The organism is Cupriavidus oxalaticus, assembly GCF_016894385.1.
GTDB lineage: Bacteria > Pseudomonadota > Gammaproteobacteria > Burkholderiales > Burkholderiaceae > Cupriavidus > Cupriavidus oxalaticus.
On the sequence record NZ_CP069812.1, the window covers coordinates 3,502,513 to 3,557,717 of the forward strand.

At 66.7% G+C, this 55,205-nt stretch carries 56 protein-coding genes (2 of these 56 only partly in view); 7 read left to right on the plus strand and 49 right to left on the minus strand.

The window, feature by feature from the left end:
• The 25 genes from tatB to JTE92_RS28670 all read right to left on the minus strand — a co-directional run.
• Positions 1 to 113: the start of a Sec-independent protein translocase protein TatB gene (gene tatB / locus JTE92_RS28550; RefSeq protein WP_063241222.1), read on the minus strand. The gene continues 397 nt to the left of window position 1, outside the view; the window shows 113 of its 510 coding nt (coding positions 1-113); the start codon lies at positions 111 to 113; its stop codon lies beyond the left edge, outside the window.
• 84 nt (positions 114 to 197) lie between these two features.
• Positions 198 to 437 carry a Sec-independent protein translocase subunit TatA gene (tatA, locus tag JTE92_RS28555; protein WP_063241223.1) on the minus strand — a complete coding sequence of 80 codons (240 nt, stop codon included), beginning with the start codon at positions 435 to 437 and terminating at the stop codon, positions 198 to 200.
• Between the two features lie 147 nt (positions 438 to 584).
• Positions 585 to 941 carry a histidine triad nucleotide-binding protein gene (locus tag JTE92_RS28560; RefSeq protein ID WP_063241224.1) on the minus strand — a complete coding sequence of 119 codons (357 nt, stop codon included), beginning with the start codon at positions 939 to 941 and terminating at the stop codon, positions 585 to 587.
• Positions 942 to 995: 54 nt separating this feature from the next.
• Positions 996 to 1,385, minus strand: coding sequence for a DUF4870 family protein (locus tag JTE92_RS28565; RefSeq protein WP_063241225.1), 390 nt, complete (start codon positions 1,383 to 1,385; stop codon positions 996 to 998).
• A 73-nt stretch (positions 1,386 to 1,458) separates the two neighbouring features.
• The gene (locus JTE92_RS28570; protein WP_063241226.1) at positions 1,459 to 1,836 is read right to left on the minus strand and encodes a phosphoribosyl-ATP diphosphatase; all 378 of its coding nucleotides are present in this window, start codon (positions 1,834 to 1,836) and stop codon (positions 1,459 to 1,461) included.
• On the minus strand, positions 1,833 to 2,237 hold the full coding sequence (hisI, locus tag JTE92_RS28575) for a phosphoribosyl-AMP cyclohydrolase (protein ID WP_063241227.1): 405 nt from the start codon (positions 2,235 to 2,237) through the stop codon (positions 1,833 to 1,835). The genes JTE92_RS28570 and hisI overlap by 4 nt, the downstream gene beginning before the upstream one ends.
• A gap of 2 nt (positions 2,238 to 2,239) precedes the next feature.
• Positions 2,240 to 3,010 (minus strand): imidazole glycerol phosphate synthase subunit HisF, encoded by a 771-nt coding sequence (hisF, locus tag JTE92_RS28580; protein ID WP_063241228.1) that lies wholly within the window; start codon positions 3,008 to 3,010, stop codon positions 2,240 to 2,242.
• A 92-nt stretch (positions 3,011 to 3,102) separates the two neighbouring features.
• Positions 3,103 to 3,849 carry a 1-(5-phosphoribosyl)-5-[(5-phosphoribosylamino)methylideneamino]imidazole-4-carboxamide isomerase gene (gene hisA / locus JTE92_RS28585; RefSeq protein ID WP_029047635.1) on the minus strand — a complete coding sequence of 249 codons (747 nt, stop codon included), beginning with the start codon at positions 3,847 to 3,849 and terminating at the stop codon, positions 3,103 to 3,105.
• A gap of 188 nt (positions 3,850 to 4,037) precedes the next feature.
• Positions 4,038 to 4,691 (minus strand): imidazole glycerol phosphate synthase subunit HisH, encoded by a 654-nt coding sequence (gene hisH / locus JTE92_RS28590; RefSeq protein ID WP_063241229.1) that lies wholly within the window; start codon positions 4,689 to 4,691, stop codon positions 4,038 to 4,040.
• On the minus strand, positions 4,688 to 5,311 hold the full coding sequence (locus JTE92_RS28595) for a YchE family NAAT transporter (protein ID WP_063241230.1): 624 nt from the start codon (positions 5,309 to 5,311) through the stop codon (positions 4,688 to 4,690). The genes hisH and JTE92_RS28595 overlap by 4 nt, the downstream gene beginning before the upstream one ends.
• 92 nt (positions 5,312 to 5,403) lie before the next feature.
• Positions 5,404 to 5,991, minus strand: a complete 588-nt coding sequence (gene hisB, locus JTE92_RS28600; RefSeq protein ID WP_063241231.1) for an imidazoleglycerol-phosphate dehydratase HisB — start codon at positions 5,989 to 5,991, stop codon at positions 5,404 to 5,406.
• Positions 5,992 to 5,995: 4 nt separating this feature from the next.
• On the minus strand, positions 5,996 to 7,096 hold the full coding sequence (gene hisC, locus JTE92_RS28605) for a histidinol-phosphate transaminase (protein WP_063241232.1): 1,101 nt from the start codon (positions 7,094 to 7,096) through the stop codon (positions 5,996 to 5,998).
• 35 nt (positions 7,097 to 7,131) lie between these two features.
• On the minus strand, positions 7,132 to 8,475 hold the full coding sequence (hisD, locus tag JTE92_RS28610) for a histidinol dehydrogenase (protein ID WP_063241233.1): 1,344 nt from the start codon (positions 8,473 to 8,475) through the stop codon (positions 7,132 to 7,134).
• A 51-nt stretch (positions 8,476 to 8,526) separates the two neighbouring features.
• Positions 8,527 to 9,201, minus strand: coding sequence for an ATP phosphoribosyltransferase (hisG, locus tag JTE92_RS28615; protein WP_063241234.1), 675 nt, complete (start codon positions 9,199 to 9,201; stop codon positions 8,527 to 8,529).
• Positions 9,202 to 9,220: 19 nt separating this feature from the next.
• On the minus strand, positions 9,221 to 10,471 hold the full coding sequence (murA, locus tag JTE92_RS28620) for a UDP-N-acetylglucosamine 1-carboxyvinyltransferase (RefSeq protein ID WP_063241283.1): 1,251 nt from the start codon (positions 10,469 to 10,471) through the stop codon (positions 9,221 to 9,223).
• 82 nt (positions 10,472 to 10,553) lie between these two features.
• Complete coding sequence (locus JTE92_RS28625; RefSeq protein ID WP_063241235.1) at positions 10,554 to 10,802, minus strand: BolA family protein; 249 nt, start codon at positions 10,800 to 10,802, stop codon at positions 10,554 to 10,556.
• 63 nt (positions 10,803 to 10,865) lie between these two features.
• Positions 10,866 to 11,687, minus strand: a complete 822-nt coding sequence (locus JTE92_RS28630; RefSeq protein WP_063241236.1) for an ABC transporter permease — start codon at positions 11,685 to 11,687, stop codon at positions 10,866 to 10,868.
• Positions 11,684 to 12,634, minus strand: coding sequence for an ABC transporter ATP-binding protein (locus JTE92_RS28635; RefSeq protein WP_063241237.1), 951 nt, complete (start codon positions 12,632 to 12,634; stop codon positions 11,684 to 11,686). The genes JTE92_RS28630 and JTE92_RS28635 overlap by 4 nt, the downstream gene beginning before the upstream one ends.
• Positions 12,635 to 12,892: 258 nt before the next feature.
• Positions 12,893 to 13,210, minus strand: a complete 318-nt coding sequence (locus JTE92_RS28640; RefSeq protein ID WP_063241238.1) for an STAS domain-containing protein — start codon at positions 13,208 to 13,210, stop codon at positions 12,893 to 12,895.
• Between the two features lie 153 nt (positions 13,211 to 13,363).
• Positions 13,364 to 13,993 carry an MlaC/ttg2D family ABC transporter substrate-binding protein gene (locus JTE92_RS28645; RefSeq protein ID WP_063241239.1) on the minus strand — a complete coding sequence of 210 codons (630 nt, stop codon included), beginning with the start codon at positions 13,991 to 13,993 and terminating at the stop codon, positions 13,364 to 13,366.
• A gap of 224 nt (positions 13,994 to 14,217) precedes the next feature.
• A complete protein-coding gene (locus tag JTE92_RS28650) occupies positions 14,218 to 15,243 on the minus strand; it encodes an MlaA family lipoprotein (protein ID WP_063241240.1) in 1,026 nt (341 codons plus the stop codon).
• Positions 15,240 to 15,758 carry an outer membrane lipid asymmetry maintenance protein MlaD gene (mlaD, locus tag JTE92_RS28655; RefSeq protein WP_063241241.1) on the minus strand — a complete coding sequence of 173 codons (519 nt, stop codon included), beginning with the start codon at positions 15,756 to 15,758 and terminating at the stop codon, positions 15,240 to 15,242. Before mlaD ends, JTE92_RS28650 begins: the two co-directional genes overlap by 4 nt.
• A 74-nt stretch (positions 15,759 to 15,832) precedes the next feature.
• Complete coding sequence (gene mlaE, locus JTE92_RS28660; protein WP_063241242.1) at positions 15,833 to 16,612, minus strand: lipid asymmetry maintenance ABC transporter permease subunit MlaE; 780 nt, start codon at positions 16,610 to 16,612, stop codon at positions 15,833 to 15,835.
• Complete coding sequence (locus tag JTE92_RS28665; protein ID WP_063241243.1) at positions 16,609 to 17,427, minus strand: ABC transporter ATP-binding protein; 819 nt, start codon at positions 17,425 to 17,427, stop codon at positions 16,609 to 16,611. Before JTE92_RS28665 ends, mlaE begins: the two co-directional genes overlap by 4 nt.
• A gap of 158 nt (positions 17,428 to 17,585) precedes the next feature.
• Positions 17,586 to 18,674, minus strand: coding sequence for a Bug family tripartite tricarboxylate transporter substrate binding protein (locus tag JTE92_RS28670; protein ID WP_063241244.1), 1,089 nt, complete (start codon positions 18,672 to 18,674; stop codon positions 17,586 to 17,588).
• 239 nt (positions 18,675 to 18,913) lie between these two features.
• On the opposite strand from JTE92_RS28670, the gene JTE92_RS28675 reads away from it, so the two are divergent.
• Positions 18,914 to 19,459 (plus strand): GNAT family N-acetyltransferase, encoded by a 546-nt coding sequence (locus tag JTE92_RS28675; RefSeq protein ID WP_063241245.1) that lies wholly within the window; start codon positions 18,914 to 18,916, stop codon positions 19,457 to 19,459.
• Between the two features lie 88 nt (positions 19,460 to 19,547).
• Here JTE92_RS28675 and JTE92_RS28680 read toward each other — a convergent pair whose 3' ends face one another.
• The 11 genes from JTE92_RS28680 to pilM all read right to left on the minus strand — a co-directional run bounded on the left by JTE92_RS28680 (position 19,548) and on the right by pilM (position 35,331).
• Complete coding sequence (locus JTE92_RS28680) at positions 19,548 to 21,011, minus strand: glutamate synthase subunit beta (RefSeq protein WP_063241246.1); 1,464 nt, start codon at positions 21,009 to 21,011, stop codon at positions 19,548 to 19,550.
• A 115-nt stretch (positions 21,012 to 21,126) separates the two neighbouring features.
• Positions 21,127 to 25,932 (minus strand): glutamate synthase-related protein, encoded by a 4,806-nt coding sequence (locus JTE92_RS28685; RefSeq protein WP_371136916.1) that lies wholly within the window; start codon positions 25,930 to 25,932, stop codon positions 21,127 to 21,129.
• 285 nt (positions 25,933 to 26,217) lie between these two features.
• Positions 26,218 to 26,943: a transposase gene (locus JTE92_RS28690; protein WP_063241248.1), complete on the minus strand. Its 726-nt coding sequence runs from the start codon at positions 26,941 to 26,943 to the stop codon at positions 26,218 to 26,220.
• 84 nt (positions 26,944 to 27,027) lie between these two features.
• The gene (locus tag JTE92_RS28695) at positions 27,028 to 28,164 is read right to left on the minus strand and encodes a deoxyguanosinetriphosphate triphosphohydrolase (RefSeq protein ID WP_063241249.1); all 1,137 of its coding nucleotides are present in this window, start codon (positions 28,162 to 28,164) and stop codon (positions 27,028 to 27,030) included.
• Between the two features lie 57 nt (positions 28,165 to 28,221).
• Complete coding sequence (gene aroB, locus JTE92_RS28700; protein ID WP_063241250.1) at positions 28,222 to 29,328, minus strand: 3-dehydroquinate synthase; 1,107 nt, start codon at positions 29,326 to 29,328, stop codon at positions 28,222 to 28,224.
• Positions 29,325 to 29,858, minus strand: coding sequence for a shikimate kinase (locus tag JTE92_RS28705; RefSeq protein ID WP_063241251.1), 534 nt, complete (start codon positions 29,856 to 29,858; stop codon positions 29,325 to 29,327). The genes aroB and JTE92_RS28705 overlap by 4 nt, the downstream gene beginning before the upstream one ends.
• A 352-nt stretch (positions 29,859 to 30,210) precedes the next feature.
• Positions 30,211 to 32,337: a type IV pilus secretin PilQ gene (locus tag JTE92_RS28710; protein WP_063241252.1), complete on the minus strand. Its 2,127-nt coding sequence runs from the start codon at positions 32,335 to 32,337 to the stop codon at positions 30,211 to 30,213.
• Complete coding sequence (locus tag JTE92_RS28715; protein WP_063241253.1) at positions 32,334 to 32,819, minus strand: pilus assembly protein PilP; 486 nt, start codon at positions 32,817 to 32,819, stop codon at positions 32,334 to 32,336. Before JTE92_RS28715 ends, JTE92_RS28710 begins: the two co-directional genes overlap by 4 nt.
• Positions 32,820 to 32,899: 80 nt before the next feature.
• Entirely contained in the window at positions 32,900 to 33,571 is a 672-nt protein-coding gene (locus JTE92_RS28720; protein WP_029047611.1) for a type IV pilus inner membrane component PilO, read from the minus strand.
• A 2-nt stretch (positions 33,572 to 33,573) separates the two neighbouring features.
• Positions 33,574 to 34,242, minus strand: coding sequence for a PilN domain-containing protein (locus JTE92_RS28725; RefSeq protein WP_063241254.1), 669 nt, complete (start codon positions 34,240 to 34,242; stop codon positions 33,574 to 33,576).
• Between the two features lie 18 nt (positions 34,243 to 34,260).
• Positions 34,261 to 35,331, minus strand: coding sequence for a type IV pilus assembly protein PilM (gene pilM / locus JTE92_RS28730; protein ID WP_174544885.1), 1,071 nt, complete (start codon positions 35,329 to 35,331; stop codon positions 34,261 to 34,263).
• A gap of 379 nt (positions 35,332 to 35,710) precedes the next feature.
• Here pilM and JTE92_RS28735 point away from each other — a divergent pair, with 379 nt between their 5' ends.
• Complete coding sequence (locus tag JTE92_RS28735) at positions 35,711 to 38,092, plus strand: penicillin-binding protein 1A (protein ID WP_063241256.1); 2,382 nt, start codon at positions 35,711 to 35,713, stop codon at positions 38,090 to 38,092.
• Positions 38,093 to 38,250: 158 nt separating this feature from the next.
• Here the strand turns inward: JTE92_RS28735 and cyaY are convergent, their stop codons facing one another.
• The gene (gene cyaY, locus JTE92_RS28740; RefSeq protein WP_063241257.1) at positions 38,251 to 38,586 is read right to left on the minus strand and encodes an iron donor protein CyaY; all 336 of its coding nucleotides are present in this window, start codon (positions 38,584 to 38,586) and stop codon (positions 38,251 to 38,253) included.
• Between the two features lie 201 nt (positions 38,587 to 38,787).
• Between cyaY and lptM the strand changes: the two genes are divergently transcribed.
• Positions 38,788 to 39,027 (plus strand): LPS translocon maturation chaperone LptM, encoded by a 240-nt coding sequence (gene lptM, locus JTE92_RS28745; protein ID WP_084254775.1) that lies wholly within the window; start codon positions 38,788 to 38,790, stop codon positions 39,025 to 39,027.
• A gap of 2 nt (positions 39,028 to 39,029) precedes the next feature.
• Entirely contained in the window at positions 39,030 to 40,289 is a 1,260-nt protein-coding gene (lysA, locus tag JTE92_RS28750; protein WP_063241258.1) for a diaminopimelate decarboxylase, read from the plus strand.
• A gap of 48 nt (positions 40,290 to 40,337) precedes the next feature.
• Here lysA and msrQ read toward each other — a convergent pair whose 3' ends face one another.
• The 8 genes from msrQ to JTE92_RS28790 form a co-directional block, all read right to left on the minus strand.
• A complete protein-coding gene (gene msrQ, locus JTE92_RS28755; RefSeq protein WP_116386871.1) occupies positions 40,338 to 41,033 on the minus strand; it encodes a protein-methionine-sulfoxide reductase heme-binding subunit MsrQ in 696 nt (231 codons plus the stop codon).
• A gap of 14 nt (positions 41,034 to 41,047) precedes the next feature.
• Positions 41,048 to 42,043 (minus strand): protein-methionine-sulfoxide reductase catalytic subunit MsrP, encoded by a 996-nt coding sequence (gene msrP, locus JTE92_RS28760; protein WP_063241259.1) that lies wholly within the window; start codon positions 42,041 to 42,043, stop codon positions 41,048 to 41,050.
• Between the two features lie 109 nt (positions 42,044 to 42,152).
• Entirely contained in the window at positions 42,153 to 43,001 is an 849-nt protein-coding gene (locus tag JTE92_RS28765; RefSeq protein ID WP_063241260.1) for an anti-sigma factor family protein, read from the minus strand.
• Positions 42,998 to 43,537, minus strand: a complete 540-nt coding sequence (locus tag JTE92_RS28770; RefSeq protein WP_063241261.1) for an RNA polymerase sigma factor — start codon at positions 43,535 to 43,537, stop codon at positions 42,998 to 43,000. Before JTE92_RS28770 ends, JTE92_RS28765 begins: the two co-directional genes overlap by 4 nt.
• A gap of 38 nt (positions 43,538 to 43,575) precedes the next feature.
• Complete coding sequence (locus JTE92_RS28775; protein WP_063241285.1) at positions 43,576 to 44,013, minus strand: COG4315 family predicted lipoprotein; 438 nt, start codon at positions 44,011 to 44,013, stop codon at positions 43,576 to 43,578.
• A gap of 160 nt (positions 44,014 to 44,173) precedes the next feature.
• A complete protein-coding gene (ccsB, locus tag JTE92_RS28780; protein WP_063241262.1) occupies positions 44,174 to 45,367 on the minus strand; it encodes a c-type cytochrome biogenesis protein CcsB in 1,194 nt (397 codons plus the stop codon).
• A 15-nt stretch (positions 45,368 to 45,382) separates the two neighbouring features.
• Positions 45,383 to 47,572, minus strand: a complete 2,190-nt coding sequence (locus tag JTE92_RS28785; RefSeq protein ID WP_063241263.1) for a cytochrome c biogenesis protein ResB — start codon at positions 47,570 to 47,572, stop codon at positions 45,383 to 45,385.
• 170 nt (positions 47,573 to 47,742) lie between these two features.
• Complete coding sequence (locus JTE92_RS28790) at positions 47,743 to 48,402, minus strand: c-type cytochrome (RefSeq protein WP_063241264.1); 660 nt, start codon at positions 48,400 to 48,402, stop codon at positions 47,743 to 47,745.
• Between the two features lie 506 nt (positions 48,403 to 48,908).
• On the opposite strand from JTE92_RS28790, the gene yihA reads away from it, so the two are divergent.
• The 3 genes from yihA to JTE92_RS28805 all read left to right on the plus strand — a co-directional run bounded on the left by yihA (position 48,909) and on the right by JTE92_RS28805 (position 52,129).
• Positions 48,909 to 49,619: a ribosome biogenesis GTP-binding protein YihA/YsxC gene (gene yihA, locus JTE92_RS28795; RefSeq protein ID WP_063241265.1), complete on the plus strand. Its 711-nt coding sequence runs from the start codon at positions 48,909 to 48,911 to the stop codon at positions 49,617 to 49,619.
• A 268-nt stretch (positions 49,620 to 49,887) separates the two neighbouring features.
• Complete coding sequence (hemB, locus tag JTE92_RS28800; protein WP_063241266.1) at positions 49,888 to 50,880, plus strand: porphobilinogen synthase; 993 nt, start codon at positions 49,888 to 49,890, stop codon at positions 50,878 to 50,880.
• Positions 50,881 to 50,911: 31 nt separating this feature from the next.
• Positions 50,912 to 52,129, plus strand: coding sequence for a magnesium transporter CorA family protein (locus JTE92_RS28805; RefSeq protein WP_063241267.1), 1,218 nt, complete (start codon positions 50,912 to 50,914; stop codon positions 52,127 to 52,129).
• 18 nt (positions 52,130 to 52,147) lie between these two features.
• On the opposite strand, the gene dsbD is transcribed toward JTE92_RS28805, so the two are convergent.
• From dsbD to JTE92_RS28825, 4 genes are all read right to left on the minus strand, one after another.
• A complete protein-coding gene (gene dsbD / locus JTE92_RS28810) occupies positions 52,148 to 54,058 on the minus strand; it encodes a protein-disulfide reductase DsbD (protein WP_063241268.1) in 1,911 nt (636 codons plus the stop codon).
• Positions 54,059 to 54,132: 74 nt separating this feature from the next.
• Positions 54,133 to 54,498, minus strand: a complete 366-nt coding sequence (gene cutA, locus JTE92_RS28815; RefSeq protein ID WP_063241269.1) for a divalent-cation tolerance protein CutA — start codon at positions 54,496 to 54,498, stop codon at positions 54,133 to 54,135.
• 163 nt (positions 54,499 to 54,661) lie between these two features.
• Positions 54,662 to 55,057: a 50S ribosomal protein L17 gene (gene rplQ / locus JTE92_RS28820; protein WP_010812373.1), complete on the minus strand. Its 396-nt coding sequence runs from the start codon at positions 55,055 to 55,057 to the stop codon at positions 54,662 to 54,664.
• Positions 55,058 to 55,195: 138 nt separating this feature from the next.
• On the minus strand, positions 55,196 to 55,205 hold the end of the coding sequence (locus tag JTE92_RS28825; RefSeq protein WP_010812374.1) for a DNA-directed RNA polymerase subunit alpha. It continues 971 nt past the right edge of the window; the window shows 10 of its 981 coding nt (coding positions 972-981); its start codon lies off the right edge, out of view; its stop codon occupies positions 55,196 to 55,198.

A 55,205-nucleotide genomic window follows, 5' to 3' on the forward strand; every position in this document is an offset into this window, starting at 1 on the left:
CGACCGACCAGGGCGCCAACGGTGCGGGCGACCTTGGGCAGCCGCTCGGGACCGATCACGATCAGTGCCACGGCACCGATCAGCGCCAGCTTGGAAATGCCGAGATCAATCATGCGGACATCATGCGGAAGACAGCGGAGACGCGGGGCTGCGCGCAGGCAGCCACAATCACGGGAAGGGAATGGCGCACCGCCGGCTTACTGCTGCTGGCGCGACTTTTCCTTGGCGTCGACGTCGATGGTGGTGGAGTCGCGCAGTTCCTTGGCCTGGGCGGCCTGGGCCGACTTGTCCTTGTCTTCGCCGTCCTTCATGCCATCCTTGAAACCCTTGACCGCGCCGCCCAGGTCCTGGCCGATATTGCGCAGTTTCTTGGTGCCGAACACAAGCATGACGATCACCAGCACGATCAGCCAGTGCCAAATGCTAAACGAACCCATCTCTTGCTCCTGATGAAGCCTCGGGCGTATTCATAGTCGCCCGGACCCGTTGTTCCGTCCCGTTATGGCCGCGCCGGGCGACGGTTGCCGGCGCAGCATCTGCCCCGGCGTTGCCGCCGGGGGCGCTCCCATGCCAAGGCTGCCCGGTCAGGGCAGCGGTCCCTTCCACGCGTGGCGCGGCCCACCGAGCACATGCAGGTGCAGGTGGTAGATTTCCTGGCCGCCGTCCGGCCCGGTATTGATCACTGTCCGGAAACCGTTGGCACAGCCTGCCGCGCGCGCCAGTTCAGGCACCTTCAGCATCATTCTAGCAAGCACCTCCCCTTCGCCGGCGCCGCAATCGGCCAGCGAGTCGACATGCGCCTTGGGAATGACCAGCAAGTGTACCGGGGCCTTGGGATGGATATCGTGGAAGGCCACCATGTCGTCGTCTTCGTACACCTTGCGCGACGGTATCTGGCCGGCCACGATCTTGCAGAAGATGCAATTATCCTGAACGTTCATGAAAATTTCATTGCGGCGAACCCTGCACCCCGAGGGTATCGGGTCCGCCCGGCATCAGAACTGCTGATCCGGGTACATCGGCTTGCTGTCGTTGAGGTACAGCCAGCCCTTGACGATACGATACAGCATCCACAGCGACAGCACGGCCCAGACCGCAAACGCCAGCGGCATCAGCACCACGGTGGCGAACAGCACGCCGCCCAGCACCGCCCACACCACCGACCACCAGAACGAGCGGATCTGCCACGCGAAGTGCGAGGCATACAGCGAACCGCGCGCGTCGTCGCGCTTGACGTAGTCGATGACGATGGCGATCAGCGCGGTGATACCGCCGGTCAGCCAGAAGATCGCGTACAGCGCGTACAGGATATGCAGCAACTTGCGCAGGCTGCTCTGCTGTTCGCCGCTGGGACCCGTAACCTGCGCGGTGTAGTCGTTGGCCATGTTTGCCCTTGTTCTGCGATGGCCTGCCTCGCGGCAGGCGGGAGACTGGCCAGCACAGCGACTGGTCAGCCGGTCAGCCCTCTTCCTTGCGCCGGGCCTTTTCTTCGAGGCCGGAGAGGCCTTCGCGTCTTGCCAGTTCGTTGACCACGTCGTCCGGCCCCAGCCCGAAGTTTGCCAGCAACACCAGGGTGTGGAACCACAGGTCCGCCACTTCATAGACCAGCTTGCCGGCCTCGCTGCCGCTGTGGCCGGCGGCGCGCGCGTCCTTGGCCGCCATCACGGTCTCGGTGGCTTCCTCGCCGATCTTCTTCAGGATGGCGTCATCGCCCTTGCTATAGAGCTTGGCGACATAGGACTTGGCGGGGTCGCCGCCATTGGCGGGCTTGCGCGATTCGAGCACTTCGGCCACGCGTGCCAGCACATCGCTGCTGCTCGGTTGGGAGTCGCTCATGGCTTGGTATAGATCTGTGCAGGGTCCTTCAACACGGGCTCGACGGTCTGCCAGTCGCCCGCTTCCGCATCGCCCTCGAATTTCTGGAAGAAGCAGGAATGGCGCCCGGTATGGCAGGCGATGCTGTCGACCTGCGTCACCTTGAGCAGCACCACGTCCTCGTCGCAGTCGAGGCGGATCTCATGCACCTTCTGCACGTGGCCGGACTCTTCGCCCTTGTGCCACAGGCGCTTGCGCGAGCGCGACCAGAACACGGCCTCGCCCAGTTCCACCGTACGCTGCAGCGCGTCGCGGTTCATGAACGCGAACATCAGCACGTCGTTCGAACCCACTTCCTGCACGATCACCGGCACCAGGCCGTTATCGTCCCACTTGACCTTGTTGAGCCACTTCTTTGCCATGATCAGATCCGCACGGGAATGCCCTCGCGGGCCATGAATGCCTTGGCTTCGCCCACGGTATGCTGCCCGTAGTGGAAGATGCTGGCGGCCAGCACCGCATCGGCGCGGCCCTTGGTGATGCCGTCGGCGAGGTCCTGCAGCCCGCCGACGCCGCCCGAGGCGATCACCGGCACCGGCACCGCGTCGCTGACGGCGCGGGTCAGTTCCAGGTCGAAGCCGCTCTTGGTGCCGTCGCGGTCCATGCTGGTCAGCAGGATCTCGCCGGCGCCGCGCGCGGCCATTTCACGCGCCCATTCGACCGCGTCCAGGCCGGTCGCCTTGCGCCCGCCATGGGTGAAGACTTCCCAGCGCGACGGCTCGCCCGGGGCGGAGCTGCGCTTGGCGTCGATCGCCACCACGATGCACTGGGAACCATATTTGGCCGTGGCATCGGACACCAGCTGCGGATTGGCGATGGCCGACGAGTTGACGCTGATCTTGTCCGCGCCGGCATTGAGCAGGCGCCGCACGTCTTCGACCGTGCGCACGCCGCCGCCGACCGTCAGCGGAATGAAAACCTGCGAGGCGACGTCCTCAATGATGTGCAGCATCAGGTCGCGCCCGTCGCTGGTGGCGGTGATGTCGAGGAATGTGATTTCATCGGCGCCCTGCTCGTCATAGCGGCGTGCGATTTCCACGGGATCGCCCGCATCGCGCAGCTCGACGAAATTGACGCCCTTGACCACCCGCCCGTTGGTCACGTCCAGGCAGGGGATGATACGTTTGGCTAGCATGAGTGTCCTTGTCCGCCGCCGCGCCGGCAAGGCACCGGAGCGACAGCGGCTGCGCACGCGGCGCGTTGGCTTGCGTTGGGCTCGCGTTGGCCTTATTGGCCGTCGCGCAGCTTGTCGGCACGGGCCTGCGCATCGGCAAAATTGAGATCACCGGAGTAGATCGCACGGCCGCAGATGACGCCTTCCACGCCCTCGCCCTCGACCGCGCAAAGGTTATCGATATCCGCCAGGTTGGACAGGCCGCCACTGGCGATCACCGGGATCGACATCGATTGCGCCAGCTTGACGGTGGCGTCGATATTGATCCCCTGCAGCATGCCGTCGCGGCCGATGTCGGTGTAGATGATGGCTTCGACACCGTAGTCTTCGTACTTGCGCGCCAGGTCCGCCACCTCATGGCCGGTCAGCTTGCTCCAGCCGTCGGTGGCGACCTTGCCGTCCTTGGCATCGAGGCCGACGATGATGTGGCCGCCGAAGGCCGAGCAGGCGTCCTTCAGGAAGCCGGGGTTCTTCACCGCCGCGGTGCCGATGATGACGTATGACAAACCGTCGTCCAGCCAGCGTTCGATGGTGTTGAGGTCGCGGATGCCGCCCCCCAGCTGCACCGGGATCTCATCGCCGACCTCGGCGATGATGGCCTTGATGGCCGCCTCGTTGCGGGGCTTGCCCACGAACGCGCCGTTCAGGTCCACCAGGTGCAGGCGCCGCGCGCCCTGCTCCACCCAGTGGCGTGCCATGGCGGCGGGATCTTCGGAAAAGACGGTGGCCTGGTCCATGTCGCCTTGTTTGAGGCGTACACACTGACCGTCCTTCAGGTCGATGGCCGGAATGAGCAACATATGCGTGACGAGCGTGGTTGAGTAAGTGAGATTGAGCGAGACCGGCGGGGCCGGTCAGGTCGGGGTCGATGTTCGATCGGGAACTGGTCGCTTGACGGGTTGCGTGAAGGGTCAGGGTCCGGTGACGGGTCTGTCTGGTTCTCGGTCGAACAATCGTCAAACAAGCGATTCGGGGTGTCCGGTGCGCCTTATGGATTCCAGCGGACGAAGTTCCGGTACAGCTGCAGCCCCAGGGCCGCGCTCTTCTCGGGGTGGAACTGCGTCGCGAAAATATTATCGCGGGCTACCGCGCTGGTAAACACGACTCCATACTCCGTTTCGCCGGCGATATGGGCCGGATCCTGCGCCTGCACATAGTAGCTGTGGACGAAATAGAACCAGCTGTCGTCCGGAATCCCGGCCCACAGCGGGTGCGGCTTCGCCTGGCGCACCCGGTTCCAACCCATCTGCGGCACCTTGAAACGCGAGCCGTCGGGCTGCGTCATGCCGTCCAGCGCAAAGCGCACCACCTGCCCGGGCATCAGGCCCAGCGCAGGCGTGCGGTCCGCGCCAGCACGACTTTCGGTGCTGAACTCGAACAGCATCTGTTCGCCGACGCACACACCCAGCATCGGCTTGCTGCCGGCGGCCTCGACCACCGCTTCCTGCAGGCCCGAGGCGCCCAGCGCCGACATGCAGTCGGGCATCGCGCCCTGGCCGGGCAGCACCACGCGATCCGCGCTGCGGATGCCTTCGGGGGCATCCACCACCCGCACGTCCGCCTCTGGTGCCGCGGCACGCAGCGCCTGCGCCACCGAGCGCAGGTTGCCCATGCCGTAATCCACAATTGCTATGGTAGTCATGATTTCAAAACAGGCAACAATGTCTTCAGCCCGTCCACAATGAATTCAACGGCCAGCGCCGACAGGATCAGCCCCATCAGGCGCGTGCCGATATTGATGCCGGTGCGGCCGATGACCCGCGCGATCGGGTCGGCCGCGCGGAACACCATGTACACCACCGACCCCAGCAGCGCGCCGATGCCCACCAGGATCAGCAGCTGGTACCAGTGCTGGGTCTTGCCGGCATAGACGATCACCGTGCTGATCGAGCCCGGCCCGGTCAGCAGCGGCAGCGCCAGCGGCACCACCGCGATGCTGGACTTTACCTCGGCCTCATCCTCTTCTTCCGGCGTGGCCTTGGTGCGGCCGGTCTGCGCGTTCAGCATGTTCATGGCCATCATGATCATGATGAGACCGCCGCCCACCTGCAGCGAGGCCACCGAGATATTGAAGAACTCGATGATCCGCTGCCCCAGCAACGCCGACACCGCCACCACGATCGCCACCGAGATCGACGCGATCTTGATGGTATGCCGCTTTTCCGCTTCGGTCTGCTGGCTGGTCAGGCTGATGAAGAACGGGATCGCCCCGATCGGGTTGATCAGCGCCAGCAGCGAGATAAACGACTTGAGCGTATCCATCGGTTGCGGGTTGCCAGCATCGCTGGCCGTATTCGGGCTAGAGAGGTGGGCGGGGGCCGCAACCAGCCGGCACGCCTACGGGTTCAGGAAGCTCAGAGCGTACCCTTGGTCGACGGGATCGTGTTGGCCGCGCGCGGATCCAGCTCGACCGCCATGCGCAGTGCCCGGCCGAAGGCCTTGAACACGGTTTCGCACTGATGGTGGGCATTGATGCCACGCAGGTTGTCGATATGCAGGGTCACGCCGGCATGGTTGACGAAACCGCGGAAGAACTCGATGGTCAGGTCGACGTCGAAGCTGCCCACGCGCGCACGCGTGAACGGCACGTGGAATTCCAGGCCGGGGCGGCCGGAGAAATCGATCACCACGCGCGACAGGCATTCATCCAGCGGTACGTAGCTGTGACCGTAGCGGGTGATGCCCTTCTTGTCGCCGACGGCCCTGGCGACGGCCTGGCCGAGCGTGATGCCGACATCTTCCACCGTATGGTGGTCGTCGATATGCGTGTCGCCGGTGGCTTCGACCTCCAGGTCGAACATGCCATGCCGGGCGATCTGGTCGAGCATGTGGTCGAGGAACGGCACGCCCGACGCCAGCTTCTGGCGGCCGGTGCCGTCGAGATTCAGGGAAACGCGGATTTGCGTTTCCGAAGTATTGCGGGTGACCTCTGCAACACGCATGGTGTTAATCCTGCAGCGACGCTGCGAATGCCTCAAGGAACTGCGCGTTTTCTTCGGGCGTGCTGACCGTGACGCGCAGACAATTGGCCAGCAACGGGTGCATTTTACTCACGTTCTTGATCAATACCTTCCGCGCCAGCAGGCGATCGAAGGTCTGTGCCGCATCCGGCACGCGCGCCAGCAGGAAGTTGGCGGCGCTTGGGAACACCGTGACGCCTGCATGCGCGGCCATGCCGTCGGCCACGCGGGTGCGCTCGGCACGCAGCTGCGCGGCCTGTTCGTCCAGCACCGACACATGCTCGAGCGCGAACAGCGCGGCGGCTTCGGTCAGGACGTTGACGTTGTACGGCGGACGCACCTTGTCGATCTGCGCCAGCCACTCCGGCGCGCCGGCCAGGTAGCCCAGGCGGATGCCGGCCAGGCCGAGCTTGGACACGGTGCGCATCACCAGCAGGTTGCCGAAGTCCGTCAGGCGCGGCATCCAGCTGTGCTGCGCGAACGGCTGGTAGGCCTCGTCGACCACCACCAGGCTGTTGCAGACATCGCCTTGCGCGGCGCGGAGAATGGCCTCCATGTCGGCCGCGTCGAACAGGTTGCCGGTGGGGTTGTTCGGATAGGCCAGGTAGATGATGGCGGGCTGGTGCTCGGCCATCGCCGCCAGCATGGCATCGCGGTCGAGCGTGAAATCCGCGCGCAACGGCACGCCGACGAACTCGAGGCCGGCAAACTGCGCCGACATCGCGTACATGACAAAGCCCGGCACCGGCGCCATCACCTTGGCGCCCGGCCTGGCGGCGGCCAGCGCCAGCATGCTGATGATCTCGTCGGAGCCGTTGCCCAGCAGCACGTCCATGCCGGCGGGCACCTGCATCACGTCCTTCAGCCTGGCGCGCAGCGCTTCGCTGCTGGGCACCGGGTAGCGGTTCAGCGCCACCTCGCCCAGCCGCGCGGCCAGTTGCTGGCGCAGCTCGGGCGGCAGGCGGTAGGGGTTCTCCATGGCATCGAGCTTGACCAGACCGTGCGAATCCGGCACGTGGTAGGCGCCCATGGCGCGCACGTCGTCACGGATGATGCGTTCGATCAGGGAGGGCTCTACGGCTGACATGGAAACTCCAGGTTTGACTGCGTTGGTTCAGTAAATCAACTGCGCTTGAAACGGTATTCCGCGCTGCGCGCGTGGGCCTGCAGGCCTTCGCCATAGGCCAGCTCGGCGGCGATCTGGCCGAGCATCTGCGCCCCGCCCTCGCTCACCTCGATCACGCTCGAGCGCTTCAGGAAGTCATAGACGCCCAGCGGCGAGGAGAAGCGCGCCGTGCGCGAGGTCGGCAGCACGTGGTTGGGGCCGGCGCAGTAGTCGCCCAGCGACTCGCTGGTATAGCGGCCGAGGAAGATGGCTCCGGCGTGGCGGATCTTTTCGCTCCACTGGCGCGGGTTTTCGGCAGAGATCTCCAGGTGCTCCGGCGCGATCGCATTGGCAATCTCGCAGGCTTCTTCCATGTCGCGCACCTTGACCAGCGCGCCACGGCCGGCAATCGACGCGGCGATCACGTCGCGGCGCGGCATGGTCGGCAGCTGGCGCTGGATGCTGGCCTCGACGCGGGCAATGTACTCGGCGTCGGGGCACAGCAGGATCGATTGCGCCAGTTCGTCGTGCTCGGCCTGCGAAAACAGGTCCATCGCCACCCAGTCGGGGTCGGTGGTGCCGTCGCAGATCACCAGGATCTCGGACGGCCCGGCGATCATGTCGATGCCGACGGTGCCGAACACGCGGCGCTTGGCGGCGGCCACGTAGGCATTGCCCGGGCCGACGATCTTGTCGACCTGCGGCAGCGTCGCGGTGCCGTAGGCCAGCGCGCCCACGGCCTGCGCACCGCCGATGGTGAAGACGCGGTCCACGCCGGCGATCTGCGCGGCGGCCAGCACCAGTTCGTTGCGCACGCCGCCGGGCGTGGGCACGACCATGATGATTTCCTTCACGCCGGCCACGCGCGCCGGGATCGCGTTCATCAGCACCGACGACGGATAGGCAGCCTTGCCGCCCGGCACGTAGATGCCGACGCGGTCCAGCGGCGTCACCTTCTGGCCCAGCATGGTGCCGTCGGCCTCGGTGTACTCCCAGCTGTGGCTGCCGCACTCGATCTTCTGCTTCTCGTGATAGGCGCGCACGCGCGCGGCGGCGGCTTCCAGCGCGGCGCGGCGCTTGGGCTCGAGGTCTTCGAGCGCGGCCTCGAGCTCGGCCTGCGACAGTTCCAGCGCCGCGATCGACGGCGCTTCCATGCGGTCGAAGCGTTTCGTGCATTCCAGCACCGCGGCGTCGCCGCGCGCCTTCACGTCGGCCAGGATCTGCGCCGCGGCGCGGTCGATGGCCTCGTCCTCGCCGGCCTCGAAGGCCAGCACCTGGCGCAGCGCCTCGGCAAAGCCCGGCTCGCTGGAATCAAGCCGGCGGATCGGCAGGTTTTCCATTTCGGATGCGGTTGCGTTCATGACTTCTTTTCCTTCTCAGTCGGCACCGGCCTGGTGTGGCCCGATGTGGCCTTACACCAGCGCCGCCGAAGCCCGTTCGAAAGCGTCGAGGATCGGCGCCAGCCGCTCGCGCTTGAGTTTGAGCGCGGCCTGGTTCACCACCAGCCGCGACGAAATTTGCACGATCTCTTCCACTTCTACAAGGTTGTTGGCGCGCAGCGTGCTGCCGGTGCTGACCAGGTCGACGATGGCATCGGACAGGCCCACCAGCGGGCCCAGCTCCATCGAACCGTACAGCTTGATCAGGTCGACGTGAACGCCCTTTTTCGCAAAATGCTCGCGCGCGGTCTGCACGTACTTGGTGGCCACCGCCAGGCGCGCGCCCTGGCGCACCGCGCTGGCGTAGTCAAACCCGGCCGGCACCGCCACCGACATGCGGCAGCGGGCGATGTTGAGGTCGATCGGCGCGTACAGGCCGGCCATGCCGTGCTCCATCAGCACATCCTTGCCGGCCACGCCGAAATCGGCGGCGCCGTACTGCACGTAGGTCGGCACGTCCGAGGCGCGCACGATCACCACGCGCACGGCGGGGTCCGAGGTCGGCAGGATCAGCTTGCGCGAGGTCTCGGGATCCTCGGTCACCCGGATGCCGGCGGCTTCGAGCAGCGGCAGCGTTTCGGTAAAGATGCGGCCCTTGGACAGCGCCAGCGTCAGCTGGTTGGGCGAAGCGTTGAAAGTGGGGCTCATCGTGCGTCAGTCCTCGTGCTCAGGCAATGCGGCGGATCTTGGCGCCCACTGCAGACAGCTTGTCTTCCATGCGGTCGTAGCCGCGGTCCAGGTGATAGATACGGTCGATCACGGTGTCGCCCTCGGCGACCAGGCCGGCGATGACCAGGCTGGCGGAGGCGCGCAGGTCGGTCGCCATCACGCTGGCGCCGGACAGGCGCGGCACGCCGTTGACCACCGCGGTGTTGCCTTCGACGACGATGTCGGCCCCGAGGCGGTTCAGTTCCTGCACGTGCATGAACCGGTTCTCGAAAATGGTCTCGGTCACGCGCGCAGTGCCTTCCGCCACGGCATTCAGCGCCATGAACTGGGCCTGCATGTCGGTCGGGAAGGCGGGGTATTCCGAGGTGCGGAAGCTCACCGCCCTGGCGCGGCGCGGCATCGCCAGGCGGATCCAGTCGGCGCCGGTCTCGATGCGGGCGCCGGCTTCGCGCAGCTTGTCGAGCACGGTGTCGAGCAGGTCCGGGCGCACCTCGCGCAGCACCAGTTCGCCCAGCGTCGCGGCCGCGGCGCACAGGAAGGTGCCGGCCTCGATGCGGTCGGCGATCACGCTGTGGCGGGCGCCGTGCAGCTTGTCGACGCCCTGCACCACCAGCCGGTCGGTGCCGATGCCGTCGATCTTCGCGCCCATCTTGACCAGCAGGTGGGCCAGGTCGCTGACTTCGGGCTCGCGCGCGGCGTTTTCCAGCACGGTCTCGCCCTCGGCCAGCGTGGCGGCCATCAGCAGGTTCTCGGTGCCGGTCACGGTGATCATGTCGGTGACCACGCGCGCGCCCTTCAGGCGCCGGGCGCGGGCATGGATAAAGCCGTGCTCGATGCTGATCTCGGCGCCCATCGCCTGCAGGCCCTTGATGTGCTGGTCGACCGGCCGCGCGCCGATGCCGCAGCCACCGGGCAGCGAAACCCTGGCCTCGCCGAAGCGCGCCACCAGCGGCCCCAGCACCAGGATCGACGCGCGCATGGTCTTGACCAGCTCGTACGGCGCCTCGAGCGAGTTGACGTCGGCGCCGTGGAGCGCGACCGTGGCGCCATCCTGCTCGGCGCGCATGCCCATCAGGCGCAGCAGCTTGAGCGTGGTGCGCACGTCCTGCAGGTTGGGCACGTTATCCAGCGAGACGGTATCGGCCGTGAGCAAGCCCGCGCACAGGATCGGCAGCGCGGCATTCTTGGCGCCCGAAACGCGGACTTCGCCCCGTAGCGGACCGTTGCCCTGGATCTGGAATTTGTCCATGTTGTGTCGGTTCTGGCCGGGCCTGCGCCCGGCGTCATTGTCCTCGGACCGCGCCTGCGGGGCGCGGTGCGGCACGGCCGGCTTACTTGCCCTCGCCTGCCTGCCACTCGGCGGGCGTCAGCGTCTTCATCGACAGCGCGTGGATCTCGGCGCGCATGCGGTCGCCCAGCGCGGCATAGACACGCTGGTGGCGCTGGATCAGCCGCTTGCCTTCGAACTCGGTGCTGACGATGGTGGCAAAGAAGTGCTGGCCGTCGCCCTCGACTTGCAGATGTTCGCAGGGCAATCCTTGGGCAATGTATTCCCTGACTTGTTCCGGTGTAGGCAGCATGGCGTTCTCTTCAGCGTATTCAGTAATTGTGCGGTGTCGGTGCGGCCGCGCTCAGTGGCGCACTCAGTGGCGCAGCTTGTAGCCGGACTTCAGCAGCCGCAGCGCCAGCGCCGCCAGCACCACGAAGGCCGATCCCACCACCGCCAGGCTGAACAGCGGCGACACGTCCGAGACGCCGAAGAAGCCATAGCGGAAGCCGTCGATCATGTAGAAGAACGGATTGGCATGGGACACCGCCTGCCAGAAGGCCGGCAGCGAATGGATCGAATAGAACACGCCGGACAGGAAGGTGGCCGGCATGATCAGGAAGTTCTGGAACGCGGCGAGCTGGTCGAACTTCTCGGCCCAGATGCCGGCAATGAGGCCGAGCGTGCCGAGAATGCCCGCGCCCAGCAGCGCGAACACCACGATCCAGCCGATGTTGGCGAAATGCAGGTTGGCAAACCACGCCGTCACCAGCAGCACGCCCAGGCCCACGCTCAGCCCCCGGATCACCGAGGCCAGCACATAGGCGCCGAACATCTCCCAGTGCGACAGCGGCGGCAGCAGCACAAACACCAGGTTGCCGGTAATCTTGGACTGGATCAGCGACGACGAGCTGTTGGCGAAGGCGTTCTGCAGCACGCTCATCATCACCAGGCCGGGCACCAGGAAGGCGGTATAGCTGATCTGGTCGTAGACCTTGACGCGGTCTTCCAGCACGTGGCCGAAGATCAGCAGGTACAGCACCGCGGTCAGCACCGGTGCGGCCACGGTCTGGAAGCTGACCTTCCAGAAGCGCAGCACTTCCTTGTACAGCAGGGTCCGGAAGCCGACCAGGCCGCCAACCGCCATCGGGCCCAGGCGGGCGTCTTCCACCAGTTCGATTTCGCCAGGCTGCTTCATGCCGCGGCCTCCATGGCGGGGTCGGGCAGCGCGCCCGGCATGTGGCCCTCGCGGCGCATGATCTGGACAAACACGTCTTCGAGGTCGGCCTTGTTGATTTCCATGTCTTCGATGTCACAGCCCGCTTCGCGGCAGGCGGCCAGGATCGGCTCCACCGCCTGATAGCCCGACAGCCGCAGCCGCACCGCGCGCTCGCCCGGGTTGGCCGGCATGCGCAACGGCTCCAGCGCCGGCGGCAGGGTGCCCTGCGCGAAAGTCAGCACAAGCTGCAGCCCGGCGAACTGCGTCAGCAGGTTGCTGGTGCGGTCCAGCGCCACCACTTCGCCGAACTTGAGCATGGCGATGCGGTCGCACAGCGCCTCGGCCTCTTCCAGGTAGTGCGTGGTCAGGATGATGGTGTGGCCTTCCCGGTTCAGGCGCGAGATGAACTTCCACAGCGTCTGGCGCAGCTCGACGTCGACGCCGGCGGTGGGCTCGTCCAGCACGATCACCGGCGGGCGGTGCACCAGCGCCTGCGCCACCAGCACGCGGCGCTTCATCCCGCCGGACAACTGGCGCATGTTGGAATCGGCCTTGCTGGTCAGGTCCAGGTTGGCCATGATCTCGTCGATCCAGTCGTCGTTGCGGGTCAGGCCGAAATAGCCGGACTGCAGCCGCAGCGTCTCGCGCACCGTGAAGAACGGGTCGAACACCAGCTCCTGCGGCACCACGCCAAGCATACGCCGCGCCATCCGGTAGTCGGAGACGACATCGTGGCCCAGCACACGGACGCGGCCGGAGTCGGCGCGGTTCAGGCCGGCGAGGATCGAGATCAGCGTGGTCTTGCCGGCGCCGTTCGGCCCGAGCAGGCCGAAGAATTCGCCGCGTTCAACGGTGAAGCTGACGCCCTTGAGCGCCTGCAGGTTGCGGTAGCGCTTGCGAACGTCGTGGATTTCAATGGCTTTCATGGCCGATTGTTTGTGGCGTGTCCGGCTTTTTTGGGCCGGCCGCCTGAAAAGGGGAACAACTGCGTGCCCGGATATCCTGGGCCGGCCTGGCATGCACCGGAATCAGGCGGGGGAAGGGCGAACAACCCGGAATTATAGGGGATGCGGGGTGGGTCCCGCTTGACCCCCGCCGGATCCACCCGCAGGGCGCGGCGACCGCACCAGGCTGTCGCCGGGGCATCGCGTTCGGACGCATTCGCTGCGCCCGGCGATGCCGGATCAATGTCGGTGGTGGTGGCCCGGGCGGGAAAGCGGCTCGGCGCCGTCAGCCAGGCCCAGCAGGCCGTCGACGCCGTACAGGTTGGCCAGTTGCGACAGTTGCGCCGGCACCCCGCGCAGCGACAGCACCAGGTTGCGCGCGGCTGCGGCACGATGCCACGCCAGCAGCACGGCAACCGCGGAGGAATCCACCTGAGCCAGGCCGGTGCAGTCGACCTGCACCTTCCCCTGCACCCCGCCCTGCGCCACGCGCGCCAGCCCGTCGCGCAGCACGGCGGTGGCGTTCTGGTTGGTCAGCGAGGTGCCCAGCGAAAGCATGGTGGCGTCAGGAGGCGTAATCGGTATGGATGGATGGCAGTGCGGCGCAAACAAAAGCTCCCGCGCTGAGGCGGGAGCCAGTGCCGCGAACGGCCATTGTAGTGCAAGATCGGCGCGCCGTGCTGCATTGCAGCGGCGCGCGCTCGCCGCGGCTTAGCTCTTGGCGTTGGCCAGCTGGCGGTTGCGGTCTTGCAGCGTCTTGATCACGCCCTCGACGCCCTGCTGGCCGACGATGGTGTTGAAGCTGCCCTTGTAGGCCTCGGTCAGCCACGCGCCCAGCACGTTGATGTCGTAGACCTTCCAGCCATTCGCGGTCTTCTCCAGGCGGTAGTCCATCTGGATCGGCTCGCCCTTGTTGATGACCTGGGTGCGGATGGTCGCATCGGTGTCCTCAGGCGTGCCGCGGTACGGGCGGTACTGCACGGCCTGGTCGCGGATCTGGGCGATGGCGCCGGCGTAGGTGCGGATCAGCAGGGTCTTGAACTCCTCGGTGATCTGCTGCTGCTGCTCGGGCGTCGCCTTGGACCAGTTGCGGCCCATCGCGATCTGCGTGGTCTTCTGGAAGTTGGCGTTGGGGATGATCTTCTGTTCGACCAGCGCGGTGATCTTGGCGATATTGCCAGCCTGCATGTCCTTGTCGGCCTTGACGGTCGTCATCACGTCGCTGACCACGGCCTTGACCAGGCCGTCCGGCGTCGCAGCGTCCTGGGCCGGCGCCTGTGCGTGGGCAGCGCCAGCGAAGGCAACTACCGTAAGGAAGGGGACCAACAGTCGCTTAATCATGGGATTTTTCCTTCTTTCTCAAATACGTTTGCCGGCGGGGGCCACCGGCCGGATACCGCCTGCCGGCAGCGGCCTTGCGGTGATTGGAACATAAGCACGGCCCGCGGGTTGCACGGACCAGCGTCTTTCCCGCCACTTCCAAACAAATTGTTTCAGCCCTGACAGGGCATTCACAGCCTGAGGGCAGCCCGTCGGGACGGGCGCCACAAAGACCAGGAAGGCGGTCAGCGAATCCGGATCACACCCGGGACGATACGCTGCATCGGCTCCACCGGCGGCACCGGCAGGGTCTGGCTTTCCGGCTGGATGTCACCCTTGGGCGGCGTGGCGGCAGGCGCGGAGGCATCGGCCGGCGGCGTGGCCGCGGGTGCGGAGGCATCCGCCGGTTGTGTGCCGGGCGCCGGCGCCGCAGGCGTGGCGGTGGTGGCGCCGGCAGGCTTCTCGCCCTCGGCGTCCGCCGGGGCAGCCGGTACTGCGGGTACTGCGGGTACGGCGCCATCGCTGTCCGCATCGCCGTCGGCTTCCGGCGGATTACCGTCGTAAACCAGGTACTGGCGCCGCTGCAGATAGGAGTCGCGCAGGAACGAGTACTTGTCCAGCGCCGCCTGCTCCAGCAGGTTGCTCGCGCCCAGCAGCTGCGCACGGCCCGCGACGATGCGTACGCCGACAAGCGAATTGCGCAGCGATACCGGGTAGAGGTAGGCCGACGGGTCGAACTGGCGGTCCACCAGCATGCCGCCGGTGTCGCGCACCGAGCTCGGCCCGAACAGCGGCAGCACCAGGTACGGGCCCGGCGGCACGCCCCACACACCCAGCGTCTGGCCGAAGTCTTCCTTGTACTTGGGCAGGCCGGCCGGCGTGGCGATGTCGATCAGGCCGCCGAGGCCCAGCACCGAGTTCATCGCGACCCGCATCGAATCCTCGGCGGCGCGCGTGGGCTTGCCCTGCAGCAGGTTGTTCACCGCCGAATAGACATCGCTGACATTGGAGAAGAAGTTCTCCACCGCGCGCTGCACCGGCGTCGGCATGTAGTCTGCATAGAGTTCTGCCACCGGGCGCAGGATGCCCTTGTCGAAGTCTTCGTTGATCTTCGAGACTTCGCGGTTAAAGGGCTCCAGCGGATCCTTCGGGTTGGCCGTGGGGCCGGTGGCACAGCCGGCGAGCAGCACCGCGGCGGCGGCCGCGGCCATCAGGCCAGCCACCGGGCGGCGCACGGCGCGGCCCGGCTTGAGGGGGGGAACAACGCTCATTTGGCATCCCCACCCAGCGCCGGCGCGCTGGCGCCGGCCGCGGGCGAGCCGCTGGCACCGGCATCCGCCGCCTTGTTGTACAGGAACTGGCCGATCAGGTTTTCCAGCACCACGGCGGACTGCGTCATGGTGATACGGGCGCCATCGGCCAGCATGGCGGTGTCGCCGCCGGCTTCCAGGCCGATGTACTGCTCGCCCAGCAGGCCCGAGGTCAGGATCTTGGCCGAGGTGTCCTTGGGAAACTGGTAGCGCGTCTCCAGGCTCATTTCGACAGTGGCCTGGTAGGTCTTGTCGTCGAAGCGGATCGCGGCAACGCGGCCGACCACCACGCCGGCGCTCTTGACCGGCGCGCGCGGCTTGAGCCCGCCGATATTGTCGAAGCGGGCCTGCACGCTGTAGGTGTCCTGGAAGGTGAAGGCGCTCATGTTGCCCGCCTTGAGGGCCAGGAACAGCAGGGCCACAAACCCCGCCGCAACAAACAGCCCCACCCAGAAATCGAGTGTGATCTTTTTCATCGGATTCTCTTCTTCAACCCCGTAGTGTCTTGTCGCTGTCTTTTTTCAATATCGCCCGCGCCCTTGGGCCAGCCTCAGTTGCTGAACATCAGCGCGGTCAGCAGGAAATCCAGCCCCAGCACCGCCAGCGACGCGATCACCACGGTGCGGGTGGTCGCACGCGAGACGCCCTCGGGCGTCGGCTTGGCCTCGAAGCCCTGGTACAGGGCAATGAACGTCACGGCAATGCCAAAAATGAAGCTCTTGATCACGCCATTGAGCACGTCGGCGCGCACGTCGACGCCGCCCTGCATCTGCGACCAGAAAGCGCCGGCGTCGACGCCGATCAGCTGCACGCCGACCACGTAGCCGCCCAGGATGCCCACCGCGCTGAAGATCGCCGCCAGCACTGGCATGGCAATCACGCCCGCCCAGAAACGCGGCGCGACCACGCGCTGCAGCGGATTCACCGCCATCATTTCCATCGCGGTCAGTTGCTCGCCCGCCTTCATCAGGCCGATCTCGGCAGTCAGCGAGGTGCCGGCGCGCCCCGCAAACAGCAGCGCGGTCACCACCGGTCCCAGTTCACGCACCAGCGACAGGGCCACCAGCAGGCCCAGCGCCTGCTCGGAGCCGTAGCGGTTCAGCGTGTAGTAGCCCTGCAGGCCGAGTACAAAGCCGACGAACAGGCCCGACACGGCGATGATCACCAGCGACAGGTTGCCGACAAAGAAAACCTGGTCGGTCACCAGCCGGAAGCGGCGCAGCAACGCCGGCGACAGGCCCAGCACGGTCAGGAACATGCGGGTGGCATGGCCCAGGCCCGTCACGTTGCGGCGTACGACCGCGCCGATGGTGGTAAAGAAACCGATCATCGCGCACCTCCGGCAAAGTCCTCGGCCAGCGACGGTCCCGGGTAGTGGAACGGCACCGGTCCGTCGGCCTCGGCGTGGACGAACTGATGCACGAACGGGTCGGTGGAGGCGCGCAATGCCGCGGGCTCGCCCTGCGCGGCGATGCGCCCGTCGGCAATGAAATACACGTAGTCGGCGATCTGGAAGGTCTCGTGCACGTCATGCGAGACGATGATCGTGGTCGCGCCGAGCGCGTCGTTCAGGCTGCGGATCAGGCGGGCGGTCAGGCCGAGCGAGATCGGGTCGAGGCCGGCGAAGGGCTCGTCATACATCAGCAGCGCGGGATCGAGCGAGATCGCGCGCGCCAGCGCCACGCGCCGCGCCATGCCGCCCGAGATCTGCGACGGCATCAGGTCGCGCGCACCGCGCAGGCCGACCGCGTTCAGCTTCATCAGCACTAGGTCGCGGATCATCGAATCCGGCAGGTCGGTATGCTCGCACAGCGGGAAGGCCACATTGTCGAAGACCGACAAATCGGTAAACAGCGCGCCGAACTGGAACAGCATGCCCATCTGGCGCCGCACCGCATACAGGCCGCGGGTATCGAGCTGGTGGATATCGGTGCCATCGAAGCGCACCGTGCCCGCCTGGGGGCGCACCTGGCCCCCGATCAGCCGCAGCACCGTGGTCTTGCCGCACCCCGAACCGCCCATGACCGCGATCACCTTGCCACGCGGGAATTGCATGGTGAGGCCGGACAGGATGGGCTTGCCGTGGGCCGCATAAGCGAAATCCACCGCATTCAGTTCGACGAGGTTTTGAGCAGGGTCGGTCACGTTGGCACCGGTCGGGACAGGGGCGCATTATAAGGTGTACTACCTAGCCCTGCTGGCACCCGTGTTTCGCGCGCCACATCGCTGCCCGACTGATGCAATAGGAAAACGTCCGAGCCTGTTTCCGTCCGAGCCTGTTTCCGTGAGCGAAAATTTTCGCTTCAGGGTTCCTGCACGTGGCTGACGTCCCGCAGGATCACCTGCCATTGGAACGATTCCGAGCGGATGGCCGTGGCGAAGGCCTCCGGCGAATCGCGCAGCGTCGTCAATCCGGCCGCCTGCAGCCGGGAGCGCACCTCGCGCTCGGCCATCACCGTATCGAGTTCGACTGCCAACCGCGAAACGATCGCCCGCGGCGTCTTGGCGGGTGCCATCACGCCAAACCAGGCCGACGCCGCGTATCCCTCCAGCCCCGACTCCTGCAGCGTCGGCACCAGCGGCGCCAGCGGCGAGCGGGCCATGCCGGTCACGCCGATCAGCCGCAGCCCGCCGCTGCGGACCTGGCTCTGCACCGCGGCAAACGAACAGAAGCAGGCACTGATGCGGCCGGCGAGCATCTCCTGGACCACCGCGGCCTCGCCCTTGGCGGTGACCAGCGGCACGCCGTTGCGGATGCCACGCACGGCGTACTCGGCGTACAGGTGGGACGGGCTGCCCGGCTGGCCGTAGCCGTAGCTGTAGGAGCCCGGGTTGGATTTCACCGCGGTCATCCATTGCTCCGGCGTACGCATCGGCAGCCGGGCGTCGATCACCAGGAACAGCGGCGTGGTGGCGACCCGCGCCACCGGCGTGAAATCGCGCACGACGTCGTATGGCACCGGCTCCAGCCCAGGCTGGATCAGCATATTGGCCTGGTGGAACAGCAGCGTATGGCCGTCCGAGCTGGCCTTGGCGACGACATCGCCGGCAGTGGTGCCGGCTGCGCCGGGGCGGTTGTCGACCTCCATCTGCACGCCCAGCCGCGCCGACAGGCGCTCGGCCAGCAGGCGGGCGACCGCGTCGGCCACGCCGCCGGCCGGGAACGGCACGATCAGGCGCATCGGCCGGTTCGGGAACGACATGCTGCGTACCAGCTGTGGCCCGGTTACAGCGGGCGTCGCGGGCACGGCGAGGGCGGCCGTGGCACAGCCCAGGGCATACAGGCACACGAGAGGCGGGAGCCAGCGTCCGAGCACCGTCCATGCAGACGGCCACGACGCAAACTTCACTTTACCTCGCCAAAGGTGCGGCATATTGCGCACTTCGGTCATCAATTTCCTCCCACCCATCCCCTGAGGGGACGGCGAGCTGGTTCTGGGGAAAAAGGATTCGCGAGGCGGTTTCCGTTAGTTGTTTTTTAAAAATTGTAAGTACATTGCCGCGACGGCCACAGGCACGTAAACCATAGCCGGGAGAACCCTGAAGGCCTTGTCCAGCCTTGCCGAACGCGCCATGTCCGCAGTGCCTGCCGCACCGCGGCCCGGCATGCGCCGCCGGCTATAATCGCGCGATGACGAGGTTTCCCCTACGGCCCATGGCGGCCGCCGACCTGCCTGCCGTGCTGGCCGTGCAGGCCGCCTGCTATGCCGAAGTGCTGCTGGAAAGCCGCGACGCGCTGGCCAGCCGGCTGGCGCTCTCCCCCACCACCTGCTGGGTCGCCGACGATCCGCACCGGCCCGGCACCCTGGCCGCCTACCTGTTCACCCATGCCTGGCCGGAGACCAGCCTGCCGCCGCTCGATGGCGTGCTCGATGGCGTGCTCGACGACGGCTGGCAGCAGGCGCCGGCGCCCCTGACCTGGTTTGTCCACGACATGGCCGTGGCGCCGGCCGGGCGCGGCGGCGGGCTGGCGGCACGCCTGTACGCGGCAGCGCAGGCGGCCGCGGTGGCGGCCGGACTGAAGCATTCGCGGCTGATTGCCGTACAGTCGGCGGCGCCCTGGTGGCGCAGGCTCGGGTACGCACCGGTGGCGGCGGAGACCGCGTCGCAACACGCCGACAAGCTGGCGGACTATGGTGCCGCCGCGGTCCTGATGGAAAGGTCGCTGACCAGTTGAGGCCCGTCCGCGGCGCAGCGTGTGCGCAACGAAAAAAGCCCGCCGGCTTGCGCCAGGCGGGCTTTTTGCTGCGGCAGTGACCTGCGGTTCAGCGCGGCAGGTCGGTATGCCCCATCAGGAACGCATCGACCGAACGCGCGGCCTGCCGGCCTTCGCGGATGGCCCACACCACCAGCGACTGGCCACGGCGCACGTCGCCGGCGGCGAACACCTTGGGCACGTTGGTGTGGTAGGCGCGCTCGCCTTCGGTAGCGGCCTTGGCGTTCCTGCGCGCATCGGTATCGACGCCGAAGGCTTCCAGCATCGAGCCCACCGGGTTGGTGAAGCCCATCGCCAGCAGCACCAGGTCGGCCGGCAGGATGAACTCGCTGCCTTCCACTTCCTGCATGCGGCCATCCTTCCATTCGACGCGGCAGGCCTTCAGCGCGGTGACCTTGCCGTTCTCGCCGATGAATTCCTTGGTGGCGACCGACCAGTCGCGCTCGCAGCCTTCATCGTGCGACGACGAGGTGCGCAGCTTGATCGGCCAGTACGGCCACACCAGCGGCTTGTTCTCTTCCTCCGGCGGCTGCGGCAGCAGTTCGAACTGGGTCACCGAGGTGGCGCCGTGGCGGTTGGACGTGCCCACGCAGTCGGAGCCCGTATCGCCGCCACCGATCACGATCACGTTCTTGCCTTCGGCGCGGATGTCGTTGGCGCCATCGCCAGCCACTTCCTTGTTCTGCGGAATCAGCATTTCCAGCGCGAAGTGGATGCCGTCCAGGTCGCGGCCCGGCACCGGCAGGTCGCGCGGCACTTCCGAGCCGCCCGCCAGCACCACGGCGTCGAACTGGTCCATCAGGGCCTGGGCCGAGATGGTTTCACGCGCATAGTTCTTGATGCCGGCCGGCAGTTCGCCGTCGGTCACCATCACGCCGGCGCGGAAGGTCACGCCTTCGGCCTGCATCTGTTCCATGCGGCGGTCGATCAGCGACTTCTCCATCTTGAAGTCGGGGATGCCGTAGCGCAGCAGGCCGCCGATGCGGTCGTTCTTCTCGAACACGGTCACGTCATGGCCGGCGCGTGCCAGCTGTTGCGCGGCAGCCATGCCGGCGGGGCCGGAGCCGACCACGGCGACGGTCTTGCCGGTCTTGTGGCGCGGCAGTTGCGGTTTGACCCAGCCTTCTTCCCAGGCCTTGTCGATGATGGCGTGCTCGATCGACTTGATGCCCACGGGCAGCTCGTTGATGCCCAGCGTGCAGGCGGCCTCGCACGGTGCCGGGCAGATGCGGCCGGTGAACTCGGGGAAGTTGTTGGTCTGGTGCAGCACCTCGATCGCCGACTTCCAGTCCTGGCGGTACACCAGGTCGTTGAAGTCGGGGATGATGTTGTTGACCGGGCAGCCGTTGTTGCAGAACGGGATGCCGCAGTCCATGCAGCGCGCACCCTGGATCTTCGCTTCGCTGTCGGACAGCGCGAACACGAATTCCTTGTAGTGCTTCACGCGCTTGACTACCGGTTCGTAGCCCTCATTCTGGCGCGGAAATTCGAGAAAGCCAGTCGCCTTACCCATGTTGCGTCCTTGGTCATGCTGCGCGGGACCGGCGGCGTCGCCGGCCCTGCGGTGGGGTCAGTATCTTGTCAGGGCCGCGGCGGCTGCCGCGACCCATCGCTGCTTGGTTCTGCGCTCAGGCCGCGATGGCTTCGCGGTCGCTGTCGCGGGCGGCCTGTTCCTTGGCGTACATCTCGCCCAGCGCGCGCTTGTACTCGGTCGGGAAGACCTTGACGAACTTGCGGCGTGCCGTGGTCCAGTCGGCCAGCAGCGCCTTGGCGCGCTCGGAACCGGTGTAGCGGAAATGCTGCTCGATCAGGCTGCGCAGGATGGCTTCATCCAGCACGCGCTTGCCGTCGACCTTGTGCCACGAAGCCTGGGGCTGGCCCTTCTCCTGGTCGGCCGAGGCCAGCACGGCTTCCAGTGCCACCATCGAGGTGTTGCAGCGCTTGTCGAACAGGCCGTCCTCGTCATAGACGTAGGCCACGCCGCCCGACATGCCGGCCGCGAAGTTGCGGCCGGTGCCGCCCAGCACCACCACCGTGCCGCCGGTCATGTACTCGCAACCGTGGTCGCCGGTGCCTTCCACTACCGCCACGGCGCCCGAGTTGCGCACCGCGAAGCGCTCGCCGGCCACGCCGTTGAAGAACGCTTCGCCGGCGATGGCACCGTACAGCACGGTGTTGCCGACGATGATGTTGCGGGTCGGATCGCCGCGGAACTCGTGCGGAGCGCGCACGATCACGCGGCCGCCCGACAGGCCCTTGCCAACGTAGTCGTTGCCGTCGCCCACCAGGTCCAGCGTGATGCCGTGCGCCAGGAACGCGCCGAACGACTGGCCGGCGGTGCCTTGCAGCTGGATGTGGATGGTGTCGTCGGGCAGGCCTTCGTGGCCGTATTGCTTGGCGACCACGCCGGACAGCATCGCGCCCACCGTACGGTTGACGTTCTTGACCGGCTGGATGAACGACACGCGCTCGCCCTTCTCGATCGCCGGACGCGCCTTGGCGATCAGCACGTGGTCCAGCGCCTTGCCGGCTTCGGCCGACAGGCCGTGGTCCTGCACATCGGTGTGGTACAGCGGCACGTCCGCGCCCAGCGACACCTGGTGGAAGATGCGGCTGAAGTCCAGGCCGCGCGCCTTCCAGTGCTCGATGCCGGCCTTGGTGTCGAGCAGGTCGGCGCGGCCGATCAGCTCGTCGAAGGTGCGGATGCCCAGCTGGGCCATGATCTCGCGGGCCTCTTCCGCAACGAAGAAGAAGAAGTTGACCACGTGTTCCGGCTTGCCCTGGAACTTCTTGCGCAGCTGCGGATCCTGCGTGGCCACGCCCACCGGGCAGGTGTTCAGGTGGCACTTGCGCATCATGATGCAGCCCTCGGCCACCAGCGGTGCCGTGGCGAAGCCGAACTCGTCGGCGCCCAGCAGCGCGCCGATGACGACGTCGCGGCCGGTCTTCATCTGGCCGTCGGCCTGCACGCGGATGCGGTTGCGCAGACCGTTCAGCAGCAGCGTCTGCTGCGTCTCGGCCAGGCCCAGCTCCCACGGCGTGCCGGCGTGCTTGATCGACGACCACGGCGAAGCGCCGGTGCCGCCGTCATGGCCGGCGATCACGACGTGGTCGGCCTTGGCCTTCGACACGCCCGCGGCCACCGTGCCGACGCCCACTTCGGACACCAGCTTGACCGAGATATCCGACGACGGGTTGACGTTCTTCAGGTCGTGGATCAGCTGTGCCAGATCCTCGATCGAGTAGATGTCATGGTGCGGGGGCGGCGAGATCAGGCCGACGCCCGGCACCGAGTAACGCAGCTTGCCGATGTAGTCCGAGACCTTGTGGCCCGGCAGCTGGCCGCCTTCACCCGGCTTGGCGCCCTGCGCCATCTTGATCTGGATCTGGTCAGCCGAAGCCAGGTACTCGGCGGTCACGCCGAAACGGCCCGACGCCACCTGCTTGATCTTGGAACGCAGCGAGTCGCCGTCCTTCAGCTCCAGGTCCGTCTCGATCACGCCGTCGCCCAGCACGCTCTTCAGCGTATCGCCCTGCTTGATGGGGATGCCGCGCAGCTCGTTCCGGTAGCGCTTCTCGTCCTCGCCGCCTTCGCCGGTGTTGGACTTGCCGCCGATGCGGTTCATCGCCAGCGCCAGCGTGGTGTGGGCTTCGGTCGAGATCGAGCCGAGCGACATCGCGCCGGTCGCAAAGCGCCGCACGATCTCCTTGGCGGGCTCGACTTCTTCCAGCGGAATCGCCTTGGCCGGGTCGACCTTGAACTCGAACAGGCCGCGCAGCGTCATGTGGCGCTTGCTCTGGTCGTTGATGATGTTGGCGTATTCCTTGTACGTCTGGTAGGCGCCCTTGCCATCGTCGGCGCGCACCGAGTGCTGCAGCTTGGCGATCGAGTCCGGGGTCCACATGTGCTCTTCGCCGCGGATGCGGAAGGCGTACTCGCCGCCGGCGTCCAGCATGTTTTCCAGCACCGGGCTGTTGCCGAAGGCGTCCTTGTGCAGGCGCAGCGCTTCCTCGGCCACTTCGAAGATGCCGATGCCCTCGACGTTCGACGGCGTGCCGTGGAAGTACTTCTGCACCAGCTCGCGCGACAGGCCGATGGCTTCGAAGATCTGCGCGCCGGTGTACGACATGTAGGTGGAGATGCCCATCTTGGACATCACCTTGAACAGGCCCTTGCCGATCGCCTTGACGAAGTTCTTGACCGCCTTCTCGGGCGACAGGTCGCCCGACAGGCCGCTGGCCATGTCGGCCAGGGTTTCCATCGCCAGGTACGGGTGCACGGCTTCGGCGCCGTAGCCGGCCAGCAGCGCGAAGTGGTGCACTTCACGCGCGGTGCCGGTCTCGACCACCAGGCCGGTGGACGTGCGCAGGCCCTTCTCCACCAGGTGGTGGTGGATCGCGGAGGTGGCCAGCAGCGCGGGGATGGCGACATGGTCGGCATCGACCGGGCGGTCGGTCACGATCAGGATGTTGTAGCCCGAACGCACCGCATCCACGGCTTCGGCGCACAGCGAGGCCAGGCGCGCCTCGATGCCTTCCTTGCCCCAGGCGGTCGGGTAGCAGATGTTCAGTTCGTACGAACGGAACTTGCCGCCGGTGTAGTGCTCGATGTTGCGGATCTTGGCGATGTCCTTGAAGTCCAGCACCGGCTGGGACACTTCGAGGCGCATCGGCGGGTTGATGTTGTTCAGCTCGAGCAGGTTCGGCTTCGGGCCGATGAACGACACCAGCGACATCACCATGTTCTCGCGGATCGGGTCGATCGGCGGGTTGGTGACCTGGGCGAACAGTTGCTTGAAATAGTGGTACAGCGTCTTGTTCTTGGACGACAGGATCGCCAGCGGCGAGTCGTTGCCCATCGAGCCGGTGGCTTCTTCGCCGGCCAGCGCCATCGGCGCCATCAGGAACTTGACGTCTTCCTGGGTGTAGCCGAACGCCTGCTGGCGGTCCAGCAGCTTGGCCACCGGCTTCTTCTCGGCGGCGACGTCTTCCGGCTTGGCGTCGATCTCGTCCAGCTTGATGCGCACGGCATCGATCCAGCTCTTGTACGGCTTGGCGTTGGCCAGGTTGTCCTTGAGCTCCTTGTCGTCGATGATGCGGCCCTGCTCCATGTCGATCAGGAACATCTTGCCCGGCTGCAGGCGCCACTTTTCGACGATGCGCGACTCGGGGAACGGCAGCACGCCGGCTTCCGAGGCCAGCACCACGACGTCGTCCTCGGTCACGTAGAAACGTGCCGGGCGCAGGCCGTTGCGGTCCAGCGTGGCGCCAATCTGGCGGCCATCGGTGAAGCAGATCGCGGCCGGGCCGTCCCACGGCTCCATCATGGCGGCGTGGTATTCGTAGAAGGCGCGGCGGTTGTCGTCCATCAGCGTGTGCTGTTCCCAGGCTTCCGGGATCATCATCATCATCGCGTGGACGAGCGGGTAGCCGGCCATCGTCAGCAGTTCGAGACAGTTGTCGAACGATGCCGTATCGGACTGACCCGGGTAGATCAGCGGCCACAGCTTGGGCAGGTCGTCGCCCAGCACCGGCGACGAGATCGCGCCGGTACGCGCGTTGATCCAGTTGACGTTGCCTTTGACCGTGTTGATTTCGCCGTTGTGGGCGACCATGCGGTACGGGTGGGCCAGTTCCCAGGCCGGGAAGGTGTTGGTCGAGAAGCGCTGGTGCACCAGGGCCAGGGCCGACACGGCGCGCTGGTCCTGCAGGTCCAGGTAGTACTCGCCGACCTGGTTGGCCAGCAGCAGGCCCTTGTACACCACGGTGCGGGCCGACATCGACGGCACGAAGTATTCCTTGCCGTGCTTGAGCTTGAGCGCCTGGATGGCGTGGCTGGCGGTCTTGCGGATCACGTAGAGCTTACGTTCCAGCGCATCCGTGGTCATGATGTCGCGGCCACGACCGATGAAGATCTGGCGGATCACCGGCTCGGTCTTGCGCACCGTGGGGGACATCGGCATGTTGGCGTCGACCGGCACGTCGCGCCAGCCCAGCACGACCTGGCCTTCCAGGCGGACCGTGCGCTCCAGTTCCTGTTCGCAGGCCAGGCGCGAGGCGTGTTCCTTCGGCAGGAAGATCATGCCGACGCCGTATTCGCCGGCCGGCGGCAGGCTCACGCCCTGCGCGGCCATTTCCTCGCGGTAAAACTGGTCCGGAATCTGGATCAGGATGCCGGCGCCGTCGCCCATCAGCGCGTCCGCGCCGACCGCGCCCCGGTGGTCCAGGTTTTCCAGGATCTTCAGGCCCTGGGAGACGATCTCATGGGACTTCTTGCCCTTGATGTGCGCGACCATGCCGACGCCGCAGGCGTCGTGCTCGTTGGCCGGGTCGTACATGCCTTGCGCCTGCGGACGCAGTTGGTGCAGGTCGAGGGCGGAGGAAGACTCGCTGATTTGCTCGCTGGTCTGCGCTTGGGCCGAAAGGTTCTTCATTTGGTCCACGGGCTGAATTCCGGTGAAGGCTGCGCGAACTGCTGGACTACCGGAACGGGACCGCGCGCTTTCTTTAAATCCACCCAAACCGGTGGACCGGCGGGAAGGGAAATGGGGACGAAGCTGTCTGCGGGCCGCAGCGGCGTACACGAGCGTGACGCGCCGCACAATGACTGTGGGTGGAGCAACTATATGGGAATCGGGAAAGCCTCGCAAAAATTTTAAATGGGGTCAGAACACATTTAATATCGCACCGTTTCGGTGATCAAATTAAATGGGGACACATTATTTTTGCGCGGCTGGCGTCACCTGCCGGGATGGTGTCTGCACCTTTTTGGGGCGTCCCTTCGGAAGCGGCTGGACACGTCGGGTTGCCCCACGCTCGAGTTGCGCCAGGAATGCCTCGTCCCCCAGAGGCCAGCCGCTGTGGGCGTGGCTTCGAAGGGTCTGCAGCGTGCGGCCGGAAAGCCCCTCGGCGGTCAGCATGCGGTAGTTCGACTGGCGCTCGAACGGGGTATTGCCCAGCTCCCAATACGCAGAGTGGTCGCTCACAAACGGGCTCGCCTCGATGCCTGCGTGATGGCGGTAGCTGCTCCAGCGGTCCGCCTCGGGGGTCGACACCTCCCCCGCGCGCAGCGCATTGCCCTCGACATACAGCATGGCCGGCAGCATCCATGGCGCCGGTTCGAATACCGCGGAGCGGAAGCGTCCTTCCCACAGCGTGCCGGTGCGATTGGCCACGCGATTGAAATAGCGCGCATAGCGGCGTCCGACCGCCTGCATGGTCAGGCTCAGGGAATCTGGCCCCTTGGGGGTCGCCACAAGGTGGACATGATTGGGCCGCAGCGCGTAGGCGTGGACCGCCAGGTCATGCTCGCGCGCGGCCATGCGCAGGCAGTCGAGGTAGTGCAGGTAGTCGTCCGGGCCCAGGAAGACGTCCTGGCGATTGTTGCCGCGCTGCAACACCAAGGCAGGAAGTCCGGCGGGGGAGAAACGGGGGAGGCGGGCCATGGCAGGTCATGCGAGCGTCGATGCCCGCATGATAGCCTGATCCGTCCCCAATTTATGGCAAAGGCTGGCGCCCGTGCTTGCGCGTCAGTTGCCCTCGCTGACCGCGAAGATGCGCCGGTGCTCGCGGATCGCGTAACGGTCCGTCATGCCGGCAATGTAGTGCGCGATCAGCCGCGGCTGATCGGCGCCGTGGCCGGCCTGGTACTGCGGCGGCAGCAGGCGCGGATCGGACATGAAGGCTCCGAACAGATCGCCGACGATGCGCTGGGCCTTGGCCGACATCCGCATGACCAGGTAATGCCGGTACAGGTGCCGGAACAGGAAGCGCTTCAACGCCGCCGCTTCCTCATGGAGCTGGGGACTGAAGCCCACCAGGGGGCCGGCGGCCCGCACCGCGTCGATATTGCGCGGGTTGGCGGCGGCGATATTGCGGCTGGTGGTCTCGATCAGGTCGACGATCAGCGTATTGATCATGCGCCGGACCGTCTCGTTGATGGCGCGCCGGCCGTTCACGCCCGGGAAGGCATCGGCCACCTCGGCGCGATGGCGCGCCCACATCGGGACTTCGTCCAGCTGCTCCAGCGTCAGCAGGCCGGAGCGCAGGCCATCGTCGATATCGTGGTTGTTGTAAGCGATCTCGTCGGCCAGGTTGGCCAGCTGCGCTTCCAGCGACGGCTGCGTGCCCTCGAGGAAGCGCCGGCCCAGCTCGCCCAGCGCCGCGGCATTGACGCGCGAGCAATGCTTCAGGATGCCCTCGCGGGTCTCGAAGGTCAGGTTCAGGCCATTGAAGCCGCCGTAGCGCTCCTCCAGCTCGTCCACCACCAGCAGGCTCTGCAGGTTGTGCTCGAAGCCGCCATGGTTCTTCATGCAGGCGTTGAGCGCATCCTGCCCGGCATGGCCGAAGGGCGTGTGGCCCAGGTCGTGCGCCAGCGAGATGGCCTCGACCAGATCTTCGTTGAGGCGCAGGTTGCGGGCGATCGAGCGGGCGATCTGCGCCACCTCCAGGCTATGGGTGAGCCGGGTGCGGAACAGGTCTCCTTCATGGTTGACGAAGACCTGGGTCTTGTACTCGAGCCGCCGGAACGCGGTGCTGTGGATGACCCGGTCGCGGTCGCGCTGGAATTCGCTGCGCGACTGCGAAGCGGGTTCGGCGTGCACCCGCCCACGCGTCTGCGCGGAGCGGGCGGCGTACGGGGCGAGGTGGCTTTCAAAGTCGGTCATGCGGCAATCCGTTGGCTGGAGGTTTGGGGGCCTGGGTTGCGAGGCATAACCGGTCAATTAAGCGACCGTGGCCTCGGTGGGAGGTTTAAGCACTGCGTGCTGCAGCGTGGCACGCAGGTCGGCGTCCGGCACCGTGGTGATGAACGCCTCGCCGAGCTTCTTCAGCAGGATGAACTTGATGCTGCCGGCCTCGGCCTTCTTGTCGACCTTCATCATTTCGATATAGCGGTCGGTGCCCAGTTCCGGCGCCACCACCGGCAGGTTGGCCGCCAGCGTCAGTTCGCGGATGCGGGCGCGGGTCTCGGTGTCGATAAAGCCCAGCCGGTGCGACAGGTCGGCGGCCATCACCATGCCGCAGCCCACCGCCTCGCCGTGCAGCCAGGCGCCGTAGCCCATGCCGGCCTCGATCGCATGGCCGAAAGTGTGGCCGAAATTGAGGATGGCACGCAGGCCGCCCTCGCGCTCGTCCTGCGCCACCACGCCGGCCTTGATTTCACACGAACGTTGCACCGCCACCGCCATCAGCTCAGGGTCGCAGTCGTTCAGCGCCTTGATATTGCGCTCGATCCAGGCAAAGTACTCGGCGTCGGCGATGGCACCGTGCTTGATCACCTCGGCCATGCCGGCGGCCAGCTCGCGCGGGGGCAGCGTGCGCAGCGTGTCGATATCGGCGATCACCGCGTTGGGCTGGTGGAACGCGCCGATCATGTTCTTGCCGAGCGGGTGGTTGATGCCGGTCTTGCCGCCCACCGACGAATCCACCTGCGACAGCAGCGTGGTCGGCACCTGGATGAACGGCACCCCGCGCATATAACAGGCGGCGGCAAACCCGGTCATGTCGCCCACCACCCCGCCGCCCAGCGCCACCAGCGTGGTCTTGCGGTCGGCGCCGGCCTGCAGCAGCGCGTCGAAGATCAGGTTCAGCGTTTCCCACTGCTTGAAGGCCTCGCCGTCGGGCAGCGTGACCGTGCGCACGGTCTTGCCGAGCGACTTCAGGTTGGCCTCGACGCGCGCCGCATAGAGCGGACCCACGGTCTCGTTGGTAACAATGACGGCGTGCTGGCCGCGCACGTGCGGGCGCAGCAGTTCGGCGTTGTCGAGCAGGCCGGTACCGATATGGATGGGGTAGCTGCGCGCTCCCAGGTCGACTTCAAGCGTGATCATGGATGAGTGGGGTCCTGCGGCGCCGGTTGCGCGGGATGGATCGCAAAGCCGGCCATTTCGAGTTGCATCAGCACCATATTAGCAAGCTGCGCCACCGAAGGCTTGCCGGTTTCAATAATGAAATCCGCCACCTCGCGATAAAGCGGGTCGCGCTGGGCGTACAGCGCCTCGAGCTTGCCCTTGGGATCTTCGGTCTGCAGCAGCGGGCGGTTGCGGTCGTGGCGGGTGCGCAGCCACAGGTCGTGGGGGCTTGCGCGCAGGTAGACCACGGTGCCGCGGGCCTTCAGCACCTCGCGGTTTTCGGCGCGCAGCACCGCGCCGCCGCCGGTGGCCAGCACGATGCCCTGGCGGGCGGTCAGTTCGCGGATCATCGCGGTCTCGCGGTCGCGGAAGCCGGCTTCGCCCTCGACCTCGAAGATCACCGGGATGCGCACGCCGCAGTGTGCCTCGATCTCGTGATCGGAATCGAAAAACGGATAGTGCAGACGCCGCGCCACCGTGCGGCCCACGGTGGTCTTGCCGGCGCCCATCAGGCCGACGAAAAAGAGATTGGGTCGATCGGATTCCGGTCGGTCGGATTCCTGTCGATCGGGGTGCGGGCGCGGTGCCGACCCTGTCGCAGAGGCTGTCACGGGACTGTCGTTCGGGAGCGCGGCGCCTGGGCCACCCTCCCCGGTTAGGAACTGCATCATCTTCTTATGTTGTGGTGCGCACGGCAAGTGCCGGATGCAGCATCAGCCACATCCACGCGTGTCTTGCCGCGCATGCCGGCCTCCTCCTGGCCTGGCTGGCCACCGGTCCAGTCCGGCGGCAACAAAAAAGGCCGCATCTGTCGATGCGGCCTGCCAGTCTACTGTATCCGGCGTCGAACCCCCGACGCGATCAGCGCAGCGACACGCTTTCGTTCAGGATCCGCGGCGTCAGGAACACCAGCAGCTCGGTCCGGTTGCGGACCTTGGCATTGTTCTTGAACAGGTAGCCCAGCACCGGGATATCGCCCAGCAGCGGCACCTTGTCGGTGTCGTTGGACTCAGTCTGCGTGTAGATGCCGCCGATCACCACGGTGCCGCCGTTTTCCACCAGCACCTGGGTCTGCACGTGCTTGGTGTCGATGGCAAAGCCCGACGTGGTCTGGATGCCGACGCTGTCCTTGTTGACGTCCACGTCCAGCAGCACATTGCCTTCAGGCGTGATCTGCGGCGTCACCTCCAGCTTCAGGTTGGCCTTGCGGAACTGTACCGAGGTGGCGCCGCTGGAGGTGGCAGCCTGGTACGGCAGCTCGGTGCCCTGCTCGATCAGCGCCTTGATGTTGTTCGCGGTGACCACGCGCGGGCTGGAAATGATCTTGCCCTTGCCGTCCGCCTCGAGCGCCGACAGCTCCAGCGCCAGGAAACGCGTGGCGGCGCTGTTGAACAGGCTGACCGCGACATTGGCCGGGTTGGTGCCGTTGATCGAGGCGGCCGGCAGGCTCAGGAACGGGCCGTTGTCCGAGGTCGCGCCCGGCAGCACGTTGTTGTAGGTGTTGCCGACTCTCGCGTTGTTGTACTGCCCGGCGAAGCCCAGCTTCACGCCGAGGTTGCGGCTGAAGGAATCGGTGGCTTCGACGATACGCGCCTCGATGATGACCTGGCGCACCGGGATATCGATCTTGCCGATGAAGCTCTGCACCTCTTCCAGCTTGCTGGCGATATCCGACACGAACAGCTGGTTGGTGCGCGCATCGGCGGTCAGCGAGCCGCGCTTGGACAGCATGCGCGCACTCGCGCCCGCGCCACCCGCCACACCGGCCGGGGCCGCTGCGCCGCCGCCGGCACTCATGCCCAGCAGCATCCGGCGCACGTCCTCGGCGCGCTGGTAGTTGAGCTGGAACACCTGGCTGCGGATCGGCTCGAGGTCATTGATCTGCTGCTGCGACTCCAGCTCGAGCTTTTCCTTGGTCTGGAGTTCCGCCTTGGGCGCCACCCACAGCACATTGCCGTTGCGGCGCGAGGCCAGCCCCTTGGCATCCATCACGATCTGCAGGGCCTGGTCCCACGGCACATCCTTCAGCCGCAGCGTGATATTGCCCTGCACGCTTTCGCTGGTGATGATGTTCAGGTTGGTGAAATCCGCAAACACCTGCAGCAGCGAACGGATGTCGATGTTCTGGAAGTTCAGCGACAGGCGCTCGCCACGGTAGCCCGGGCCGCTGATCAGCTTGGTGGGGTCTTCCTTGACGGGCCGCACCTCGACCACGAACTGGGTGTCGGTCTGGTAGGAACTGTATTCCCAGTGGCCGCGCGGCTCGATGGTCAGGCGTGCGTTGCCGTTGGTGTCGGAGGCAAGCAGGCTGTGCACCGGCGAGCCGAAGTCGCTGACATCAAAGCGCCGCCGCAGGTGCTCGGGCAGCGTGGTGCCGAGGAAATCGACCACCACGTTCTTGCCCTGCTGCGCGATATTGATGCCCGAATCGCGCGAGGACAGGTCCACCACCACGCGCCCGGCGCCGTCCGCACCGCGCCGGAAGTCGATATGGCGCACCGACGGCCGCGCCGCCGCGGCGGCCGGCGTCATCGTCGCGGCCGGGGCGAACGTGGGCGCAGCGTTCTTTACCGCCGGCGCCACATTGTCCAGCGCCACCACGAAGACATTGCCGCGCAGATCGGTACGATAGGTGGCGTTGCGCGTGAGCTCGAGGATCATGCGGGTGCGGCTGCCGATCTGCACCACGTTGGCAGCCTTGACCACCTTGCCGCCGTAGTCATACTGCGCGCGCCCGTTGGCAATGCCGGTGTCGGCAAAATCGATCGCGAGCCGTGCCGGGTTCTGCGTGGTGAAATCCACCGGCTTCTGCGCCAGCGGCCGTTCGAGTTCGACCGTCAGCACGGTCTGCTCGCCGACCGTGCTGACGTCCACCGCCTTGATCCGGTTGCTTTGTGCCAGTGCTGCCGGTGCGGCAATCAGCAGCAACAGCGCCAGCGTCGCGCTTGCGGCGCCCGCGAGCGCACGATACCAGCGCGCGGGGGTCATGCCGACACCTCCAGCTTGAGGCTGGTCATTTTCTCTTTCCACTCGGATACCCCCTCCCGGACTAATTCGCGCAACACGATCTCCTGATCGGTGATGCGGACCACCCGGCCGTAACTCTGGCCGAGATACTGACCCACCTTCACGTGGTGGATCTTGTTATCGACGCGTACGACGCCGAAGGTCTCCCCCTGCTTCTTCAGCATCCCGAGCATCTTGAAATTCTCGAGGGGGTAGTCTTCCAGCGGCTGGCGCGGCCGCCCGGCTTCGGGCGAATCCGACAGCGTCTTGTTCAGTTCGCCGATTTTTGCCTGGGCGAAGGGCTCCGGCGCATTGGCCGCGGCATACTCGCGCGGTACGTAGGGCCTGGGCTCGGGCAACGGCTCGGGCGGCTTGGCGCGAGCGTTGCGCGTAGCGTCCATCCACTGGCGCAGCATGTCTTCATCGCTGGCACCGCAGGCGCCAAGCAGGCCGGCGGCGAGCATGGCAACGGCGAGTACGCGAGGCGATGCCGGCAGGCGCGGCCATGCCGAGCCGCCAGTACGAGGGGGACGATGGGTGCGGCTCACTTGGCACCTCCCGTCTTGGCGGCGGCGGCAGCCGCGGCGGCCTTGCGCTGCGCGGCCTGCTCGTCAGGATCGAGCGCACGGTACGCCATGGCCACCGCCTCCATCGAGAGGCCGCCCTCCTTGGTATGGGCAAGCTGCAGGCTTTGCATCGACACGATCCGCGACAGCGCGGCCACGTCGGCGTTGAATTGCGCCACCTCGTGGTAGCGGCCGGTCACGCGCAGGTTCACCGGGATCTCGGCAAAGTAAGGCTTGAGCACCGCCGCCTGGGGCTTGAACAGCTCGAACTGCAGGCCGCGCGCCACGCCGGCATGGTTGACGTCGGCCAGCAGCGCGTCCATCTCGGTCTTGTTGGGCAATTGCCGCTCCAGCAGGGCGACGCGTTGCTCGACCTGCTTCTTCTGCTCGCGCAATGCGTCGAGGTTGGCCACCTGCGCCACCTTGGACTGGTACGCCTGCTTCAGGTTTTCCTGCTCCAGCCGCTGGCGGTCGAGCTCGTCGAACTTGCCGCTCCAGTAGAACTGCCAACCCAGCAGCAGCACCAGCGCCGCGGCCATCACGGCGAACAGCACGCGCGGCGCCGCCGGCCACGTTTCCGGCTCGTTGAGGTTGAGCCCGCGGAACTGGCTCGTCAGGTCGGCCAGGTTGATTTCTGAATTGAGCGCCATGGTCAGGCTGCCTTTCCGGATGCGGCTGCAGGGACGGGAGCGGGTGCGGCGGCGGGCTTGCCCGGCGTGCCTTTCTTGCTATCGGCGCCCGGCGGCGTTTCCGGCGCGCGGTACGCGAAGCGCATCGAGAAATCGAACAGCCGGCGCTGCTCGCGCAGGTTGTTGGTCATGGTGACCGCCTTGGACTCGACCAGCTCGGCCTTGTCGAGCCACTGCACGCCGCCAAGGTTGCGCAGCAGTTCGGAAATGCGCTCATTGGACTGCGCCACGCCGGCGATGGTGAAGGCCTCGCCCGCCTGCTTCAGGCTGGTCAGGTAGACGCCTTCCGGCACCTGGCGCACCAGTTCCTCCAGCAGCTGGACCGGGCGGTTGCGCTCGGTCTGCAGGCTCTCCACCGCCTTCTGGCGCTGCAGCAGCGCGTCGATATCCTTCTTGAGGCTGTTGACCTCACGGATCTGGCCGTCGAGCCTGGCATTCTCCGCGCTCAGCACCTGGTTCAGCGCGACCACGGAGTCGATACGACCGTCGATATAGAGCCCGCCCAGCAGCACGACGGCGGCACCGGCCGCGGCCGCGCCGCCAAGCAGGGAATACACCTTCTTGCGCCGCGCTGCCTTGCGGGCTTCATGGTAAGGCAGCAGGTTGACCGAAGGCAGCGTGTTCGTGGACATTCGAATGCCTCCGGTGCGTTATTGCAGGCCGCGCAGGGCCAGGCCGGCACTGACGATATACGCCGGCAGGTCGCGCTGCAGGTAGCGCTCGTTGACCTTGGCGTGAGTCGCCATGTTGGCGAACGGATTCGCCAGCGTGGTGGTGATCCTGGTCTGCTGCTGGATCGCCGCCTGCACGCCCAGCAGCGACGCATGGCCGCCCGACAGCAGGATCTCGTCGACGCGTCCCAGGCTGGAGCTGGCGATGAAGTTGCCGATCGCGGCCTGCACTTCCAGCGCCAGCGATTCCAGCGACGGCTTGAGCAGCTGCGCGCGCCACGCTTCGGGCAGCGTATTCTTGCGCTTCTTGATCTCGGCCTTGAGCGCGTCGAGCGTGAACATGCGCGCCGCGCTCTGCGTGAGCTGGTCGCCATAGCTGTTCAGCGGCTGCTCGTAGAGCTCTTTCCAGCCCTGGTAGAAGATCGCCTTGGAGCGGCTGCCGCCGAGGTGGACCACCGCCACCACGGGCAGCGCGCGGGCATCGGCCTCGGACATTTCGTGGGGCACGCCCAGCATCTGCACGATCGAGCGCTGCACCGCGTACTCTTCGACGTCCATCACCTGGGGCTTGAGCCCGGCCATTTCGGCAGCGGTCACGCGCTCCTGCACGCGGTCGCTGTTGGCCGCGGTGACGCGCACGCCGATGCCGCCCTCGGTCTCGCTGGGGCCGATCACGGCGAAGTCGAAGTTGACCGCCTGCGAGGGCGGATAGAGCCGGTGTGCCTCGGACTCGACCTGCGAATACAGCTCGTCCTCGGACAAGTTGTCCGGCAAGCTGACCGTCTGTGATTCGGTCAGCATGGACGGCACGCCCAGCACCACGTCTTTCGAGCGGATGCCGGCCTTGCCGAGCGCACGCTTGAGCGCGATCCCGACGGCTTCAATGTTGATGACGTTGCCATCGGCAACGGCGTTGCGGTCCAGCAGTTCGCTGGCGCACTTTTCCAGCCGATAGTCGTGCTTGCCGCCACCGACGGACAGCTCGACTACCTTGATACTGGACGACCCGATATCCACGCCGACCGTAGTCCGGCGCAGAAGCCCCGACAAAATGCCCCGTCGCAAGGTGACCCCCCTGACTTTGAACTCGCCCTCGGCTTGTACGCTCTAATCGGGCGAGCCTTGTTTCTTGACCGAAACACTTGCTCTTATATGTTGGCCGATTCTTACAAAAACCGGCATCGGTGGCAATGTGCCGGTCTGACCACGCTTTCTTTTTCAGAAGACTCTCGCCAATCCGTTGCCAAAACCCCACGGTCGTCGGGTTCCCTTCCTCGCCAGCTTGCTGCATGTAACTTCGCCCTGCTTGCCGCCTTCCGCTGTCTTACATCTTGTAACAGCGTGGTAGCGGCGCGCGGAGCACTGCGCGCGCGGAGCGCCCGATGCCGGAAGATATAATGCCCGGCACCCCTGACTAGGTATTTTCCTTATGGCCACAGCACAACAGAAGCCGACCCGCCCTGCCCGCCGCCCGATCTGGGCGCGCTTCATGTTCTGGGCGGTGGGGCTGGTTGTTGCCGGTGTCGTCATGATCGCGCTGCTGCTCGGCTACGCGCTGCTGGTGGCTGCGCCCAACCTGCCCTCGCTGGACACCATCACCGACTACCGGCCCAAGATCCCGTTGCGGATCTACACGGCGGACAATGTGCTGATCGGCGAGTTCGGCGAAGAGCGCCGCAACTTCGTGCCGATCGCCGAGATCCCCGACGTGATGAAAAAGGCCGTCCTGGCGATCGAGGACGACCGCTTCTACGAACACGGCGGCGTGGACTTCGTCGGCGTGATGCGCGCGGGGCTGGCCAACCTGCGCGGGGGCCTGTCGCAAGGTGCGTCGACCATCACCATGCAGGTGGCGCGCAACTTCTTCCTGTCGAGCGAGAAGACCTACACCCGCAAGATCTACGAGATGCTGCTGGCGTACAAGATCGAGGCCAACCTGAACAAGGACCAGATCCTCGAGCTGTACATGAACCAGATCTACCTGGGCCAGCGCGCATATGGCTTCGACAGCGCCGCGCGCGTGTACTTCGGCAAGTCGGTGCGCGACGTGACGCCGGCCGAGGCCGCGATGCTGGCCGGCCTGCCCAAGGCGCCGTCGGCGTACAACCCGGTGGTGAACCCGCGCCGCGCCAAGGTGCGCCAGGAATACATCCTGCAGCGCATGCGCGACCTGCGCTACATCACGCCCGAGCAATATGACGCAGCGGTGCACGAGGAACTGAAGGTGCGCACCGAGGGCAACGAGTTCTCGACCCACGCCGAGTACGTCGCCGAAATCGTGCGCCAGCTGATGTACGCGCAGTACCGCGAAGAAACCTATACGCGCGGCCTGACGGTCTACACCACGCTGACCAAGCCCGACCAGGATGCGGCGTACGAAGCCGTGCGCACCGGCATCATGAACTACGAGCGCAAGCACGGCTACCGCGGCCCCGAAGCCTTTATCGACCTGCCTTCCGATCCGGCCGAGCGCGAGCAGGCGATCGACGATGCGCTGGTCGAGCACCCGGGCAGCGGCGACCTGCGCTCGGCCGTGGTCACCAGCGTGTCGTCCAAGCAGGTCAAGGCCACGCTGCTGTCGGGCGAGGTGGCGACCATCGAAGGCTCGGCGCTGCGCTTTATCTCGCCGTCGATGTCGGCCAATGCCCAGCCCAAGATGAAGATGCGTCCCGGCGCGATCATCCGCGTGACGCAGGATGACAAGGGCAACTGGTCGGTCACGCAGCTGCCGGAAGTGGCCGCCGCGTTCGTGTCGCTGAGCCCGCAGGACGGCGAGATCCGTGCGATGGTGGGCGGCTTCGACTTCAACCGCAACAAGTTCAACCGCGTGACGCAGGCCTGGCGCCAGCCGGGTTCGAGCTTCAAGCCGTTCATCTATTCGGCGGCGCTGGAGAAGGGTTTCTCGCCGGCCACGGTAATCAATGACGCGCCGCTGACGATCGGCCCCGATACCGGCGGCCAGGTGTGGGAGCCGAAGAACTACGACGGCCGCTTCGAAGGCCCGATGACCATGCGCCGCGCGCTGGCCAAGTCCAAGAACCTGGTTTCGGTGCGGATCCTGCGCGCGATCGGCACGCAGTATGCGCAGGACTACATCACCCGCTTCGGCTTCGAGGCCGACAAGCATCCCGCCTATCTGCCGATGGCGCTGGGCTCCGGCGCCGTGACGCCGCTGCAGATGGCGGGCGCGTACTCGGTATTCGCCAACGGCGGCTACCGCGTCAACCCGTACCTGATCCAGAAGGTGGTGGATGCGCGCGGCAACGTGATCTCCGAAACCCATCCGCAACGCGCCGGCACCGATGCCGTGCGCGTGCTCGACGCACGCACCGCCTTTATCGCCGACACCATGCTGCGCGACGTGGTCCGCTACGGTACCGCCAGCAGCGCCAAGCAGCGCCTGGGCCGCAACGACCTGGCCGGCAAGACCGGTACCACCAACGACGCGGTCGATGCCTGGTTCGCCGGCTACACGCCCAACCTGGTGGCAATCGCCTGGATGGGCTACGACCAGCCCAAGAGCCTGGGCGTGCGCGAGACCGGTGGCGGGCTGGCGCTGCCGATCTGGGTCGGCTACATGAGCAAGGCGCTCAAGGGCGTGCCCGAGTCGCCGGAACGGCCGGCGCCCGAAGGCGTGCTGATGGTGGGCGGCGACTGGACCTTCGAGGAGAACGCGGGCGGTGCCGGCGTGGCCTCGGTGGGCCTGGGCGATCCGTGGCCGGGCAAGCCGGAGGAATCCACGACGACGACACCGTCGCCGGATACCGAGCAGGAGAAGCGCAAGATCCTGGAAATGTTCGGCGGGGCTTGAGCTTCAAAGGCTGAGGGTGGTGGGTTAAAACCGTTGGCCCTGCTTGTTGTGATTCCTGGCTAGACCACCCCTCACCCCAACCCTCTCCCCTGATGGGAGAGGGAGAACACCTTGCTGAGGCCAGTTCGGGCGGCTCTGGTGCACCCAAACCCGTCGCCTTAGCTTAGCTTCAGCGTCGTTCCTGCCTGCTCGCTCACATAGCCCGACAGCGCCGCGTACAGCTCGCCGCCGTTGCGCGTGTCGATCCAGCGCTCGCCTTCGCGGCGGAAGTGGAAGCCGCCGGAGCGCGCCGCGACCCACAGTTCCTGCATTGGCGCCTGGCTGTTGATGATGATCTTGGAGCCGTTCTCGAACTCCAGCTCCATCACGTTGCCGGTGCGGCTGATTTCCACATCGGCATCGGCCGCGTCGGCAGCCGCTTCGACCGCGGCTTCGATGCGGTCCAGCTCCTGCGTGGCCAGGGCGAGGAACTCGCTTTCGCTCAAGGGGGGCATGCTAAACTCCGAGACCGCCGTTGCCGCCGCTGCCCGAACCGGGCGTACGTGGCGCGAACGGCGTTTTTTGTTGAGAATTCATGTAGCGCAGTGCCTGGACGACCCGGCCCGCAATGCGTCATTGCGCGTCATTGCGCGTCATTGCGCCGGATCTCGCCAACGTCATGCCAACAGCCTAAAGGACGACCGATGGGACAACCGATGCTGCGTCGTGTTGCGATTGTATCGGCGTTTGCCGCCACCCTTGCGATGCCCCTGCTGGCCGGATGCGGCATCCGCGGGCCGCTGACCATGCCCAAGGTACCGCCCGAGCCGACTGCGCCCACCGTGGCCGATCCCGGCCTGGGCCGCACCGATGCGGTGCCCCTTCCTACGCCTGCTCCGGCACCGGCTCCGGCCGACCAGCCGGCATCGTCGCCCGCCGCCCCCACTACCCGATAACCATGACCGCTTTCTTCCATCGCCAGGACGGTGCGCTTGCCGTCGAGCAGGTACCGCTGGCGCAGATCGCCGCTGAATTCGGCACGCCCACCTATGTCTATTCGCGCGCGGCGCTGACCGCTGCGTACCAGGCCTACGCCGCCGCCTGCCAAGGCCGCAAGGCGCAGGTCCAGTACGCCATGAAGGCCAATTCCAACCTGGCGGTGCTGCAGGTGTTCGCCAAACTGGGGGCGGGCTTCGACATTGTCTCGGGCGGCGAACTCAAGCGCGTGCTGGCCGCCGGCGGCGATGCGCGCAAGGTGGTGTTCTCGGGCGTGGGCAAGAGCGCGGCGGAGATGGAACTGGCGCTGGCGCACGACGTGCGCTGCTTCAATGTCGAGTCGATCCCCGAGCTGGACCGATTGAACGAGGTTGCCGGCCGGCTCGGCAAGCGCGCGCGCGTGTCGCTGCGCATCAACCCGGATGTCGACGCCAGGACCCATCCGTATATTTCCACCGGCCTGAAGGGCAACAAGTTCGGCATTGCCTTCGAGGACGTGCTGCCGACCTACCGCGCCGCGGCGGCGCTGCCGCACCTGGAAGTGACCGGCATCGACTGCCATATCGGCTCGCAGATCACTGAGGTCGAGCCCTACCTGGAAGCGCTGGACAAGGTGCTGGACGTGGTCGAGGCACTTGAGCGCGAGGGCATCAACCTCGAGCACATCGACGTGGGCGGCGGCCTGGGCATCACCTACACCGACGAGACCCCGCCCGACATCACCGGCTTTGCCACCACGCTGCTCGAACGCGTGGCCGCGCGTGGCCATGGCCACCGCGAGGTGCTGTTCGAGCCGGGCCGTTCGCTGGTGGGCAATGCCGGCGTGCTGCTGACGCAGGTGGAATTCCTCAAGCCCGGCGAAGCCCGGAATTTCTGCATCGTGGATGCAGCCATGAACGACCTGGCCCGACCGGCAATGTACGAGGCGTACCACCGCATCGAGCCGGTGGCGCTGCGCGCTGCTGCGCCGGTGACCTACGACATCGTCGGCCCGGTATGCGAGTCGGGCGACTGGCTTGGCCGCGACCGCGCGCTGGCGGTGCAGCCGGGCGACCTGCTGGCGGTGATGTCCGCCGGCGCGTACGGCTTCACCATGAGCTCGAACTACAACACCCGCCCGCGCGCCGCCGAAGTGATGGTGGACGGCGCCCGCGTGCACCTGGTGCGCGAGCGCGAGCTGGTCGAAGACCTGTTCCGCGACGAGCGCCTGCTGCAGGACTGATCTGCGCAGCGCAGCCGGCTATGGGGCCGGCTGCGGCGCTGCAGTTCATCAGGCAGCCCTGCCCTTGCGCGCCCACCACCAGACCCGCATCCCCAGCAGCACGAATACCACCGCGGCATAGATCGAGACTTCGCCGAAGTCGTTCTTGCCCGCCTTGTGCCACCAGTAGTGCAGGATCGCCAGCACCGCGGTCGCATAGACCAGCTTGTGCAGCGCCTGCCAGCGCTTGCCGCCCAGGCGGCGCACCATGCCGTTGGTCGACGTCAGCGCCAGCGGCACCATCAGCACGAACGCCGTGAACCCCACCGTGATGAAGGGACGCTTGTACACGTCCTTGATCATGTAGGCCAGGTCGAAGCCGCGATCCACGCCGATCCACAGCAGGAAGTGCTGCAGCCCATAGAAGAACGCAAACAAACCCAGCATGCGGCGCAGCCTGATCAGCCAGTTCCAGCCGGTCAGCCGGCGCAGCGGCGTGATCGCCAGCGTCAGGCACAGCATCACCAGGGTCCAGGTGCCGGTGGAGCGGGTGACGAATTCCAGCGGGTTGGCGCCGTATTGCCCGGTTGCGCCAAGGTAAAGCAGCCGGACGAACGGCAGCAGCGCCAGCAGCCACAAGGCGATCTTGATGGCGCGCACGCGCTGCGGCGACAGCGCTGCCAGGCCGGCCGGCTGCTTGCGCGCCACGCCGCCCGCGGCGGTCGCGGCGGTCGCGGCGGTCGCGGCGTTGGTAGTGGAAGCCATGCGTTCGCCTGCCATCAGAAGTTCTTCTTCAGGTCCATGCCCTGGTACAGCGCTGCCACCTGCTGGCCGTAGCCGTTGAACGGCAGCGTCTTGCGCTTGGGCGCGAACAGCGCGCCGAAACCGCCGCCGCGCTCCTCGCCGATGCGGCGTTCGGTCGCCTGGCTCCAGCGCGGGTGGTCGACGTCGGGGTTCACGTTGGAATAGAAACCGTATTCCTGCGGCGCCGCCAGGTTCCAGCTGGTGGGCGGCTGCTTGTCGACAAAGCGGATCCTGACGATCGACTTGGCGCTCTTGAAGCCGTATTTCCACGGCACCACCATGCGCACCGGCGCACCGTTCTGGTTGGGCAGCACCTCGCCATACAGGCCGAAGGTCAGCAGCGCCAGCGGGTGCATCGCCTCGTCCATGCGCAGGCCTTCGCTGTAGGGCCAGTCGAGCACGCTGCTGCTGACGCCAGGCATCTGCTTCTTGTCGGCGAGCGTGATGAACTGCACGTATTTCGCGCCGGGTTGCGGCTCGACGCGCCTGATCAGCTCGGCCAGCGGATAGCCGATCCAGGGGATCACCATCGACCAGCCTTCGACGCAGCGCAGGCGGTAGACGCGCTCTTCCATCGCCGCGACTTTCATCAGTTCATCGAGATCGTAGACCCTGGGCGTTTTCACCAGCCCTTCCACCGACACCTGCCATGGGCGCGGGCGCAGCGTGCCGGCGTTGCGGGCCGGGTCGGACTTGTCGGTACCGAACTCGTAGAAATTGTTGTAGGTGGTCACGTCCTGGTAGGGCGTACGCTTCTCGGTCACGACATAAGCATTGTTGGGCGTGGCCGCCAGCTTCGGGCCGTGCTGCGCCCAGGCGTTGCGGGCAAACCATGGCGCCAGCGTGGCGCCGGCGGCACCTGCGGCGGCCAGCGCGAGCATGCGGCGGCGCGACTCGAAGACATCGCGGGGGGTGATCTCGTCGGCGGCGATATCGCCGCCGCGCAGCCATTTGGGGGAAGGAATCAACATGGTTTTCCTCGTTGCCGGGCGCTTGCAGGATTGGACTCAGGGCTTGGTCGTGGCGTGCGGGCCAGTCCTGACAAATTTTTTCGGTGCGGCGCAGGCGCCACACCGGCGGCTAGCCGCCCTGGTATTGCTGGTAGACCGCCTGCGCCAGCGTCAGCAGCCGGGCACGCTCCAGCGGCCCGGCCAGCGCAAAGCCGAGGTCGCGGTCGATCCAGTAGAACGCCATCGGCGCCGGCCCTGTAGCCGGCCTGGCAGCCGGCCGCCGTGCGCCTTCGCGCGGCATGCGCTCGACGCGGAAGCCGGTGTCGGGCGTGCCCTGCGCCATGCGCCGCAACTGCAGCGACAGGCGCGTGCCGTCGTCCGCTTCGTACATCAGGATGGCGGACGGGCCGCCTTCGGCCACGCCCAGCCGTCCGCCGATCAGGTGGAAGCCCTGCGCGCGCAGGTCGGGCACTTGCAGCGCCATGCCGAGGCGCTTGGACAACCACGCGATCAGGTGCGCCTCGTCGCTGGCGGCGACTTCCACCGGGTGGCGCATTTCCGGCGCGTAAACCACATGCGTGGCGAGCGCCTCGCGAGCGAAGCGCTCGCCGGGTGCCATCGCTACGGTGGTGCTGCCGATGCGATCGTGGGCCATCCAGCCGAGCGCGCCGCCGAGCGCCAGCAATGCCACCGAGGCGCAGCCCGCGGCCAGCGCCATGGTCCAGCGCGGCGCGCGCCGGCGCCCGGCCTGGCGCGGCTCGCCATGCAGGGCGGGCGGCAGCGCGGCCAATGGCACCGGTTCGTTCAATACGGGATCCAGCATGCCGTGCAGCGCATCGGCCTGGCGGCGCCACGCGGCGACCTGCGCTGCTGCGCCGGGGTGCTGCGCCAGGTACGCCTCCACCGCGGCGCGGCGCGCGCCGGACAGCTGGCCGTCGGCGTAGGCATGAAGATCGGCTTCGTGGATCGCGGACATCATTTCACCCGCTGCAGTGAACTGGCGGCAGGCACCGGCTGGCCGGGAGCACCGCCGTCGAGCAAGCGCCGCATCTGCTCGCGCGCACGCGCCAGGCGCGACATCACCGTGCCTTGCGGGATGTCGAGCACGCGCGCCGCCTCGGCATAGGTCAGTTGCTCCAGGCTGACCAGCAGCAGCACCGCGCGCTGGGCTTCGGGCAGCTGCGCCAGCGCCTGCAGCAGGTCGCGGCGCAGGCCGGGGTCGGCCGCGGGCGCGCTGACCTCGGGCAGGGTGTCGGTGGCCACCACCAGGTCCTTGCGCCGCAAGCTGTTCAGGCGCAGCCGGTGCATCAGGGTCAGCAGCCACGGCAACAGGCCGTCGGCGCCGTCGCCCCACCAGGCGCCGGGGCGCAGGCGGAAGCGCCAGCGGTAGCGCAGCGCGCGCTCGAGCGTGTCCTGCACCAGGTCGTCGGCCTGTGCCGCGTCGCCGGTGAGACCGCGCGCGTGGCGCCGCAGCCGCGGCGCCAGCGCTACGAGCTGGCCTTCAAAGCCGTCCATGCCGTGGCGTGCTTCAGGACGTCCAGGGCGTCAGCCCGTCAGGGCTTGGCGACGTGCCAGACGTTGTTGAGATTGTCACCGGTCTTGTCGCCAGGCTTGGCGTCCTTGGCAAAGCGGTACAGCGGCATGCCGCGGTAGGCCCACTGCTTGCCGCCATCATCGCGCGTGATGATGGTGTATTGGCCCGACGCGTTCGAACCCGGCGCGGCCATCAGCGGCGGCCAGTTGGTGGCACAGGGGCCGTTGCAAGCGCTCTTGCCGCTGTTGGCGGTGTCGCGGTCGAAGGTGTACAGCGTCAGGCCCTGCGGATCGGTCAGCACGCCACTGGTCACCTTCACCGTGGGCGGCATGTTGCCGGTACTGCTGCCGCCCATGCCCATGCCGGAGCAGCCGGCGAGCAGGACAGCCGCGCAGCCGAGCGCCAGCGCGGCGGGACGAACGAGGGATGCTGCAGAGGTAAGACGCACACGTGCCATGATCTTGTTCTCCATGCTAACCGATGCCGCCAGCCGGCACCGCTCCTCCAGTAAACACCCGATGTGATGCCTTTATTCCGTCACGTTGCAAAAAAGTCGAAAAAAAACCTGCCGGGAGGCAGGTTCTTTGCATCGCACCATGGCGCGTCGCATGCGACGGTCAGAGCTCCCCGTAGCTGTGCAGGCCGGACAGGAACATATTGACGCCGAGAAAGGCAAAGGTCGTCACCAGCAGTCCGACCAGCGCCCACCACGCAGCCACCGTGCCGCGCAGGCCCTTCATCAGCCGCATGTGCAGCCATGCCGCATAGTTCAGCCACACGATCAGTGCCCAGGTCTCCTTCGGGTCCCAGCTCCAGTAACCGCCCCAGGCTTCGGCCGCCCACAGCGCGCCCAGGATGGTGGCGATGGTGAAGAAGGCAAACCCGACCGCGATGGCCTTGTACATCACGTCATCGAGCAGCTCCAGCGACGGCAGCCGCTCGGCGAGAATGCCGCGCTGCTTGAGCAGGTACGCGACCGACACCATCGCCGCCAGCGCAAAGGTGCCGTAGCCGATAAAGTTGGCCGGCACGTGGATCTTCATCCACCAGCTCTGCAGCGCCGGCACCAGCGGCTGGATTTCCTGCGCGTTGCGGCTGACCGTGTACCACAGCAGGAAGCCCACCGCGGCCGACACCACCAGCATCACGAACGGCCCCAGCGCGCGCGTGGCGTAGCGGCCTTCGTAGTACAGGTAGAACAGCGACGTGACCAGCGTGAACAGCACGAACACTTCGTACAGGTTCGAGACGGGAATATGGCCGACGTCATGGCCGATCAGGTACGACTCGTACCACCGCACCAGCATGCCGGTGAAACCCAGCACGATCGCGCCCCAGCACAGCTTGCTGCCGATGCTGTAGCCGGTGTCCGAGCGCGTGGCCAGCCCGACCCAGTAGAACAGCGTGGACAGGAACACCAGCGCGCTCATCCACAGGATGGCCGACTGGCTCGACAGGAGGTACTTGAGGAAGAAGACCTGGTCCGCGCGCGCGAGCTGGCCCTGATAGAGCTGGATCGCGAACAGCGACAGCACCGTCAGCCCCAGCATCAGCGGACGTACCGGCTTCCAGTGCCAGCCGAGCAGTGCAAAGGCAGGCACGGCGCCGATCAGCACGGCCTTGTCGTAGCCATCCATCCATTGCGCATATTGCGACAGCGCAATGCCGGCGCCGACGGCCAAGGCCAGCGCGAACAGCCAGTCCACCCACGTCAGCCGGCGCAGGAAGGAAGGTTCGAGATAAGCCTCATCGCCGGCACCCCCGTGGGCGGGCGTGGCGCGCGTGGCTTGCGTGGTCACGTTTGAAGACATAGCGTACCTGCTTGTTTAATGGCTGCCGCCTTGATGTGGCGCTTCAGCGGGGATCCCGCCGGCGGCACGGCCGACGTCGTCGCGCAGTGCCGTGAATTCCTTTTCGAAGTCCATCGTGCGGCGCTGGGTCGACATCGCCATCAGCACTTGGCTGCCGGGCGTCGCGGCCTCTCCCTCGGCGGGCTTGTCCTTGATCCAGATCCAGACGCGGCGCTCGCGGATATAGAACATCGCGAACACGCCCAGCGTCAGCAGCAGACAACCAAGATACACGATGTTCTTGCCCGGCGCACGGGTCATCTGGAACACGCTGGCCTTGATTTCCTTGAACTCGTCGAGCTGCAGGAACACCGGTGCGCCGTAGAAGAAACTGTCCGACAGCGTATTGATCGCCTGTTGCAGGAAGGTGCCGCTTTGGGCGCTGTTGGGCACCACCGGCAGCTTGTCCTGGGCGCGTGCCAGCTGCCACAGCTCCCACATCGAGCCATTCAGGATCTTCAGCAGCACGTCGGCGGCCTTCTGCTGCTCGGCCTGCGGCACTGACTTTTCCAGGAATGCCGCGATCGCGGTGAAGCCGCCCGGCGGCGAGTCCGGGGTCGGTCGCGTGGCGCCGGCAAACAGGTCGAGCGCGCGCAGCGCGCTTTCGGCAAGCTGGCGGCGCAGGTCGGCCTTGTCGTCTCCCGGCATCGAGGCCAGCGCAAAGCGGCGCGCGGCCTCGCCGCGCAGCGCGCGGTCCTGCAGCGCGGCGCGCAGGCGCATCCAGTCGGCAACGCTGCCCTGGTCGTCGGCGGGAATGCGCAGGTAGCGGAACTGCTCGCTCGGCGATTCGCGCATGCCGGCCAGGAACACCGACTGCCCGTCTATCTGCACGGGCACCATGTAGTTGTTGTACTCGCGCGCCTGCCCGGTGCGATCGCGCAGCTTGTACTGCACCGAGGGGCCGACATTGCGCAGCGTCTTGGCCCGGTCGGCGCTGGCCGCGGCACCCAGGTGCTTCTCCAGCGTCTCGTTCAGCGATTTGCGCGCGACGCCGCGCGCATCGGGCTTGCCCGAGGCATCGGTGACGTTCTCGATATTCATCAGCCGGAAGTCGCTGAATTCGACCGTCACGCCTTCGCTGTCCGCGACGGTGCCGGTGTCCTTCAGCGGCGCCTTGCCGCCCACGGCACCGTCGATGGCAAAGGTGCCGCGCGCGGTGCCCTGCATCGGGTAGCCGACGAACTTCAGGCGCGAGCCGCCGTCCTCGAAGCTGGACTGGTAGATGGCGATACCGTCGACGATCAGCGGCTCGTTCACCTTGATGGTGGCCTCGGTCTGCTTGCCGGTGACGCGGTCGGTGACGATCACATCGGAGGCGAACAGCTTGGGCATGCCGGTCTCGTAGAAGTCGATCGAGAACTTCTTGAGCGTGAGCGCGAAGGGCAGGTCCTGCACGAGTGCGCCGTCGGCGACGTTCAGGATGGCCGTGGACACGGTTTGCCCCTCGGGCACGTAGGCATTGCCGCGAAAGCCGGGGTTGGTCGCCGGCAGCCGGTGCTGCGACGGGATCTCGCTGATCACCGCGTTGCCGCTGATCGGGGTCTTGCCACCCAGCCACATCTGCGCGCGGATCAGCATGTCGCCGTCGAGCAGGCCGCCTATGCAGATCACCACGATGGCGGTATGCGCCAGGATATAGCCGACCTTGTTGGCCGCCCCCGCCTTGCCCGCCAGCAGCGTGGCACCGTCATGCTCGACGGCCTTGATGCGGTAGCCGCGGTTGCGCAGCAGCGCCGACAGCCTGCCGACAGCCTCGGCGCGCGCGCGTGCGCCGTCGAACTCGCCGCGATGGTGGAAGGCACGCAGGCTGCGCTCGCGCACATGGTCCTTCCATGAGCGCATGTCCGCAATCATCTTTGGCGTGTTGCGCACCAGGCAGAGCGTGGTGGACGCCACCAGGAAGGCCAGGATCAGCAGGAACCACCACGAGCCGTAGACCTTCTGCAGCGACAGCGTATGGAAGACATCGGCCCAGAACGGCCCGAACTGGTTGACGTAGTTCGGATACGGCTCGTTCTGCTTGAGCACGGTGCCGATCACGCTGGCGATGGAGATCACGGTCAGCAGCGCGATCGCGAAGCGCATCGAGGACAACAATTCGACCGCGTCGCGCAACACGCGGTGAGGGGTCTTCAGGTGCAGCCCTGAAGTGGAAGCGGTCGACATGTGCAGTGAAACCTAAGACAAACGTGCTGCTTTGAAATAAAAAAGGGTGGCCTTGCTTGGACGAGCAGGCCACCCCTTTCGATTGTGACAGGCGCGTTCGGTTGCATGCCACGCGGGCTGCATGCCGAAGCACCGGCGCCTGGCGGCGCCAGCGTACTGCGCTAGCGTCGTTACCGGACGCCGGCGACGTAGTCCGCCACCGCCTTGATCTCGGCATCCGACATCTTGGCGGCGATGGTCGTCATGACCGAATTGTTCTTGCGGGTGCCCTGGCGGAACGCCACCAGCTGTGCCTCGGTGTATTCCGACCACTGTCCGCCAATACGCGGATACTGGGCCGGGATGCCGGCGCCGGAGGGACCATGGCAGGCGGCACAGGCCGGCACGCCCTTGGCGGCGATGCCGCCACGGTAGATCTTCTGGCCTTCCTCGATCGTGTCCTTGTTCTTGGCGGTGGCCGGCTTGATCGGCTGCTTGGCCAGGTAGGCGCCAATGTTGCGCATTTCCTCGTCGGTCAGCACCGATGCCATCGGCACCATGATCGCATTGTTGCGCGCCTTGGACTTGAAGTCGGCCAGCTGCTTGTGGACGTATTCCGGATGCTGGGCGGCCAGCTTGGGGTTGGCGGCGGCCGCGCTGTTGCCGGCTGCGCCGTGGCAGCTCAGGCAGGCGGGCACATTGCGATCGGGGGCACCTTGCGTGTACAGCGTCTCACCCTTGGCCGGGTCGGCCTTTGCGGCGGCCTGCTCTGCGGCAGATGCCAGTCCGGAAAGGGCGGCTGCAGGAACGGCCAGTGCCAGGACACCCAGAATCTTCGCAATGCGGTTCATTCGCACACCTTCTCTGAATTGTTTTGGATACCGTGATGCATGCCGGCCGGCACTCTGCCGGCGGTGAGGACGCGCCGGGGCAAAGGCCTGACATCGTGGCGACCCGAGCGGATGACCGATCCGCTGCGGTTTGCCTGGCGGCAGACCCCCGCCAGCCCCTGATCCGCCGCTGCGGCACCTGAGGTGCAACGCATGATGCGAAACAAGGCCGTGCCCACGATAGGACGACACAACGAGGCTTCCCGTCCGGACAACGGCAGCCGAGCCACGCGGCAAAGGATGTCGCGCGTCACCCGATCAGGAGACCGTAAACCGGCGTATTGTACAATAAGTTATGTGCCGGATTGATGCCTTGCGCCCTGCTGTGCCGTGTTGAAACGGTCTCGCGCTGCGCCAGATCAAACCCGGCGAGCGGCCCCGCCGCAGCCCTCCCCACCCTGGCGGTAACCCGGCCACGGCCAGCGCCAGTTGCGCCGCCGCGGCGCCCCGCCCTACCGCTATCGCGCATGTCCCTCCTTCACCAGGCCCGCTTCTTCATTACCGTCAACCACCTGCGCGACCTGCCCGCCACGGCCGTGCCCGAGGTGGCATTCGCCGGCCGCTCCAATGCCGGCAAGTCCACCGCCATCAACATCCTGTGCAACCAGAAGCGGCTGGCGTTTTCCTCGCGCACGCCCGGACGCACGCAGCACATCAACTATTTCACGGTGGCTCCCGTCAAGGCGCCGGAACCGCAGGCGTTCCTGGTCGACCTCCCCGGCTATGGCTACGCAGAGGTGTCGGGCTCGGCCAAGTACCACTGGCAGGGCCTGCTGAGCGACTACGTGCAGACGCGGCCGCAACTGTCGGGGCTGATCCTGATGATGGATGCGCGCCGGCCGTTCACCGATCTCGATTGCCAGATGGTCGAGTGGTTCCTGCCCACCGGCAAACCGATCCACGTGCTGCTGACCAAGGCCGACAAGCTCACCAACAGCGAGAACGCCAAGGCGCTGCGCGAGACGCGCAAGATGCTGCAGGGCTATGCAGAGCAGCTGGAAACGCCGGTGCCGCTGACGGCACAGCTGTTTTCGAGTCTCAAGCGCCGCGGCATCGAAGAAGCGCAGGGTGTGATCGCCGGCTGGCTCAACCTGCCGGAAGCGCAGAAGAACGCCGCGCAGGACGCCGCGGCACCGACGGCGGCTGTTCCTCCCGCTTCCACAGGCCCTGCGGCATAACGCCGCAGTGTAGTCAGCGCGCAAAAAAAGCCCCGCTGCAAGCAACGGGGACGAACTTTCCCGCCGCTGGGGCGGGTACCCGCTCAGGGAGGAGTAGCGGGGGACACCCGTGCCACGCAAGGCGCAACGCATAGTGTCCGCGAGTATGATGGCGGGCACGCATAAAAGTTTAGTTTTTCTTCAGCCGGCATCCTTGCGCCGCGCGCGCAGTGCTTGCCGGCTGGCAACCGGGACCTTCCGGTCCCGTCTCCAGCACAAGAAGCCTGCCATGTCGACCTTCCCCGAGTACCGCCCGCGCCGCATGCGCCGCGACGATTTCTCCCGCCGCATGATGCGCGAGCATCGCCTGTCGCCGGACAACCTGATCTACCCGGTGTTCATCCTTGACGGCCAGAACCAGCGCCAGTCCGTGGCGTCGATGCCGGGCGTCGAGCGGGTCTCCGTGGACCTGCTGATGCCGGTGGCCGAAGACTGCGTCAAGCTCGGCATCCCGGTGCTCGCGCTGTTCCCGGTGATCGACCCGTCGCTGAAAACGCCGGATGGCATCGAAGCCATCAATCCGGACGGCCTGGTGCCGCGCGCGGTGCGGGCGCTGAAGGACCGCTTCCCGGAACTCGGCGTGCTGTGCGACGTCGCGCTCGACCCCTACACCAGCCACGGCCAGGACGGCGTGCTGGATGAAAACGGCTACGTCATCAACGACACCACCGTGGAGATCCTGGTGCGCCAGGCGCTGGCCCAGGCCGACGCGGGCGTCGATATCGTGGCGCCGTCCGACATGATGGACGGCCGCATCGGCGCGGTGCGCACGGCGCTGGAAGACAACGGGCACATCCACACCCGCATCATGGCCTACTCGGCCAAGTACGCATCGGCCTTCTATGGCCCCTTCCGCGACGCGGTCGGCTCGGCCGCCAACCTGGGCAAGGGCAACAAGATGACCTACCAGATGGACCCGGCCAACACCGACGAGGCTCTGCGCGAAGTGGCGCAGGACATCCTCGAAGGCGCCGACATGGTGATGGTCAAGCCCGGCATGCCGTATCTCGACATCGTGCGCCGCGTGAAGGACGAGTTCCGCTTCCCGACCTACGTCTACCAGGTCAGCGGCGAGTACGCGATGCTGAAGGCCGCCGCGCAGAACGGCTGGCTCGACCACGACAAGGTCATGATGGAATCGCTGCTGGCGTTCCGCCGCGCCGGCGCCGACGGCATCCTGACCTATTTCGCCCGCGACGCCGCGCGCCTGCTGGCCGCCTGACCGGCATCACCCTGTCGGAAACCAAGCGCCTATGGAACTGCTCGGCTTCTCGGCCAGCCAGGTACACCCGCTCGCCTCGCTCGCCGCAGCGGGCAGCTTCCTCGGCGGCAATGCCGCCGCGCTGTTCGTCTGGGCGGACTTTTCCACCGAGGAAGTCACCGCTGCCCCGGATGCCTGGCGCGAGAACGTGCGCCAGCTCGCGGGCGCTTCGATCCTCGACCTGCACCTGGCCGACGCCACCAATGCCGCGCATCCATCGTATTTCGACACGACCAACGCGTATGACATGGTGATCTTCCGCAAGCTGACCTTCGAGACCAGCCGCGCGATCGCCGAGGCCGAGCCGCCGGAGGCAACGCCGGCCAATGCGCCCAGGACGTCTGGCGATGCGACGACGGCACGTGCGCGCCGATATCCGCCCGGCTTCCTGCCCGCACTGGCCAAAATCGACACGCAGCCGGTCACGTTCTTCGTCTTCGATACGCTGCTGGTCACGGTACGCAACGGCCCGTCGCGCACCGTCGACCAGGTGCGCCAGCGCCTGCTCGAGCTCTGCCAGGCACCGCGGCCGCAGGCGTCGCCCGCGCGCGGCAACGGCCAGACCTTGCTGCACGGCGTGCGTCCGCCGAACCGGCCCGAGGACCTGATGCTGCGCCTGCTCAATGCGATGGTGGACCGCTACCTCGAACTGCGCGCCCCGCTGACACGCCAGCTCGACCGCTGGCAGCGCGCGCTGCTGAACTCGCGCCGCAGTTTTTCCAGCTGGGAAGGTCTTCTCGACGCGCGCATCCAGCTGCGCAAGCTGGAGCACCTGAGCGAGGAGCAGCGCGATGCGCTGCAGGAATTCCGCGACAGCTTGCTGGAAAACCGCTACAGCAGCGACCAGCACGGCACCCCGGTGGATACCACGGGGCGCGACGAAGTGTTGCTGGTGCGCATCAACGATGTGATGGAGCATATCCAGCGCGTGCTCGCGCATGCGCGCCGGCTGGAGGATTCCATCGAGTCGGCGGTGCAGATCCACTTTTCGGCGGTGGCCCACCGCACCAACCGCACCATGCGCATGCTGACGCTGATCACGGCGCTGTTCATGCCGCTGACGCTGATCACCGGCATCTTCGGCATGAACTTCGAGCGCATGCCCTGGCTGCAGGCGCCGGAGGGATTCTGGTGGTCGATCAGCCTGATGGGGGCGGTGGTAGTGGTGCTGGGCGCGCTGTGGGCCGTGGCGCGGCAGCTGGAACACTAGCGCAGGCGCAGGTACGCCTCAGGTGCTGGTACGCTTGCCGAAGGCGCGCTCCAGGCTCTCCAGGAACCGGTTGGCCGACTGGTAGCCGATCACCCGCACCGGGCGCTCGCGCCCATCGGGTCCGAACAGGATGATCCCCGGCGGCCCGAACAGCCCGAAACGCTTGAGCAGCGCCTTGTCGTCGGCATTGTTGGCGGTCACGTCCGCCTGCAGCAGCACGATCTCGGAGAGCCGCGCGCGCACGCGCGGGTCGACGAAGGTCATGCGCTCCATTTCCTTGCAGCTGACGCACCAGTCGGCATAGAAATCGAGCAGCACCGGCTTGCCGGCCGCGGCGGCCTGCGCCATGCGGGCATCCAGTTCCGCGACGCTGCGCACGCGCTCGAAGCGCACCGCCTGGGCGGCGCCCGCGCTTTCCGCACCACTGCGGCCCGCGCTCAGGTGTGACAGCGGCTGCAGCGGATCGCGCCCGCCCGACGCCACGCCGATCAGCACGATGGCCGCGGCGATCGCGAACAATACGCCAAGACCCTTGCCCACGCGCACCAGGTTGCGCGGATCGGCCCCAAGCCCGTCAAAAGCGCCGAGGAACACCGCGGCCACCAGCAGCAATGCCGCCAGCAGCAGCATCGTCGTCCATGCCGGCAGCACCGGCCCGAGCATCCACAACGCCACACCCAGCAGCAGGAAGCCGAAGAAGCGCTTGGTCACCTCCATCCAGCGGCCGGCGCGCGGCAGCAGGTTGCCCGCGCCCACGCCCACCAGCACCAGCGGCACGCCCATGCCGATCGCCATCGCAAACAGCGCCGCGCCGCCGATGACCGCATCGCGGGTCTGCGCGATATAGGCCAGCGCCCCCGCCAGCGGCGCGGTCACGCACGGTCCGACGATCAGCGCGGAGATCGCGCCCATGGCCGCTGCACCAACCACCTGGCCGCCCTGGCGGCGGTTGGACGACTCCGTCAGCCGCGCCTGCCAGCGCTGCGGCAGCTGCAGTTCGTACAGGCCGAACATCGACAGTGCCAGCGCCACCATCAGCGCGGCGAACAGGCCCAGCACCCATGGCGTCTGCAGCGCGGCCGACAGGCCTTCGCCCAGCAGCCCGGCCGCCACGCCGACGGCGGTGTACACCACCGCCATGCCCAGTACATAGGCCAGCGACACCACCAGCGCACGGCTGCGCGTGACATGCTCGCCGACGACGATCGAGGACAGGATCGGCACCATCGGCAGCACGCACGGCGTGAAGGTCAGCAGCAGGCCCAGGCCGAAGAAGAGTGCCGCGATCAAACCCACGTTGCGGCTCGCCAGCGCCCCGGCGATGCGGTCGCTGTCATCGGCACGCAGCGTCGCAGCGGGAGCCGGCTGGGCTGGCTGAGCCTGCAGTGGGGCCGCAGCGGGCGCATCGGAGCGCCCGCGTTTGCCGAACAGGTCGGCCAGGCCGGTGCCGCCGACCTTGTAGACGCTTTCCATCGGTGGATAGCACAGGCCCTTGTCGGCACAGCCCTGCGAGGTGACAGTCAGCGTCCACTTGCCGTCCGCCGGCGCCGCCGCCACCGGCACGCGGATGGTCACGCTGTCGCGGTACGTCTCCATCTCCTTGCCGAAGGTGTCGTCGAACTTGACCTTGCCTTGCGGGAAGTCCGGCGTGCCGAGCTTCACGGCGGCAGGCTCCGTCGCAAAGGCGAATCGCTCCCGGTACATGTAGTAGCCGGGCGCGACGTCGAAACGCACCTCCACGGTGCTGTCGTCGATCTGGCGCGCGGCGAAGCGGAAGGCTTGCTCGGGCGGCAGGAAATCGTCTTCCGTTGCCGCCAGCGCTGCGCCAGCCAGGCAAAGCCAGGCCAGTACCGCGAGCAGGACTGCGGCAATATGCCGCGCGCCGACGAGTCCGCGCGCGCGCTCCGGAAGTGCCAAACCGATGTTCATGAAGCTGTTTCCTGTCTGTCCTGGCCGATGGAATCCGCCGTACCCATCGCTGCGCGGCCGTTCCCTTTCGCCCGTTATCCCGCCGGCTGCGCGCCCGTACTCGTTTCGCTGCCAACCCACGCCAGGTACGGTGCAAAGCCCGTCGTCACCGGCAATGCGATGATCTCCGGCACATCATAGGGGTGATGTTGCCGGATCACGGCCTCGAGTGCAGCGTAGCGCGCGCGGGTGGTCTTGATCAGCAGCGGCCATTCCCGCGCCTGCTCCAGCACGCCTTGCCACCAGTACTCGGATTCCACCGGGGCCAGACGGTTCACGCAGGCTGCCGCGCGCGCCTCCAGCACGGCCCGGGACAGCCGCGCCGCCGTCTCGGCATCGGGGGTATTGGTGATCACCACGAGCAGCTCGGCGGGGTCGGGGGACTGGCTGGCATCGGGCATCGGCACGCTCCTGGAACGGCTGGCAATGGCTGGCATTGATGGCTGGCATTGATGGCTGGCGCCCAAAACAAAAGAGCCAGGCGGATGCCTGGCTCGATTGTAAGCGGTGTGCCCGGAACCGTCGCAAGACGGCAGCGGGCGCGGAACGCACTTAGAAACGCACTTATTCCGCGGCTTCTTCAGCCGGGGCTTCGGTGATTTCCGGACGATCCACCAGCTCGACCAGCGCCATCGGCGCGTTGTCGCCCTGACGGAAGCCGAACTTCAGGATGCGGGTGTAGCCGCCCGGACGGGTGGCGTAGCGCGGGCCCAGTTCGGTGAACAGCTTGGTGACCATGTCGCGGTCGCGCAGGCGGGCGAAAGCCAGGCGGCGGTTGGCAACGGTGTCCTTCTTGGCCAGCGTGATCAGCGGCTCGACGACCTTGCGCAGTTCCTTGGCCTTGGGCACGGTGGTCTTGATCAGCTCGTGCTGGAACAGCGAGTTGGACATGTTGCGCAGCATCGCGAGGCGGTGCGACGAGGTGCGGTTCAGTTTCCGCAGACCATGACGGTGACGCATGATGATTCCTTTCAGTTAAGTGTTTGACCAGCTCTTCTATCGTCCGATGCGGCTGGACGCGGGCCGGTAGTCATACGAGCCCCGGCCGAAGCCAGGGCGGTTACCGCGGTGCGGGGCGCTAACGCCCCCGCGCCACAATTACTTTTCC

What these genes read in the sequence shown, in the direction of transcription:
- JTE92_RS28705 (WP_063241251.1), bottom strand. Translation starts at nt 29,858, where the DNA reads ATGGGCGCCGGCAAGACCACCGTGGGCCGCACGGTGGCGCGGCGTCTG.
- JTE92_RS28685 (WP_371136916.1), bottom strand. Translation starts at nt 25,932, where the DNA reads ATGAAGAACCTTTCGGCCCAAGCGCAGACCAGCGAGCAAATCAGCGAG.
- JTE92_RS28775 (WP_063241285.1), bottom strand. Translation starts at nt 44,013, where the DNA reads ATGGCACGTGTGCGTCTTACCTCTGCAGCATCCCTCGTTCGTCCCGCC.
- hemB (WP_063241266.1), top strand. Translation starts at nt 49,888, where the DNA reads ATGTCGACCTTCCCCGAGTACCGCCCGCGCCGCATGCGCCGCGACGAT.
- hisI (WP_063241227.1), bottom strand. Translation starts at nt 2,237, where the DNA reads ATGGCAAAGAAGTGGCTCAACAAGGTCAAGTGGGACGATAACGGCCTG.
- tatA (WP_063241223.1), bottom strand. Translation starts at nt 437, where the DNA reads ATGGGTTCGTTTAGCATTTGGCACTGGCTGATCGTGCTGGTGATCGTC.
- murA (WP_063241283.1), bottom strand. Translation starts at nt 10,471, where the DNA reads ATGGACAAATTCCAGATCCAGGGCAACGGTCCGCTACGGGGCGAAGTC.
- JTE92_RS28565 (WP_063241225.1), bottom strand. Translation starts at nt 1,385, where the DNA reads ATGGCCAACGACTACACCGCGCAGGTTACGGGTCCCAGCGGCGAACAG.
- JTE92_RS28680 (WP_063241246.1), bottom strand. Translation starts at nt 21,011, where the DNA reads ATGGGTAAGGCGACTGGCTTTCTCGAATTTCCGCGCCAGAATGAGGGC.
- JTE92_RS28695 (WP_063241249.1), bottom strand. Translation starts at nt 28,164, where the DNA reads ATGACCGACTTTGAAAGCCACCTCGCCCCGTACGCCGCCCGCTCCGCG.
- hisA (WP_029047635.1), bottom strand. Translation starts at nt 3,849, where the DNA reads ATGTTGCTCATTCCGGCCATCGACCTGAAGGACGGTCAGTGTGTACGC.
- yihA (WP_063241265.1), top strand. Translation starts at nt 48,909, where the DNA reads ATGTCCCTCCTTCACCAGGCCCGCTTCTTCATTACCGTCAACCACCTG.
- hisB (WP_063241231.1), bottom strand. Translation starts at nt 5,991, where the DNA reads ATGCGTGTTGCAGAGGTCACCCGCAATACTTCGGAAACGCAAATCCGC.
- msrQ (WP_116386871.1), bottom strand. Translation starts at nt 41,033, where the DNA reads ATGGCTTCCACTACCAACGCCGCGACCGCCGCGACCGCCGCGACCGCC.
- rplQ (WP_010812373.1), bottom strand. Translation starts at nt 55,057, where the DNA reads ATGCGTCACCGTCATGGTCTGCGGAAACTGAACCGCACCTCGTCGCAC.
- JTE92_RS28715 (WP_063241253.1), bottom strand. Translation starts at nt 32,819, where the DNA reads ATGCTCGCCGCCGGCCTGCTTGGCGCCTGCGGTGCCAGCGATGAAGAC.
- JTE92_RS28690 (WP_063241248.1), bottom strand. Translation starts at nt 26,943, where the DNA reads ATGGCCCGCCTCCCCCGTTTCTCCCCCGCCGGACTTCCTGCCTTGGTG.
- mlaD (WP_063241241.1), bottom strand. Translation starts at nt 15,758, where the DNA reads ATGAAAAAGATCACACTCGATTTCTGGGTGGGGCTGTTTGTTGCGGCG.
- hisD (WP_063241233.1), bottom strand. Translation starts at nt 8,475, where the DNA reads ATGAACGCAACCGCATCCGAAATGGAAAACCTGCCGATCCGCCGGCTT.
- JTE92_RS28640 (WP_063241238.1), bottom strand. Translation starts at nt 13,210, where the DNA reads ATGCTTTCGCTGGGCACCTCGCTGACCAACCAGAACGCCACCGCCGTG.
- JTE92_RS28710 (WP_063241252.1), bottom strand. Translation starts at nt 32,337, where the DNA reads ATGACCCCCGCGCGCTGGTATCGTGCGCTCGCGGGCGCCGCAAGCGCG.
- hisF (WP_063241228.1), bottom strand. Translation starts at nt 3,010, where the DNA reads ATGCTAGCCAAACGTATCATCCCCTGCCTGGACGTGACCAACGGGCGG.
- JTE92_RS28635 (WP_063241237.1), bottom strand. Translation starts at nt 12,634, where the DNA reads ATGAAAGCCATTGAAATCCACGACGTTCGCAAGCGCTACCGCAACCTG.
- dsbD (WP_063241268.1), bottom strand. Translation starts at nt 54,058, where the DNA reads ATGAACATCGGTTTGGCACTTCCGGAGCGCGCGCGCGGACTCGTCGGC.
- hisG (WP_063241234.1), bottom strand. Translation starts at nt 9,201, where the DNA reads ATGAGCCCCACTTTCAACGCTTCGCCCAACCAGCTGACGCTGGCGCTG.
- JTE92_RS28630 (WP_063241236.1), bottom strand. Translation starts at nt 11,687, where the DNA reads ATGAAGCAGCCTGGCGAAATCGAACTGGTGGAAGACGCCCGCCTGGGC.
- JTE92_RS28650 (WP_063241240.1), bottom strand. Translation starts at nt 15,243, where the DNA reads ATGAGCGTTGTTCCCCCCCTCAAGCCGGGCCGCGCCGTGCGCCGCCCG.
- JTE92_RS28735 (WP_063241256.1), top strand. Translation starts at nt 35,711, where the DNA reads ATGGCCACAGCACAACAGAAGCCGACCCGCCCTGCCCGCCGCCCGATC.
- JTE92_RS28560 (WP_063241224.1), bottom strand. Translation starts at nt 941, where the DNA reads ATGAACGTTCAGGATAATTGCATCTTCTGCAAGATCGTGGCCGGCCAG.
- JTE92_RS28790 (WP_063241264.1), bottom strand. Translation starts at nt 48,402, where the DNA reads ATGAACCGCATTGCGAAGATTCTGGGTGTCCTGGCACTGGCCGTTCCT.
- cyaY (WP_063241257.1), bottom strand. Translation starts at nt 38,586, where the DNA reads ATGCCCCCCTTGAGCGAAAGCGAGTTCCTCGCCCTGGCCACGCAGGAG.
- JTE92_RS28595 (WP_063241230.1), bottom strand. Translation starts at nt 5,311, where the DNA reads ATGGATACGCTCAAGTCGTTTATCTCGCTGCTGGCGCTGATCAACCCG.
- JTE92_RS28625 (WP_063241235.1), bottom strand. Translation starts at nt 10,802, where the DNA reads ATGCTGCCTACACCGGAACAAGTCAGGGAATACATTGCCCAAGGATTG.
- JTE92_RS28720 (WP_029047611.1), bottom strand. Translation starts at nt 33,571, where the DNA reads ATGGCGCTCAATTCAGAAATCAACCTGGCCGACCTGACGAGCCAGTTC.
- JTE92_RS28725 (WP_063241254.1), bottom strand. Translation starts at nt 34,242, where the DNA reads ATGTCCACGAACACGCTGCCTTCGGTCAACCTGCTGCCTTACCATGAA.
- aroB (WP_063241250.1), bottom strand. Translation starts at nt 29,328, where the DNA reads ATGATCACGCTTGAAGTCGACCTGGGAGCGCGCAGCTACCCCATCCAT.
- lptM (WP_084254775.1), top strand. Translation starts at nt 38,788, where the DNA reads ATGCTGCGTCGTGTTGCGATTGTATCGGCGTTTGCCGCCACCCTTGCG.
- msrP (WP_063241259.1), bottom strand. Translation starts at nt 42,043, where the DNA reads ATGTTGATTCCTTCCCCCAAATGGCTGCGCGGCGGCGATATCGCCGCC.
- JTE92_RS28770 (WP_063241261.1), bottom strand. Translation starts at nt 43,537, where the DNA reads ATGGACGGCTTTGAAGGCCAGCTCGTAGCGCTGGCGCCGCGGCTGCGG.
- JTE92_RS28645 (WP_063241239.1), bottom strand. Translation starts at nt 13,993, where the DNA reads ATGATTAAGCGACTGTTGGTCCCCTTCCTTACGGTAGTTGCCTTCGCT.
- JTE92_RS28765 (WP_063241260.1), bottom strand. Translation starts at nt 43,001, where the DNA reads ATGATGTCCGCGATCCACGAAGCCGATCTTCATGCCTACGCCGACGGC.
- cutA (WP_063241269.1), bottom strand. Translation starts at nt 54,498, where the DNA reads ATGCCCGATGCCAGCCAGTCCCCCGACCCCGCCGAGCTGCTCGTGGTG.
- JTE92_RS28675 (WP_063241245.1), top strand. Translation starts at nt 18,914, where the DNA reads ATGACGAGGTTTCCCCTACGGCCCATGGCGGCCGCCGACCTGCCTGCC.
- ccsB (WP_063241262.1), bottom strand. Translation starts at nt 45,367, where the DNA reads ATGTCTTCAAACGTGACCACGCAAGCCACGCGCGCCACGCCCGCCCAC.
- hisC (WP_063241232.1), bottom strand. Translation starts at nt 7,096, where the DNA reads ATGTCAGCCGTAGAGCCCTCCCTGATCGAACGCATCATCCGTGACGAC.
- lysA (WP_063241258.1), top strand. Translation starts at nt 39,030, where the DNA reads ATGACCGCTTTCTTCCATCGCCAGGACGGTGCGCTTGCCGTCGAGCAG.
- JTE92_RS28785 (WP_063241263.1), bottom strand. Translation starts at nt 47,572, where the DNA reads ATGTCGACCGCTTCCACTTCAGGGCTGCACCTGAAGACCCCTCACCGC.
- hisH (WP_063241229.1), bottom strand. Translation starts at nt 4,691, where the DNA reads ATGACTACCATAGCAATTGTGGATTACGGCATGGGCAACCTGCGCTCG.
- JTE92_RS28670 (WP_063241244.1), bottom strand. Translation starts at nt 18,674, where the DNA reads ATGACCGAAGTGCGCAATATGCCGCACCTTTGGCGAGGTAAAGTGAAG.
- JTE92_RS28570 (WP_063241226.1), bottom strand. Translation starts at nt 1,836, where the DNA reads ATGAGCGACTCCCAACCGAGCAGCAGCGATGTGCTGGCACGCGTGGCC.
- JTE92_RS28805 (WP_063241267.1), top strand. Translation starts at nt 50,912, where the DNA reads ATGGAACTGCTCGGCTTCTCGGCCAGCCAGGTACACCCGCTCGCCTCG.
- mlaE (WP_063241242.1), bottom strand. Translation starts at nt 16,612, where the DNA reads ATGATCGGTTTCTTTACCACCATCGGCGCGGTCGTACGCCGCAACGTG.